The sequence below is a fragment of the Nonomuraea sp. NPDC049141 genome (assembly GCF_040648415.1).
In the GTDB taxonomy this organism is placed as follows: Bacteria; Actinomycetota; Actinomycetes; order Streptosporangiales; family Streptosporangiaceae; genus Nonomuraea.
In genome coordinates this window covers 621,843-672,900 of the sequence record NZ_JBEZDR010000004.1, presented here as the reverse complement: position 1 = coordinate 672,900, position 51,058 = coordinate 621,843, and the positions used below count along the sequence as shown (strand labels likewise).

78 protein-coding genes and 2 pseudogenes (2 of these 80 only partly in view) are annotated in these 51,058 nt (G+C 67.8%); 5 read left to right on the top strand and 75 right to left on the bottom strand.

Annotation, left to right across the window (positions count from 1 at the left end):
• From AB0B91_RS15535 to AB0B91_RS15385, 31 genes are all read right to left on the bottom strand, one after another.
• Positions 1-694 carry the 5' portion of a hypothetical protein gene (locus AB0B91_RS15535; RefSeq protein ID WP_358318937.1) on the bottom strand. 2 nt of this gene lie to the left of the window's left edge, so only the first 694 of its 696 coding nucleotides appear in the window; its start codon is at positions 692-694; the stop codon is cut by the window's left edge — 1 of its three bases falls inside, at position 1.
• Positions 695-772: 78 nt separating this feature from the next.
• Positions 773-1,414, bottom strand: a complete 642-nt coding sequence (locus tag AB0B91_RS15530) for a hypothetical protein (protein WP_358318936.1) — start codon at positions 1,412-1,414, stop codon at positions 773-775.
• Between the two features lie 54 nt (positions 1,415-1,468).
• A complete protein-coding gene (locus AB0B91_RS15525; protein ID WP_358318935.1) occupies positions 1,469-2,212 on the bottom strand; it encodes a hypothetical protein in 744 nt (247 codons plus the stop codon).
• 479 nt (positions 2,213-2,691) lie between these two features.
• Positions 2,692-3,258: a hypothetical protein gene (locus AB0B91_RS15520; RefSeq protein WP_358318934.1), complete on the bottom strand. Its 567-nt coding sequence runs from the start codon at positions 3,256-3,258 to the stop codon at positions 2,692-2,694.
• A gap of 254 nt (positions 3,259-3,512) precedes the next feature.
• A complete protein-coding gene (locus AB0B91_RS15515; protein ID WP_358318933.1) occupies positions 3,513-3,902 on the bottom strand; it encodes a hypothetical protein in 390 nt (129 codons plus the stop codon).
• 90 nt (positions 3,903-3,992) lie between these two features.
• On the bottom strand, positions 3,993-4,487 hold the full coding sequence (locus AB0B91_RS15510) for a hypothetical protein (RefSeq protein ID WP_358318932.1): 495 nt from the start codon (positions 4,485-4,487) through the stop codon (positions 3,993-3,995).
• On the bottom strand, positions 4,480-5,040 hold the full coding sequence (locus tag AB0B91_RS15505; RefSeq protein ID WP_358318931.1) for an SLOG family protein: 561 nt from the start codon (positions 5,038-5,040) through the stop codon (positions 4,480-4,482). Before AB0B91_RS15505 ends, AB0B91_RS15510 begins: the two co-directional genes overlap by 8 nt.
• Positions 5,033-5,422: a hypothetical protein gene (locus AB0B91_RS15500; RefSeq protein WP_358318930.1), complete on the bottom strand. Its 390-nt coding sequence runs from the start codon at positions 5,420-5,422 to the stop codon at positions 5,033-5,035. The genes AB0B91_RS15505 and AB0B91_RS15500 overlap by 8 nt, the downstream gene beginning before the upstream one ends.
• Positions 5,423-5,442: 20 nt before the next feature.
• Positions 5,443-6,186: a hypothetical protein gene (locus AB0B91_RS15495; protein ID WP_358318929.1), complete on the bottom strand. Its 744-nt coding sequence runs from the start codon at positions 6,184-6,186 to the stop codon at positions 5,443-5,445.
• A gap of 164 nt (positions 6,187-6,350) precedes the next feature.
• The gene (locus tag AB0B91_RS15490; protein WP_358318928.1) at positions 6,351-7,145 is read right to left on the bottom strand and encodes a hypothetical protein; all 795 of its coding nucleotides are present in this window, start codon (positions 7,143-7,145) and stop codon (positions 6,351-6,353) included.
• Entirely contained in the window at positions 7,142-7,513 is a 372-nt protein-coding gene (locus tag AB0B91_RS15485; protein WP_358318927.1) for a hypothetical protein, read from the bottom strand. Before AB0B91_RS15485 ends, AB0B91_RS15490 begins: the two co-directional genes overlap by 4 nt.
• The gene (locus AB0B91_RS15480) at positions 7,510-7,962 is read right to left on the bottom strand and encodes a hypothetical protein (RefSeq protein WP_358318926.1); all 453 of its coding nucleotides are present in this window, start codon (positions 7,960-7,962) and stop codon (positions 7,510-7,512) included. The genes AB0B91_RS15485 and AB0B91_RS15480 overlap by 4 nt, the downstream gene beginning before the upstream one ends.
• An 8-nt stretch (positions 7,963-7,970) precedes the next feature.
• On the bottom strand, positions 7,971-8,435 hold the full coding sequence (locus AB0B91_RS15475) for a hypothetical protein (RefSeq protein WP_358318925.1): 465 nt from the start codon (positions 8,433-8,435) through the stop codon (positions 7,971-7,973).
• A complete protein-coding gene (locus AB0B91_RS15470) occupies positions 8,432-9,067 on the bottom strand; it encodes a hypothetical protein (RefSeq protein ID WP_358318924.1) in 636 nt (211 codons plus the stop codon). The genes AB0B91_RS15475 and AB0B91_RS15470 overlap by 4 nt, the downstream gene beginning before the upstream one ends.
• A complete protein-coding gene (locus tag AB0B91_RS15465) occupies positions 9,064-9,315 on the bottom strand; it encodes a hypothetical protein (RefSeq protein WP_358318923.1) in 252 nt (83 codons plus the stop codon). The genes AB0B91_RS15470 and AB0B91_RS15465 overlap by 4 nt, the downstream gene beginning before the upstream one ends.
• On the bottom strand, positions 9,312-9,854 hold the full coding sequence (locus tag AB0B91_RS15460) for a hypothetical protein (protein WP_358318922.1): 543 nt from the start codon (positions 9,852-9,854) through the stop codon (positions 9,312-9,314). The genes AB0B91_RS15465 and AB0B91_RS15460 overlap by 4 nt, the downstream gene beginning before the upstream one ends.
• Positions 9,851-10,135, bottom strand: a complete 285-nt coding sequence (locus AB0B91_RS15455; protein ID WP_358318921.1) for a hypothetical protein — start codon at positions 10,133-10,135, stop codon at positions 9,851-9,853. The genes AB0B91_RS15460 and AB0B91_RS15455 overlap by 4 nt, the downstream gene beginning before the upstream one ends.
• On the bottom strand, positions 10,132-10,491 hold the full coding sequence (locus AB0B91_RS15450; RefSeq protein WP_358318920.1) for a WhiB family transcriptional regulator: 360 nt from the start codon (positions 10,489-10,491) through the stop codon (positions 10,132-10,134). Before AB0B91_RS15450 ends, AB0B91_RS15455 begins: the two co-directional genes overlap by 4 nt.
• Positions 10,488-10,811 carry a hypothetical protein gene (locus AB0B91_RS15445; protein WP_358318919.1) on the bottom strand — a complete coding sequence of 108 codons (324 nt, stop codon included), beginning with the start codon at positions 10,809-10,811 and terminating at the stop codon, positions 10,488-10,490. The genes AB0B91_RS15450 and AB0B91_RS15445 overlap by 4 nt, the downstream gene beginning before the upstream one ends.
• A gap of 3 nt (positions 10,812-10,814) precedes the next feature.
• Complete coding sequence (locus AB0B91_RS15440; RefSeq protein WP_358318918.1) at positions 10,815-10,970, bottom strand: hypothetical protein; 156 nt, start codon at positions 10,968-10,970, stop codon at positions 10,815-10,817.
• Positions 10,971-11,026: 56 nt separating this feature from the next.
• Entirely contained in the window at positions 11,027-11,590 is a 564-nt protein-coding gene (locus tag AB0B91_RS15435; protein ID WP_358318917.1) for a crossover junction endodeoxyribonuclease RuvC, read from the bottom strand.
• Entirely contained in the window at positions 11,587-11,796 is a 210-nt protein-coding gene (locus AB0B91_RS15430; RefSeq protein WP_358318916.1) for a hypothetical protein, read from the bottom strand. The genes AB0B91_RS15435 and AB0B91_RS15430 overlap by 4 nt, the downstream gene beginning before the upstream one ends.
• Positions 11,793-12,158, bottom strand: a complete 366-nt coding sequence (locus tag AB0B91_RS15425) for a hypothetical protein (RefSeq protein WP_358318915.1) — start codon at positions 12,156-12,158, stop codon at positions 11,793-11,795. Before AB0B91_RS15425 ends, AB0B91_RS15430 begins: the two co-directional genes overlap by 4 nt.
• Complete coding sequence (locus tag AB0B91_RS15420) at positions 12,155-12,544, bottom strand: hypothetical protein (protein ID WP_358318914.1); 390 nt, start codon at positions 12,542-12,544, stop codon at positions 12,155-12,157. The genes AB0B91_RS15425 and AB0B91_RS15420 overlap by 4 nt, the downstream gene beginning before the upstream one ends.
• Positions 12,541-12,777, bottom strand: a complete 237-nt coding sequence (locus AB0B91_RS15415) for a hypothetical protein (protein WP_358318913.1) — start codon at positions 12,775-12,777, stop codon at positions 12,541-12,543. The genes AB0B91_RS15420 and AB0B91_RS15415 overlap by 4 nt, the downstream gene beginning before the upstream one ends.
• 8 nt (positions 12,778-12,785) lie before the next feature.
• Entirely contained in the window at positions 12,786-13,199 is a 414-nt protein-coding gene (locus tag AB0B91_RS15410; RefSeq protein WP_358318912.1) for a hypothetical protein, read from the bottom strand.
• An 84-nt stretch (positions 13,200-13,283) separates the two neighbouring features.
• The gene (locus tag AB0B91_RS15405) at positions 13,284-13,673 is read right to left on the bottom strand and encodes a hypothetical protein (RefSeq protein WP_358318911.1); all 390 of its coding nucleotides are present in this window, start codon (positions 13,671-13,673) and stop codon (positions 13,284-13,286) included.
• Positions 13,670-15,328, bottom strand: coding sequence for a hypothetical protein (locus tag AB0B91_RS15400; protein WP_358318910.1), 1,659 nt, complete (start codon positions 15,326-15,328; stop codon positions 13,670-13,672). Before AB0B91_RS15400 ends, AB0B91_RS15405 begins: the two co-directional genes overlap by 4 nt.
• 2 nt (positions 15,329-15,330) lie before the next feature.
• Positions 15,331-17,385 (bottom strand): LAGLIDADG family homing endonuclease, encoded by a 2,055-nt coding sequence (locus AB0B91_RS15395; RefSeq protein ID WP_358318909.1) that lies wholly within the window; start codon positions 17,383-17,385, stop codon positions 15,331-15,333.
• Complete coding sequence (locus AB0B91_RS15390) at positions 17,385-17,834, bottom strand: hypothetical protein (RefSeq protein WP_358318908.1); 450 nt, start codon at positions 17,832-17,834, stop codon at positions 17,385-17,387. The genes AB0B91_RS15395 and AB0B91_RS15390 overlap by 1 nt, the downstream gene beginning before the upstream one ends.
• Positions 17,831-18,025 (bottom strand): hypothetical protein, encoded by a 195-nt coding sequence (locus AB0B91_RS15385; protein WP_358318907.1) that lies wholly within the window; start codon positions 18,023-18,025, stop codon positions 17,831-17,833. Before AB0B91_RS15385 ends, AB0B91_RS15390 begins: the two co-directional genes overlap by 4 nt.
• A gap of 320 nt (positions 18,026-18,345) precedes the next feature.
• Between AB0B91_RS15385 and AB0B91_RS15380 the strand changes: the two genes are divergently transcribed.
• The gene (locus AB0B91_RS15380; RefSeq protein ID WP_358318906.1) at positions 18,346-18,849 is read left to right on the top strand and encodes a hypothetical protein; all 504 of its coding nucleotides are present in this window, start codon (positions 18,346-18,348) and stop codon (positions 18,847-18,849) included.
• 105 nt (positions 18,850-18,954) lie between these two features.
• Here the strand turns inward: AB0B91_RS15380 and AB0B91_RS15375 are convergent, their stop codons facing one another.
• The gene (locus AB0B91_RS15375) at positions 18,955-19,326 is read right to left on the bottom strand and encodes a hypothetical protein (RefSeq protein WP_358318905.1); all 372 of its coding nucleotides are present in this window, start codon (positions 19,324-19,326) and stop codon (positions 18,955-18,957) included.
• Between the two features lie 324 nt (positions 19,327-19,650).
• On the opposite strand from AB0B91_RS15375, the gene AB0B91_RS15370 reads away from it, so the two are divergent.
• Positions 19,651-20,430, top strand: a complete 780-nt coding sequence (locus tag AB0B91_RS15370) for an SAM-dependent methyltransferase (RefSeq protein WP_358318904.1) — start codon at positions 19,651-19,653, stop codon at positions 20,428-20,430.
• A gap of 1 nt (position 20,431) precedes the next feature.
• On the opposite strand, the gene AB0B91_RS15365 is transcribed toward AB0B91_RS15370, so the two are convergent.
• On the bottom strand, positions 20,432-23,218 hold the full coding sequence (locus AB0B91_RS15365; protein ID WP_358318903.1) for a BTAD domain-containing putative transcriptional regulator: 2,787 nt from the start codon (positions 23,216-23,218) through the stop codon (positions 20,432-20,434).
• Positions 23,219-23,527: 309 nt separating this feature from the next.
• Between AB0B91_RS15365 and AB0B91_RS15360 the strand changes: the two genes are divergently transcribed.
• On the top strand, positions 23,528-23,767 hold the full coding sequence (locus tag AB0B91_RS15360) for a hypothetical protein (protein ID WP_358318902.1): 240 nt from the start codon (positions 23,528-23,530) through the stop codon (positions 23,765-23,767).
• On the opposite strand, the gene AB0B91_RS15355 is transcribed toward AB0B91_RS15360, so the two are convergent.
• The 7 genes from AB0B91_RS15355 to AB0B91_RS15325 form a co-directional block, all read right to left on the bottom strand.
• Positions 23,764-24,462 (bottom strand): winged helix-turn-helix domain-containing protein, encoded by a 699-nt coding sequence (locus AB0B91_RS15355; RefSeq protein ID WP_358318901.1) that lies wholly within the window; start codon positions 24,460-24,462, stop codon positions 23,764-23,766. The genes AB0B91_RS15360 and AB0B91_RS15355 overlap by 4 nt on opposite strands.
• A gap of 126 nt (positions 24,463-24,588) precedes the next feature.
• Positions 24,589-24,759, bottom strand: coding sequence for a ClpX C4-type zinc finger protein (locus tag AB0B91_RS15350; RefSeq protein WP_358318900.1), 171 nt, complete (start codon positions 24,757-24,759; stop codon positions 24,589-24,591).
• Positions 24,756-25,169: an ASCH domain-containing protein gene (locus tag AB0B91_RS15345; RefSeq protein ID WP_358318899.1), complete on the bottom strand. Its 414-nt coding sequence runs from the start codon at positions 25,167-25,169 to the stop codon at positions 24,756-24,758. The genes AB0B91_RS15350 and AB0B91_RS15345 overlap by 4 nt, the downstream gene beginning before the upstream one ends.
• Positions 25,157-25,552 carry an HNH endonuclease gene (locus AB0B91_RS15340; protein WP_358318898.1) on the bottom strand — a complete coding sequence of 132 codons (396 nt, stop codon included), beginning with the start codon at positions 25,550-25,552 and terminating at the stop codon, positions 25,157-25,159. The genes AB0B91_RS15345 and AB0B91_RS15340 overlap by 13 nt, the downstream gene beginning before the upstream one ends.
• Complete coding sequence (locus AB0B91_RS15335) at positions 25,549-25,908, bottom strand: hypothetical protein (RefSeq protein WP_358318897.1); 360 nt, start codon at positions 25,906-25,908, stop codon at positions 25,549-25,551. The genes AB0B91_RS15340 and AB0B91_RS15335 overlap by 4 nt, the downstream gene beginning before the upstream one ends.
• On the bottom strand, positions 25,905-26,246 hold the full coding sequence (locus AB0B91_RS15330; protein WP_358318896.1) for a hypothetical protein: 342 nt from the start codon (positions 26,244-26,246) through the stop codon (positions 25,905-25,907). Before AB0B91_RS15330 ends, AB0B91_RS15335 begins: the two co-directional genes overlap by 4 nt.
• On the bottom strand, positions 26,246-26,479 hold the full coding sequence (locus AB0B91_RS15325; RefSeq protein WP_358318895.1) for a hypothetical protein: 234 nt from the start codon (positions 26,477-26,479) through the stop codon (positions 26,246-26,248). The genes AB0B91_RS15330 and AB0B91_RS15325 overlap by 1 nt, the downstream gene beginning before the upstream one ends.
• 257 nt (positions 26,480-26,736) lie before the next feature.
• Here AB0B91_RS15325 and AB0B91_RS15320 point away from each other — a divergent pair, with 257 nt between their 5' ends.
• Positions 26,737-27,231, top strand: a complete 495-nt coding sequence (locus AB0B91_RS15320) for a hypothetical protein (RefSeq protein ID WP_358318894.1) — start codon at positions 26,737-26,739, stop codon at positions 27,229-27,231.
• A gap of 223 nt (positions 27,232-27,454) precedes the next feature.
• Here the strand turns inward: AB0B91_RS15320 and AB0B91_RS15315 are convergent, their stop codons facing one another.
• The 20 genes and pseudogenes from AB0B91_RS15315 to AB0B91_RS15220 form a co-directional block, all read right to left on the bottom strand.
• Positions 27,455-30,847 (bottom strand): NACHT domain-containing protein, encoded by a 3,393-nt coding sequence (locus AB0B91_RS15315; RefSeq protein WP_358318893.1) that lies wholly within the window; start codon positions 30,845-30,847, stop codon positions 27,455-27,457.
• A gap of 142 nt (positions 30,848-30,989) precedes the next feature.
• Positions 30,990-31,367 carry a bifunctional DNA primase/polymerase gene (locus AB0B91_RS15310; RefSeq protein WP_358318892.1) on the bottom strand — a complete coding sequence of 126 codons (378 nt, stop codon included), beginning with the start codon at positions 31,365-31,367 and terminating at the stop codon, positions 30,990-30,992.
• Entirely contained in the window at positions 31,340-31,573 is a 234-nt protein-coding gene (locus tag AB0B91_RS15305) for a bifunctional DNA primase/polymerase (RefSeq protein WP_358318891.1), read from the bottom strand. The genes AB0B91_RS15310 and AB0B91_RS15305 overlap by 28 nt, the downstream gene beginning before the upstream one ends.
• Before the next feature lie 92 nt (positions 31,574-31,665).
• On the bottom strand, positions 31,666-31,917 hold the full coding sequence (locus AB0B91_RS15300; RefSeq protein WP_358318890.1) for a hypothetical protein: 252 nt from the start codon (positions 31,915-31,917) through the stop codon (positions 31,666-31,668).
• A gap of 886 nt (positions 31,918-32,803) precedes the next feature.
• Entirely contained in the window at positions 32,804-33,211 is a 408-nt protein-coding gene (locus tag AB0B91_RS15295) for a helix-turn-helix domain-containing protein (RefSeq protein WP_358318889.1), read from the bottom strand.
• 2 nt (positions 33,212-33,213) lie between these two features.
• Complete coding sequence (locus AB0B91_RS15290; RefSeq protein WP_358318888.1) at positions 33,214-33,591, bottom strand: hypothetical protein; 378 nt, start codon at positions 33,589-33,591, stop codon at positions 33,214-33,216.
• A gap of 36 nt (positions 33,592-33,627) precedes the next feature.
• Positions 33,628-34,266: a hypothetical protein gene (locus AB0B91_RS15285; protein WP_358318887.1), complete on the bottom strand. Its 639-nt coding sequence runs from the start codon at positions 34,264-34,266 to the stop codon at positions 33,628-33,630.
• 3 nt (positions 34,267-34,269) lie between these two features.
• Positions 34,270-34,569 (bottom strand): DUF4326 domain-containing protein, encoded by a 300-nt coding sequence (locus AB0B91_RS15280; RefSeq protein ID WP_358318886.1) that lies wholly within the window; start codon positions 34,567-34,569, stop codon positions 34,270-34,272.
• On the bottom strand, positions 34,562-34,933 hold the full coding sequence (locus tag AB0B91_RS15275; protein WP_358318885.1) for a hypothetical protein: 372 nt from the start codon (positions 34,931-34,933) through the stop codon (positions 34,562-34,564). The genes AB0B91_RS15280 and AB0B91_RS15275 overlap by 8 nt, the downstream gene beginning before the upstream one ends.
• Positions 34,926-35,321: a hypothetical protein gene (locus AB0B91_RS15270; protein WP_358318884.1), complete on the bottom strand. Its 396-nt coding sequence runs from the start codon at positions 35,319-35,321 to the stop codon at positions 34,926-34,928. Before AB0B91_RS15270 ends, AB0B91_RS15275 begins: the two co-directional genes overlap by 8 nt.
• Positions 35,314-35,631, bottom strand: a complete 318-nt coding sequence (locus tag AB0B91_RS15265) for a DUF5131 family protein (RefSeq protein WP_358319218.1) — start codon at positions 35,629-35,631, stop codon at positions 35,314-35,316. The genes AB0B91_RS15270 and AB0B91_RS15265 overlap by 8 nt, the downstream gene beginning before the upstream one ends.
• A complete protein-coding gene (locus AB0B91_RS15260) occupies positions 35,622-35,960 on the bottom strand; it encodes an HNH endonuclease (protein WP_358319216.1) in 339 nt (112 codons plus the stop codon). Before AB0B91_RS15260 ends, AB0B91_RS15265 begins: the two co-directional genes overlap by 10 nt.
• 256 nt (positions 35,961-36,216) lie before the next feature.
• A pseudogene (locus AB0B91_RS15255) lies at positions 36,217-36,876 on the bottom strand (DUF5131 family protein); the annotation flags it as partial.
• Entirely contained in the window at positions 36,869-37,120 is a 252-nt protein-coding gene (locus AB0B91_RS15250; protein WP_358318883.1) for a hypothetical protein, read from the bottom strand. The pseudogene AB0B91_RS15255 and the gene AB0B91_RS15250, both read right to left, overlap by 8 nt.
• Positions 37,120-37,446 (bottom strand): hypothetical protein, encoded by a 327-nt coding sequence (locus tag AB0B91_RS15245; protein ID WP_358318882.1) that lies wholly within the window; start codon positions 37,444-37,446, stop codon positions 37,120-37,122. The genes AB0B91_RS15250 and AB0B91_RS15245 overlap by 1 nt, the downstream gene beginning before the upstream one ends.
• Before the next feature lie 65 nt (positions 37,447-37,511).
• Positions 37,512-37,700 (bottom strand): annotated as a pseudogene (locus tag AB0B91_RS15240) (DNA-directed RNA polymerase subunit alpha C-terminal domain-containing protein); the annotation flags it as partial.
• Positions 37,701-37,837: 137 nt separating this feature from the next.
• The gene (locus AB0B91_RS15235) at positions 37,838-38,491 is read right to left on the bottom strand and encodes a DNA-directed RNA polymerase subunit alpha C-terminal domain-containing protein (RefSeq protein WP_358318881.1); all 654 of its coding nucleotides are present in this window, start codon (positions 38,489-38,491) and stop codon (positions 37,838-37,840) included.
• Positions 38,492-38,540: 49 nt separating this feature from the next.
• Positions 38,541-40,271, bottom strand: coding sequence for a DNA cytosine methyltransferase (locus tag AB0B91_RS15230; RefSeq protein WP_358318880.1), 1,731 nt, complete (start codon positions 40,269-40,271; stop codon positions 38,541-38,543).
• A gap of 14 nt (positions 40,272-40,285) precedes the next feature.
• Positions 40,286-41,467, bottom strand: coding sequence for a hypothetical protein (locus AB0B91_RS15225; RefSeq protein WP_358318879.1), 1,182 nt, complete (start codon positions 41,465-41,467; stop codon positions 40,286-40,288).
• On the bottom strand, positions 41,467-42,087 hold the full coding sequence (locus tag AB0B91_RS15220; RefSeq protein WP_358318878.1) for a hypothetical protein: 621 nt from the start codon (positions 42,085-42,087) through the stop codon (positions 41,467-41,469). Before AB0B91_RS15220 ends, AB0B91_RS15225 begins: the two co-directional genes overlap by 1 nt.
• Before the next feature lie 80 nt (positions 42,088-42,167).
• Here AB0B91_RS15220 and AB0B91_RS15215 point away from each other — a divergent pair, with 80 nt between their 5' ends.
• Entirely contained in the window at positions 42,168-42,428 is a 261-nt protein-coding gene (locus AB0B91_RS15215; RefSeq protein WP_358318877.1) for a hypothetical protein, read from the top strand.
• Here the strand turns inward: AB0B91_RS15215 and AB0B91_RS15210 are convergent.
• The 15 genes from AB0B91_RS15210 to AB0B91_RS15140 all read right to left on the bottom strand — a co-directional run.
• A complete protein-coding gene (locus tag AB0B91_RS15210) occupies positions 42,425-42,886 on the bottom strand; it encodes a hypothetical protein (protein WP_358318876.1) in 462 nt (153 codons plus the stop codon). The two genes, AB0B91_RS15215 and AB0B91_RS15210, sit on opposite strands and share 4 nt — an antisense overlap.
• A gap of 98 nt (positions 42,887-42,984) precedes the next feature.
• Positions 42,985-44,259, bottom strand: a complete 1,275-nt coding sequence (locus tag AB0B91_RS15205; RefSeq protein WP_358318875.1) for a hypothetical protein — start codon at positions 44,257-44,259, stop codon at positions 42,985-42,987.
• 63 nt (positions 44,260-44,322) lie between these two features.
• On the bottom strand, positions 44,323-44,814 hold the full coding sequence (locus AB0B91_RS15200) for a hypothetical protein (protein ID WP_358318874.1): 492 nt from the start codon (positions 44,812-44,814) through the stop codon (positions 44,323-44,325).
• A 24-nt stretch (positions 44,815-44,838) separates the two neighbouring features.
• Positions 44,839-45,090 (bottom strand): hypothetical protein, encoded by a 252-nt coding sequence (locus AB0B91_RS15195; RefSeq protein ID WP_358318873.1) that lies wholly within the window; start codon positions 45,088-45,090, stop codon positions 44,839-44,841.
• Positions 45,087-45,575 (bottom strand): hypothetical protein, encoded by a 489-nt coding sequence (locus tag AB0B91_RS15190; RefSeq protein ID WP_358318872.1) that lies wholly within the window; start codon positions 45,573-45,575, stop codon positions 45,087-45,089. The genes AB0B91_RS15195 and AB0B91_RS15190 overlap by 4 nt, the downstream gene beginning before the upstream one ends.
• The gene (locus AB0B91_RS15185) at positions 45,572-46,018 is read right to left on the bottom strand and encodes a hypothetical protein (RefSeq protein WP_358318871.1); all 447 of its coding nucleotides are present in this window, start codon (positions 46,016-46,018) and stop codon (positions 45,572-45,574) included. The genes AB0B91_RS15190 and AB0B91_RS15185 overlap by 4 nt, the downstream gene beginning before the upstream one ends.
• A 6-nt stretch (positions 46,019-46,024) precedes the next feature.
• Positions 46,025-46,315: a hypothetical protein gene (locus AB0B91_RS15180; protein WP_358318870.1), complete on the bottom strand. Its 291-nt coding sequence runs from the start codon at positions 46,313-46,315 to the stop codon at positions 46,025-46,027.
• Entirely contained in the window at positions 46,312-46,968 is a 657-nt protein-coding gene (locus AB0B91_RS15175; RefSeq protein ID WP_358318869.1) for a hypothetical protein, read from the bottom strand. Before AB0B91_RS15175 ends, AB0B91_RS15180 begins: the two co-directional genes overlap by 4 nt.
• Entirely contained in the window at positions 46,965-47,249 is a 285-nt protein-coding gene (locus tag AB0B91_RS15170) for a hypothetical protein (protein ID WP_358318868.1), read from the bottom strand. The genes AB0B91_RS15175 and AB0B91_RS15170 overlap by 4 nt, the downstream gene beginning before the upstream one ends.
• A 57-nt stretch (positions 47,250-47,306) precedes the next feature.
• On the bottom strand, positions 47,307-47,936 hold the full coding sequence (locus AB0B91_RS15165; RefSeq protein ID WP_358318867.1) for a hypothetical protein: 630 nt from the start codon (positions 47,934-47,936) through the stop codon (positions 47,307-47,309).
• The gene (locus tag AB0B91_RS15160; protein WP_358318866.1) at positions 47,933-48,250 is read right to left on the bottom strand and encodes a hypothetical protein; all 318 of its coding nucleotides are present in this window, start codon (positions 48,248-48,250) and stop codon (positions 47,933-47,935) included. Before AB0B91_RS15160 ends, AB0B91_RS15165 begins: the two co-directional genes overlap by 4 nt.
• Complete coding sequence (locus tag AB0B91_RS15155; RefSeq protein WP_358318865.1) at positions 48,247-49,176, bottom strand: hypothetical protein; 930 nt, start codon at positions 49,174-49,176, stop codon at positions 48,247-48,249. Before AB0B91_RS15155 ends, AB0B91_RS15160 begins: the two co-directional genes overlap by 4 nt.
• Before the next feature lie 495 nt (positions 49,177-49,671).
• Positions 49,672-50,016, bottom strand: coding sequence for a hypothetical protein (locus tag AB0B91_RS15150; RefSeq protein ID WP_358318864.1), 345 nt, complete (start codon positions 50,014-50,016; stop codon positions 49,672-49,674).
• Between the two features lie 82 nt (positions 50,017-50,098).
• Positions 50,099-50,386 (bottom strand): hypothetical protein, encoded by a 288-nt coding sequence (locus AB0B91_RS15145; protein ID WP_358318863.1) that lies wholly within the window; start codon positions 50,384-50,386, stop codon positions 50,099-50,101.
• 110 nt (positions 50,387-50,496) lie between these two features.
• Positions 50,497-51,058, bottom strand: partial view of a hypothetical protein gene (locus tag AB0B91_RS15140; protein ID WP_358318862.1) — the 3' portion only. The gene runs 494 nt beyond the window's last position; only the last 562 of its 1,056 coding nucleotides appear in the window; the start codon falls outside the window, past its right edge; it ends in the stop codon at positions 50,497-50,499.

Here is a 51,058-nt window from a genome sequence, read left to right as displayed (position 1 = left end):
AGCGTCGCTTGCGCGCGCCTCGTGCAGCCTCGCGGAGCTGGGCGAGCGCGCGAGTGACGCGCTTGATGCCTAAGGCGTTGCCGCTGGTCGCGGCTTTGGCCAGCTCGGGCAGGCTGCTCAGCGCGGCCAGCACGTAGGACGCTTCTACGGTCTCGGCTGACTCCGCAACGCTGACCTCGTGGTCCCATGTGGCGCGCGGGTAGGCGACCGTGCATGCGCCTAGGCCGTTGATGTCCACGATCATCGGAAGCGCGACATTGCCCATGGCAAGGATCGCGGCTATCTCGCGTGTGGCTTCCCGTGCGGCGGGCAACGCTTCCCCTGCTCCGGGGTGCAACATGGGCGCGCTATGGACTTGGGACAGCAACACGTGTTTGATCGCCATGCCGCGACCGCGTACGAGACGTAGCGCGGTGTGGTCACAGTCCACGCACGTGTCTTGGACCCACCATTCGCCGTGCATCTTGGGGACTCTCCCGGCGTAGGTGATCACCGACCCTTTTGGGAGATAGGCGAGCAGGTTGGAGCGAGAGCGCTGTACGCGCGCCTGATGATCGGCGTACATGGCCGCTGATCGGGGGCATTCCTGGTCGGGGCGGCACATGGCGCACTCGTCTCGGTGGGCGTGGCGGTCGGCAACGCTGAGTCGGACGGATGCTGCCGTGTTGAGGGCGAGCGTCTGCAAGCTGGTCATGATCTCCCCTTCGTGGTTGTGGCTGGTGGTGGTGGTGGGGTGCGCGCCCCCCTGTGGCGTGGGGGGCGCGCGGTGGTGCTACTTCTTGGCGGCGGGCTTGGCGGGCTCCTCCGGCGGCACCGGAAGTCCGGCGTTCGTGAACGCCTGCGCCAGTTCGGCGCGGTCCGCGCCTTCCTCGATCGCCTGAGCGAACGGCAGAGCGGGGTCACCCTTGAACTTGGCCAGCGCCTGAGCGGCGGCTACGGCCTGCTTGATCCGCTTCTCACGCTCGGCCTTGATCCGCTCCTGCTCACGCTTGGCGGCTTCGGCGTGGATCTCGGCGAGCTTGGCGAGCGGATCGGCGCTGCCGAGCATCGCCTTGACCTCGGCCTGAGACGGGGCCGTGGTGGCGATCACGTGGTCTTCCGGCAGGTCGTACCGGATCAGCGTCGCCGTGACGCGCGCAGACGCGATGGCGCGGTCCGGGATGTGGTACCACGCCGCGCGCTGTTCGTTGCTGACCTTGGTCATTGCCGCGAACTCGGTCCGGGTGGGGCCGTCGTAGAGCCGATTTCCGGTCGCCAACCAGTCCATGACCTCCGCGAGCGGGAGCCGGAACCCCTGGTGACGGTAGGCGTTCTCTACCAGGTTGTTGCCGGTGTGACCGGTGATCGCCCCGTCGATCTCGGCTAGGGCGGCGCGAACGTCGGCGAGCAGTTCGGGAGAGTTCTTGCTGGTCATTGCTGGTCCCTTTCGGGGTTGGTGCCCCCTCCCCTGCTGGGAGGGGGCGGTGGGTTACTCGTTGGCGGAACCGTCAACGAGAGATGAGGGCTCGTCGGTGGCGCGTTCCTTGCGCCACCTGCGGTAAATCCAGATACATCCGGCGGCTACCGCACACAGGACGGCAGCGAGCACAGCCGCCATGGTGAGCCACGTTCCCGACTCTCCGCTGTCGGCGAACGCTCCGGGAACCGCCGTGTAGTCCGGCGTGAGACTCGTGTCCGGCGCCTGGGGTTCCGGGGAAGCGACGGACGGCGTGTCGGTCGCGGACGGCAGCTTGACGCGCGTCGGGATCACGTCGGCGGGGGGTGCGGGCTGAAAGCTCACGACTATCCGCGTGGCCGTGGCGGTGGGGGTGACGGTCCGGGTGGCCGTAGCCGTGGCCGTGCGGGCAGGCTGCGGCACGGTGGCCGTGCGGGTCGTGGTGATGGTGGCCGTCTCCGTGGCCGTCTGGGTGGCCGTGGCGGTCTCCCGGACGGTACGCAGAGTGGTCGCTGTGAGGGTCGGTCCGGGCTCTCCCTGCGGTCCGGGGGAACCGGGAACGCCCTGAGGTCCGGGCTCTCCGGCTGGTCCGGGAGGACCGGACGGGCCGACGATGCACACGACCGGGGGGTCCTGGTCGGGGCACGTCGGCATGATGGTCGGGTCGGCCATGGCCGCGCGGTGCGCGGTCTGGCCTGTGGGGTTGATCAGGGCAGCAATGATCAGGGCGGCGCTGAGTGCCGTCCCTGCTGCCGTGATCGCTCGTGTGATCTGCATGCCGCCGAGCTTGTGATGTATATGACAACACGTCCAGATTTCGGACTGGAATGAGATCAAATCGTTGCTAAGCTGGAGCGCCAGACCGTCAACCAGGGTTGACGCATAGTGACATGACCAGCGAGAACGCCGAAACCCGCCACGCATTCCGGACGCGACAAAACCTCTAGACGTCAACCAAAGCTGACGAAGTCGGTTCGCGCGCCACCGACCGCAACGGCATGCTCAGGGCGCACTGCCCGCACTCCTCTCTTGTGGATCTTGTCTGTGAGCGATTCTCCGCTCTCGTGACCATGACCTGGTCTCTCAGTGCCAGACCTGCCGCGTTCGTCGCTCCAGCTCCACCATGAAGACCATTCTGAGCGTGTCAGGCGCTCACGACGCGCGTCGATCGCGTCGCACTCCTCCTCGCCGCCACGAACACCATCAGCGACGAGGAGAAGCGCGCCCGGCCGAGGTAATCGGCTCGCTGCGGCTGGTCAGCGGCTGGCCTTCTGGTTCAGGTAGGGCTTGTGCTCGCGAAGGAGCCGGTCTTCCAGGCGGTAGGCGGCTTCGCGGTCGGCGCAGGGGTGAGCGATCCAGTGGTTGAACCGCTTGCCCTCGTTGGCGTGGCGCTGTAAGCGGGCGATCAGGCCAGAGGTACTGCCGACGTAGCAGGGGACGTTGCCGCCGTCGAAGAGGACGTAGACGACGGCTTGCCCGCGCGGTGGGTAGGCGTGCCCGTCGAGGGGCCAGGCGCCGGACCAGGTTCCGTCTGAACTGGGGGTGTGGCGAGGGTCGTTGGTGCGGCGAGCGACGATGAGCTCCACCGTGATGGGCATGAGCCTGTTCCAGCGTTTCATCGAGCCGGGGCCGGCGGCGGCGTGGTAGCGGTCGAAGATGTCGTAGAGCTGGGCCTTGTTGATCCGGTTGGCGATGTAGTCGGCGGCGAGTTGCGTGAGCAGGTGCTCCTCGTGCTCGGCCTGCTGCTGCTCGACGTGGGCACGGTCGGCGGCAGCCATCTCGACCCAGCTCAGGTCGCGCTCGTAGTCACCTGGCATGGACATGACACACTCCTTGATCTTTCTGGTTGTCCACAGCTGTGCAAGGTGATCGTTTGGGACTTCCACCTGTAGGTGTGAGGACGGTAACCACCGTCATAGGGATAGATAGGGATGGTTGTTAGGGATGGGGTCGCCCTCCAGGGCGGTCAATTCGATGGATTGGTCGCCTTCTCGGCCGGTAATGGTCGCCTTCTGAGGCGGTCATTTCGACCGTTCAAGATCGCGTGCGGTGTGGTTATCCACAGGAAGATCACGACTTATTGGCCGTACTGGGAGGCGGGCAACTCGACCGACGCGGGCAGGTCCGGCACGTGGTAGTCGGTCGCTCGCCCCCTCACTGCGAAGACCGGCGCGCCGTTCTTCCGCACCCCGCGAGGCACCCGCACCTCCAGGCCCCGGTCGGAGAGGCGCCGCAGGATCTTCGTCAGCCCGTCCGTCGTCACCCCGACGCGCATCGCGATCGTCTCGGTCGGAGTGATCGCCGTCCCGTCGTCACGCACGTCGCCTTTGTGCACCCAGAACCGGCGGGTCTGCTTGTGCGCCCGCTCCGCGATCACCATCAAGACGAGGCGCTCGGCCGCCGTCAGATCGCGGGCGGCCGGTGTCGCGAGCCACGAAGCCACTTCACCGACCAGGCTTTCAGCCACCGGCTTCCTCCCTCGGACACGGCGAGTGGGGGCTCGCCCCATCGAGGGAATGGGTCGAGCCCCCACCGTAAGCGGAACCGCCAACGAACGTCACTCGCGCTGGCCACTCCCGAGGACCGCGATGGCGAGGCGGCGGACCGCGGCTGGGGTGGTGTCGTGCGGGTGGTCCGGCGCGTACACCGTCACGTTCGCCTCGTCGCCGCGCACCCGGCCGGCACCGACGAGGGTTCCGTCCGCGAGGCCGCAGTACAGCAACCGCGCGTCCTTGCCGAAGCTCCGGGTGTCAAGAACCTTCGCCTCGTAGGCGACCGCAACCGCGACGAGCGTCGTCGGCGGGGGGACGAGCGAGCACAGCATGGCCGGGTCGATGCCTTCCAGCGCGTCGGCAGTGAGCTGTCCGGTCCTGATCCACTCGTCGCGGAAGACCGGCACGAGGCCGAGCAGACCCAGGCTGTTCGGATCCTGGCCAGCGGGCGTGCAGATCAGCATGAGCGTGGGCTGTACCCCCCAATCTCCGGCGTTCTCGAAGTCCTGCTCCAGGCCGCGAACGTAGGGTTCGGCCACGTCGGTGGTGAGTTCAGCCATGGTGGTTGCGGTCTTTCTGTGGGTGGTGGTGTGAGGGTAGGGCGGTCAGCCACCCGAACGGGTCGCCGACGTAGTACAGCCACTCGTCAGCTCCCTTTGGGAAGGGGCGGACGGGGATGCCCGCCTCCTCCGCCATGCATGCGGTCGTGGTCGCGCCGTGGGATCCGTGCGGCTCCTTCTTCCGGCAGCGCGGGTCGGCGCACGGGTCGATGAACGCCAGGCACATGTCCGAGCCATCGTTCACCATCTGCGCGTCCCACACGAGGCCCGCGGCCGGGCAGTACGTGGACCCGTCCTCTCGCCGCTTACGGTGCGACGGCGTGCACCTGGGGCTGGCGCACACGTTCCAATCGGCCGGGCGTTGTTCGACGTGCGCGCCGAGTTGGCGGGCGATGCGGTCGGCCAGCATGTCGCCGCCCCTGGCTCGGCCGTGTCGGACGGTGACGTTGTCCGGCTCGCGCTCGGCGATGATCGGGGCGAACGCGTTCCGGATGGCGTCCGCGTCGTCCCAGGTGCGGGAGCTGGTGACGAGCACCACGTACAAGTCAGCCACGACCGTCACCCGCCTCCTGCCCCTGGCCATCGAGAGCGGCCAGGACCTGATCCACGTCTGCGATGGCTCGCCCGTATGCTTCGGCGGCTGCCTCGTCGTGGCTGTAGCCCTTGCGCTGTGCCCTGTCCTGATAGTGCTGGTACTCGGCTTGCCACGCGGCGCGGGCATCCCGCAGACGTTCGAGTGCGGCTTCTACTCCGCTCGGCAGGTGCCGCTGCACTTCCGCGATGACCGCGAGGACGACCGGCGCTACGAGGTCGTCGGCCTCCATGCCGACCCTCCAGTTCGCGGCGGCGAGCCCGCGCCGGCCTGCCTCCAGGAACGGGACGAGTTCCCGGGCCTGCTCGCGGGTGAGTTTCCTGTGCGCATCAGCCCTGCTCACTGAATTTGTCCCGCTGTCCATCATCGGAGTTCCCCTTCCTGTACAAGCGGGTCCGGGAATCGTCGTTCGGGGCGCGGTCGCGGAGCTGCCCCTGGGTGATTGCGTGGGTCGCAACTACGCGGACAGCGATCGATCCAGGAGCGGCCGAAGTAATCGTCCCGTGCGTAGCAGGCGACAAGCACGCTGTGGTCGTGGGTGTCGTGTCCCTGGCAGTCCGGGACCCGCTCGGTGTCACGACCGAGCGGATCTTGGCCCTCCACGCACTCGCTATCGCCATCGGCGTGCACGAGCAGGATGCCACCGCACGATGGCCAGGTCAGCAGCCGCTCGCGACGCGGGTCTACCGCCAGCCACCGTTCCTCGTACCGCTTCGCGACGGGGCGGCATGAGGAACGGATGTGAAAACGAGGCTGCTGGCCGCCGGGCAAGTCGAGGTTGTCGCCGGGGTAGGTGATGGACTTCTGCCGAGTGGTGATTGGTTCTACACAGGCCCAGCACGCTCCCGGCGGGATCGCCTCCATCTTGGAGACCCGATTCAGGCTGGCGGTGATCTGCTGGTCCTCCAACTCGGCCCGGCATGGCATCGGCTCGCCGCAGCAGGAGCATTGCGGCCACCGGTCCCCCTCGTACACGTGCCAGGTCATGTAGGTGTCGGCGGGGACGTCGATCTTGCCGCTGGCCTGAGTGGGAGTGAGCCACTTTGGTTCGGCACCGGCGACCCACTGAGCCTCAACGCGATAGGGGCGCCTCCACCAGGTGGCCATGTCAGGCATCCCTGCGTCCACCCACTTCTCCCGGTCGACGTCACTCAGCGGCAGGTCCAGTACCTTTTCGACTCGCCACACAGCGTGGCGGAAGGCGATGAGCTGGCCGGGTTTTGGGAGTGAGTAGTTGGTGCTGGTGCGAAGTGGATACCACCTCACTGGGGTCACGTACCGTCACCCACCTTCCGCATCTCGGTCATGACCATTTGGGCCGTGTAGGACAGCCTCCCCATCAGTTCCTCGACGAGAGCCCGGAGCTGCTGGAGCCGGATGTGCTCGCCGCAGTCGGCCAGCGCGGTCGCCAGCTCGTGTGGCGACATCCGGTCCAGGCGGGTGCCGTCGCCCCACGCGAACTGGTCGAGTTTGGCGCCGAGTAGCTTCTCCACTTCTTCGAGGAGGGCCACGCGCCGCCGCATGGCCTCGGGCAGGCCCGACCTGGCCGCGTTCTGCCGGGCCTCGGTGAGGCGCTTGCAGAGTTCGTCGCGGTGCTGCTCACGCAGTCGGTCCATCTCGGCCAGGCGCACGTAGTCCGTACGGCGGGCAAGCGCTGACACCAGTTCGAGCGTCAGCTTCGGCTCCTTCACCGCAGCGGGCACGACCACGTTGAACCGGCGCCGGCCCGCGCCGTTCGGCGGGACCATCAGCCCCCAGCCGGACGGCATCTCTTCCGGCTGGATCATCTTGGGTGGGGCGACGATCCAGAAGCGCGTGCAGTATGGCCACCACGCTTCCGCCTTGGCCGGGTTGTTGAGTTCGTTCAGCCAGTCCTGGCGGGACACCTTGAGTTCGTGTACGTCGATCGAGTAACCGCGCGACTGCCACGCGCCGATGCGGATCATGTCGGCGCGTTTGGTTGAGCTGGGCGCCTCTACTTCGGCCAGCAGGATTTCGCCGTCGCTGTCGGTGCCGGGTTTGCGGTAGTGGCGCTCGAGCGCCTCGTACAGGGTGGCGGTGTTCATGCCGGGCACTCTGGTTCGAGGTAGACGATCGGCTTGCCGCGCATGGCGGCGTACTCGATCTCGCTGCGGGTGGAGGCGCCGATGTAACCGCCCACGTTGAGGACCAGCACCTCGTCGGCGAGGTCGATCTTCCGCTTGTGGAGCGTGCCGAGGTCGATCTTGGCCTGTTCCATGCCCTGGATCTGAGCGATGTCATCGTCGGCCTTGGTGTCGCAACCAATGCTGAGAACGATCGCCCCTTGGAGAGTGAGGCGTAGGTTCTCGCGCCGGAAGGTGTCGAAGAAGCGGGTAGAGCCGCACAGAACGACGATGGTTGGCCGGGGTCCGCCGAACACGCGGACGAGGGTGTCATTGGCGTCGCTGATCATGCGGGGCACTCCAGTTCGTGGGCGTCAAAGAGGGGAACCAGCTCGTAGAGGCTGAGATCGACCGGCTCCGTCGCGGTCGGCGGCACGTGCGGGTGGCAGCAGTCGCATCGGCAGATCTCGCGGCACACCCGGTCGGCCAGCCACACGGGGGTCCAGTTCGGGTTGGGCTGCGGTTTGTCTGGGTTCTGCCACCAGTTCTTGATGCGCTTCGGGTGAGCCAGGTTGGTTTCCGGCCGGAGCTCCCAGTCAGCGGGTGGTTCGGTGCAGGTGCGGCACTTGCCGTCCTGGTGGCGGCCGTACTTGCACGTGTAGCACGGGAGTTGGCAGCGGCAGCGCAGGTCCTCGTCGTAGTTGGGGCAGCACCAAGGGCGAGTGTCGTTGCTATCGACCCATCCGAGGATGATGTGCTTGTACACCCATGCGCCTTCGACCGCAACCATCTGGATCACGTGCCGAGTCATGACAGAGCCGCCCGCCTGGTCTGGTCGGCGAGCATGACCTGTGCGGCGACGTGCTCGACCATCTCGGTCAGGTGAGCGAGAACCGGTTCCGGGTCGTCGCCCAGATTCCTGAACAGCGTCTCGAACCTCTCCTGGTCGCGAGCCACGTACGCCTCGATGACGTGGCTCGCCCACACCAGCGTGGGCTCAGCCTCCGATTCGGGGATAGGCTCGCCCGTCTCCGGGTGGACGTACGTCTGGTCGAGCTGCGTACCGGCCGGGAACCCGGTGTGGTGCTGGAAAGTCTCGCAGCAGGTGACGATGGCGTCGCGCACGCCGTGCATGCCGGTGTCGCGCAGGATGGCGGCGATGAGCCGGGCTGCGCTTTCGTCGTCGTCCAGAATGGCGGCGTTGAGGGCGTACTGGGCTGCGGCTACGGCGTGCGGGTTGAACGGCCTGGGGGTGTTTTGCTCGGTCATCACGCCTCGTCCTCAGCGACCAAGCGGAGAGCGGCCACGTGCAGGACGAGCCGCCCGTCGCCGAGGCGGCGAGCGCCGCGGCCGATGACCCGCAGCCGTGCTCCCACCGCGAGCAGGTCGCGGATCTTGGCGTACCCGCTGGGCGTCACCCAGGCGTCGCAGGCCGTGCCCTCGTCTTCGAGGGTGAGGAGCGCGAGCAGCCTGCTGGACTTGTTGGTCTTCTCGACCCAGCCGATGAGAGTGGCGCCGAACGTGAAGTTCGGGCCGCACCGGTATTTGTCGGTGTCCTGGGCGATGGCGGCCAGGGTGGTGACCTCGCCCTCCAGGAGGACGATGAGGCTGCGGGTTTGCCGTGCTCGGACGTGGCGGCGCCCGGCCTCGGTGAGAGTGAGCGTCTTCACGGTGGGTCCGGTCGCTTCGACGGTGATGAGGTCGTTGCTGGCGGCGGTGTCGATGGCGCCGCTGCCGCACGTGTGCTGCCCCGCCTTCCATCGGCCGCGTGAAGTGGACTGGTAGGTGATGCTGCCGTCACGCTGGTAGTCGGCGCTGGCGGCGATGGCGTCGAGGAGCCTCGCGACGGCCTGCCCGAGCTGGGGCAGGCGTACGTCGGCGTTGGTGGTGGGGGTGCTGGTCACTGGTCGTGGTCCCTTCTTGCGTTGTGGTGGTCGTGAAGGAGGTCCCGTCCCGCCTGCTTGACGGTGATGAGTCCGTCGTTGTGGAGCGTCTGGATCGTGTCGGCAGTGACTAAGCAGCCGCTGTCGCTGATCTTCCATAGGTTGGGCGAGATCCAGATGAGGGTGAGGCCCTGGCCTTGGTCGTACTCGGAGAGGAATTCGATCGCGACGATCGCAGGCCCCGGCAGGCCGTGGCGATGGTAGGTCATGGGTTGGCTTCCTCTCTGATGCGGCGGATCAGGTTCTTCAGGCCCGGCGGTAGGTCGTTCTCGCCGTCCTCGCCGAGGGTGGCAAGGATGAACCGGACTGCGTGCTCGCGGTCGATGTAGCGGGCTGCGGCCTCCTCAGCGGGGCTGGCCGGCCGGGGTTCGGGTGTGGGGTCTTCCTGCTCGTGGAAGGACTTGAGAGCGATGCCGTACTGGTCGCGGCGGACGAGCGGCACCCACGTGGCTCCGACGACGAGCCCGTGGTCGATGATCGTGCCCTTGATGGCGCGTGCCAGGTCATCGGGGAACATCGGGAAAGTGGCGGGCCCGTGCGGGTCCTTCCACGTGATCGGCCGGGTGATGCCGCGCAGCCCATGTGTGTCGTGGAGCTGGAGCGGCAGCGTGAGCGGGTCCGGTTCCCGCCAGACGATGCTGGCGGGGTCCTTTCCTGCGGTGCTCGGGAGCAGGTTGCCGTACTCGTCGTATGGCACCGCGCTGGGGATGTGGCCGGGCTGCTCATGCGCGGGACGGGCCGGGCTCATTCCTGCTGTCCTTCCTGGTCGGGATGGAGCTGCGCCCGAGCCGCGAGGTAGGCCGCGTTCGGACCATCGGCAGGAGTTGCGGCGAGCCGCCACGGGTCGATGCGGCCGGCGGGTGTGAGCCTCCAGCCGTGCCCGTTCATGTCGTGCATGAAGCGGCGCGCGAACATCTCCGGGTCTTCGCGCTGGTCGGGCGGCTCGGCGGCCCACTCGCGGAGGCGTTTGGTGAGGACCTGGACGGCGTCGCTTATGGCCCGCCGCTGGTAGTCGGCGCTGGCGCTCACGATGCCTTCCTCCGTTCGGCTGCTGCCTTACGCTGCTCCTTGCGACGGTCGATCGCGCGCTGGTGGTCGTTGCCGCCGTGCCACACGCCGACCTGGATCCCGTTTGAGAAGCTGGTCGCGTACTTCTTGCACTGGGCGAGGACGGGGCAGTCAGCGCACATGGCGCGGGCGCGGTCTTCGCGCGCTTCCTTCTCCCGCGCGGTCTCCTGGTGCTCTTTGTCGTCGGAGGGCGGGCCGAAAAACTTCTCGTGCCCCACACGCAGGCAGGCTGCGTCCTCCATCCACTCGGGCGCCTTCGGCACGTGGATGGCGACCATGAGGGGCAGCTCACGGGAAGGGTGGTAGCCGCGGCTCATTCCGGCGGCTCCCCCGCGTCCGGGTCGAGCAGGCCGAGCTCGGCGGCGGCGGCGAGGTAGCGATCGATCATCCGCTTGCCCCGCCCCATCTTCCCGGCGATCTTGTACCTGTCGTGCAGGCCCGTGTGGTGCCAGTCAGCGGCCTGCTTGACGAGCGAGTACGCCTCTGGCGTGGTCGGCATCCATGCCGGACCGCGGGCGGCGGGCCTGACCTCGAACCCGGCCGTGCTCAGAGCCCGCAGCAGTCGGCGCGGAGTCGGCGTGTGGGGGCGGGCCAGTTCTTCGCTGAGGACGGCCGTCGCCGATGTCGTGGTGGTCATCTCCTACTCCTGGATGGTGCGGTGGTGGTGGACGTTCGGGTGACCGGCCAGCCGCCGGGCGGCTTCGAGGTCGGCGGGGGTGAGGTGGCGGCCCTCGACGACCGCGACCGGCCGGGTCCGATCCGGGTTCCATACGGCGGCGCGCGGCCGATCAGGCATATGCGGTCGTTGGCGGTTCCGCCAACGAAACTCGTCAGTGACGTCCGATGGTGTCTTCACACGGCCTCCTTGCGGTGCAGCTCGATCTTGGCGAGCACCCGCCGATGCTTCGCCGGAACCTTGAATACGGGATGGCCGAGCACGTCGAGGACAAGCCAACGCGCCCAGGCCGCGTCACACTCGTCCTCGCTGGGGAACTTGACGCCCGCGTGCTCGAACGCGGCCACGCCCATCTGGGTCTTGGACGCGCCCGAGTCCCCGGTGGCGTAGATCTTGAGGTGGGTGGTGTTGATGATGGCGATGGCGATCCCGGCCCGCCAGCAGGCGAGCCGCACCGTCCCGCCGATCTCGGCGAGGCGGTGTGTGGCCGACGACTGCTTGGTGTAGGCGTAGTCCTCGATCCCGACCGCCTCCGTCTGGGCTCGGAACAGGGCCTCCGCGATCTGTGCCTCGACGTGGTCCTGTCGCCGCATGTTGTCGGCGAACGTCCGCGTCTTGCCTGCGGCCTTGGGCGCGGCGATGAGGCGGGTGGTGCCGTCCGGCAGAGCCAGTCCGGTCTTCTCGGCGGCCTGGTCGAGCCCGGCCACCTGCGGTGGCCCGGCCGGCGGCTGGGTGGTCACTGTTCCTCCTTCGGGATCTCGATCGTGTGCAGGCCGCGGTGGGCGAAGTCGCGCCACTGCTCGCTGGCGCGCTGGGCGGCGTTGGCCTGGCGTACCGCGCGGCTGTGTGCGAGGAGGACCACCGCTGTGAACGTGATCGACGCGAGCCCGATCACGGCGGCGATGTCCCAGAGCACAGACCACGCGCCCCTCAGCAGGTCGATCACGTCTCGGCCGCCTGCTCAGCTTCGAGGTGGGCGACGCGGGCGCGGAAGCGCTCTACCTCGTCCCCCGCGTCGTTCGCCTTCGTGTTCGCCCGGCGCAACTCGATCAGCAGGCGGGCGTTGGCATGCTGGAGGTCGCTGACTTGCTGGTATGCCTCGCCGTACTGGTGCTGGTAGGTGTCGAGCTCTCGGGCGCGGTCGCGGCGGCGCGTCTCGGCGCCGCCGACGAAGCCCAGGGCTGCGCCGACCGCGACGCCGAGCAGCGTGGCCACGAACGCGAACACGCCAGGAGCGATGAACGACAGGGCGAACAGCGCCAGGTTGGCGCCGCTCACCGCTGCGATCTGCCAGGTGGCCAGCTTCACGCGCGCTCCTGGTCCCCTTCGAGCGCGGCCAGGACCTGCGCCTGGGTGCGGCCCGTGGTGTCGTTCCAGTTCGTCAGCCACCACTTCGGGTTGAGTTCGTCGTCCTCGGGGTTGCGCCCGAGATGGGTGGCGATCTCGTCCATGAGGTTGTGCGCCGCCTCCCACTGGGGCAGGAGGGCGGCGTCAGCGTGGCGGAGCTTCTTGCGGGCCAGCGTGAGCGGCGGCAGGCCCGCGCCGCGTCCGATGGCTTCGACCAGGCAGCATCCGGTCTTGCCGGGCCGGTTGCTGGCGTAGTCGCCCTGAATCCAGCCGTCGCGGTGCAGCACGACGATGGCGCTTGTGCGGATCGTGTCCAGGGGCGGTGTAGCCAGATCAGTCGTGGTCATGTCGGTTCCTTCCGATGGGTGATTCCTGCGTTGGCCAGGTCTTCAGGCGTGCACGGGGCGACGCCGATCTCCTGGCCAGGGTGGTCGCGGTAGGCCCGCTCGAATACCGCCATGACGTACGGGAACGGCAGCGGGCGCTCCGGTTCGAGCGCGACCTTGTCCACGAACACCAGCCAGAACGGGCCGGGCTCGCGGCTGTAGTCGATGTCGAGCGCCAGCAAGACGGCGGTCACCAGGCCCTTCACGCGACCGGACTCTCCCCGCCGGCCACCCGGCCCGGCCCGAACAGGACGCCGAGCGGCGGCATCTGACACGCCTCCAGCGCAGGCAGATGTGTGCCGTTGACCTCGTGGACTGGGCCGTGCACCGGGTCCACGACCGCGATCCGGGCACAGTGACACACCTGCGTCGGCAACGACCGCTCCCCCGGCTCCGGGGACTCGGCCGTGCCGACGAGGGCGAGGAGCTGGTCGCGACTGCGGACCATGTCCTCCAGGTGCTTCTCGGCGGCGGCCTTCTCCTTGTCCAGCTCGGCGAGGTGTCGTTCCGCCGCCCCGACCGCCTCGTCCGCCTGGTGGACGCCGCCGGTCAGGAAGACGCGGACGGCCGGTGTGAGGGTGCTGCCGGTCTGCTCGGGGAGGGAGTCGATCGACATGATGGTCCTTTCTCAGGGGGTGGGGGTGTTGGGTCCGGCCGAGCGCCCCCGCCTAACGTGCGCTTAGGGCGCCCGGCCGGGGGCTTAGGGGGCGTCCCGCGTGCTGGTGCGCGTCGTGATCACGTAGCCGCCGATGTAGAACGGCAGGCGGCGGACGATCTGGCAGCCCGAGCATTTGCATTCGGCCTGCTCGTCGCGTTCGCCCAGGGCGGTGTAGGCGCGGGTGGCGTGACCGGCCAGCTCGTCCCGCAGCGCGCCGAGGAGCAGGTCGCGTTCGCCCCGAGCCTCGTGCAGGTCTTCGGCGTGGACCGCCTCGCGGCAGTCGCACGCGACCCGGTGGTTTGTGCAGGCCGCGACCCTTGGGTCGAGCGTGCTGGTGGGCAGCGGCCGGTCCAGCACTAGGTCGAAGGGCACCTGGTCGGGGTCGTTCCAGAACGTGACGACCGCCCGGACGGCGATCTCCTTGGAGGTCATTGGGCGGCACCTCCCTGCGCGGCGACGGCCTGCCGGTACATCTCCGGCGTGATCTGCCCCTTGTCGGGGTCGGCGGAGAGCGCCTTGAGGAAGGCGTCCAGGTGGACGTTCGACACCTCGGACAGTCGAGTAGGGGGCTGCTTGCTGCGGCGTTTGGTGTTGGCGTTGACCCACATGAACAGAGCGGGCGTCAGCTCGTCGTTCGCACCACCCAGGTCGGTCCACACGGTGACGATCCGCAGCTTGAGGTCGTCGAAGCGGGCCCGTGCTTCGGGTTCGAGCTTGGCGATGGCCTCGTCCGCCTTCGCCGCGGTGAGCTGGGCAGTCGAGGTCACCTGGACCTTGCAGGTGTTGAAAAGCCACAAGAAGCGGGCGTCGCCGCTGATGCCCGCCTCGCCGAACAGCGTGTTCAGCTTGGTGAGCGTCTGCCGGTTGGCCGCGCCGACCGGACGCTTCTGCTCCGGCTCGGCAGCGGACGGGGCCGGCGGAGCGGCGGGCGTCTGCTCGGGCTTGTCCGGCACGATGTCCGCCTCCACCGGCTCCTCCTCCGCCGCGGGCGGGGTCTGCGGCGCTTCAGCAGCAATGGCCGCTTGGAAGGCCTTGAGCTGCTCGGCGGACGCTGCCTGCGGATCGAGACCGTCATTCGCTGCTTGGAACGCCTCCTCCAGTTCGACGAGTGTGCCCTGCCATGCCTCGACGAGGACCTGCCACGCCTGGATGGCCTGATCTATCGTCTGCACCCGAGCTTTCGCCGCAGCCTCGATCTCTTTGCCTGACACGGTCGGCGATGGCGTCTGCTTGGCCCGCTGCCAGATGGCAACGACCTCGTTACGGGTGCGCGCCTGCTCGATCTCGGCCAGGTAGTCCGGGGGCGGGCCGGCCTCGATCGCCTCCTGCCCGCCTGCTCCGAGCATGGCCGCCATCCCGGCCGCTCCGGGTAGGAGCGCGGCCATCGCCTGACCGGCGGTGAGCCCACGCAACTCGATCGCGGGGACCGGGAAGTGCTTGGTCTCTCCGTTGCGGGTGACCCGCCGCTGGGTGAGGAACAACCGGATCGGGATCGGAATCTCCGCGCCGAAGATGCGACGCATCATGGCCACGTGCGCGGGCAACTCCAGGGCCGCGTGGTAGGAGTGCGTCTCGAAAAGCCACACCCCGATGTCAGGTACATCGGGGAGGATCACGTTCAGGCGAGTCGTGACCTTGCATGCCTGGCCGACAGGGGCACGCTCCCACCAGCCTTCCTCGCCGTACTGCTGCTTACACAGGCACGGCTGGCCGGACTTGCGCTCAAACACGCCATTGCAGCGGCGCTGGATACCGCCCTTGGTCCACTTCTCGTACGCCTGACTCAGCGGCGGCTTGGGGCCGGGCGGCAGGATCGCGTCAAGCGCGACCTCATCGGTGACAACTCGCCATTGAGCAGCGCCGTTGCCCTGCGGCTGCCACTCCTCCATGATCCCGCCGTAGGTGTCCTCGGCCGACTGCACGAAGTGCTGGAAGTCGCTCGTGATGATGAACGTCTCCGAGCGCTGCGGGCTGCTCTTTCCCGTGTTCGGGTTCACGCCGAACGTGCCGGACCGGATCTTGCCGAGGGTGCGGTTGCGGTGCTGGAGGTCCAGGATGAGGCCCTCGTCGTCCATGCTCAGCGTCATGGTCAGGCGACCTTTCTCGTGGCTGGGGTGGTGGGTTCCGGGAGGACGAGGGCCTCACCGATGACGTTCTTGGAGTGACGGGTCTCGAACTCGGACATCGCCTGGGCGTTCCGGAAGACGGCGTACATGTCGTCGCCGCACCTGGCCGGGTAGAGGCGCCAACCTTCGGGGCGCAGGTGCATGATGATCCCGATTGGAGCGCGCTCAGGGAGGCGAATCTTCGTGCCGTCGCGCAGCCATCCCCACGGGGCGGCCCGGTAAGCGGCCATCTGCGCGCCCGCCTGCGGGTAGACGCCGTGGCGGTGACCGGAGTACGTGGTCGCGTCCAGCTCACCGCCGGTGTTGTGCGTGGGGATCATAGTCTCGCCGCACAGGAACGTGCGGTTGGACGAGTCCACGGCGATGCACTTCGTTGGCACCGTCAGTGTGGGCTCGACACTCACGATGAGGCGGCGGGAGGCTCGATCGGGGTTCGGCACGTGAGCCAACTCCGCTTTCCGAGTGAGCCGGAACGGGTTGATGCTGCGGGGCGTGAACGTGATGAGGTAGTGCGTTCCCGGCTTGAAGCCGGTGTGGTTCATCTCGAACATCGCCGCACGAAGGCCCAGGGACAGCACCAGCTCACGAACAGAGATCGCGAACTCCTTGGACGAGGTCACGAGCTGGGCGCAGTTTCGGCGGCGGTTCCACGTGCCGTCCGTGTCCATGAGCCCTTGGAGCAGGGCAAGCCGCTGCTCTCGGCTTGCCCGCAGGTACGCGGCCGGGATGTGCTTGTCACCGAGGACCCCAGCTTTGCGCAGGTCACCGACGAGGCCCAAGACGCTCCGTACGGGGCAGCCGCCTTCTCTGGACACCTTCTGTGGCGGACCTACGGCGTAGCCGCAGGCGTGGATGCTGTCGAAAATCTCCTGGTCCTGGCTGGAGACTTCACCGCTGGTGTGCTTCCCGTCGCCGAGCCAGCGACCCAGGACGTAGGGCTCCACCGGCAGCGCTGTCGGAGGCAGCTCAAGAGGGTCCGCGACGCGCACACGATGGTGCCGCTTGCCGTACTTGAGCAGAGTGGCAGCGATCTCCACCGTGGAGTGGACGCCGCTCGTCCTCCACTGGGGGTGACCGCTTTCGGTTAACCACAGGTGTTCGTCATCGCAGATGACTGAACTGCCGTCATCGAAGGTGACCCGGTAACAGTCCCGGTAGTGGACTTCCGAGGTCTCCGTGACCGTGCAGGGACGCCCATCCGATCCGAGTAGCGTGTCGCCGACCTGGACGGCGCCCATTGTGGTCCAGCCGGTCGGGGTTGGCAAAGGTGTGTCGAGAGCCAGGCCCTTGGTGTCGCCGGGAAAGATGGTGTCAGCCGGTAACCCGACCCTGGCGGCGACCAGCGGCGACGTGAACAGATAGTCCAGCGTGCCCCCGAACCCGTGCTCAGGGTGGGCGACCACCATCTCGGAGGCGATGAACCGGAGCTGCCACTTCTCAACGCACTCGGTGAAGTGCGCCAGGTACGAACGGAACTCCGGGTCGGAGGCGAGGCCGGCCGGGGCAGGCTCGCCCAGGATGCGCGCCTCGATGAGCCGGTGCACGGCCCGCCCGATGTCGCCCCGGTCGTCGCGGCGGCGGACGGGCTCCAGCTTGAGCCACTTGATGAACTCCTCCCGCTCCTCGGGGGTGCGGGAGACGCGCAGCATGTCGCCGACGCGGTCCATCGCGGTCTGCGCCACGACCTTGGCCGCCCAGTAAACGAGCCCGCTCTTGGACATGCCCTGGTCGAGAATCGTGGTGACCGAGCGGAGCCTGTCCCCAGTTTCGGGGTCGCGGTAGTAGCCGCGGGACCGTCGCGGGACGCGGGCGTTGCCCACCACGGCGCCGCTCCCGGTGCAGGGGAGCACGTCGGCCTTGTCAGCCTTGTGCTTGCGGATGGTGCCCGACTTCGCGTTGACCTTCCGGTCTATGAGGCATTCGGGGCAAGGTGCCATCTCGGGGAGTCCGGCGGTGGCGGCTTTGGCTGCGGCGGCCCACCCGTCCAGGCCCGTGGGGGTTTCGATGATCGTGGTCATCAGAACGGCGGCTCGTCGGACCACGGGTCTTCGCCCCGTGTCTGGCCTTTGCGGGAGATCAGCTTGAGATCGGGGCAGTGCGTGAGCATGGCTTCCAGCTCGTCATCGTGGTAGCTGACGCCGTCGTACACCTGGTACGGGGCCTGGCTGCCTTCACTGAGGAACCGCACCCCGTCCACATCGCCGTCGTCGTCGAACCGCGCGAGGACGAACCAGCGCCGCCCGCCGCCTTCCCACAGGTCACCTACGCGCGGCTCCCAGTGAGCTGGGGGGATATGTTCTGCGGTCACGTCGCGGGCGTCGAGCGGGATGGGGCCGATGGTCATGCCGGAGGCGAGCGTGGCGTACAGCCACCGGCCGCGGGCGGTCGGTTCGATGCGGGCGCTGACCACTTCGGTAAGCGTCACGCGCAGCCGGGCTTTGGGGTTGATGTCGCCGGTCATTGTCATGCCCCCTGCTCGGCGAGGAGGACGGCGTGGGCTTCGGTGAGGTATCGGGCGGCTTCGACCGGTCCGACGTGGTCGATGAGGAGGTCGAGGGCGACGGTGGGGGCATCGCAGTTGGGCTGGTGGGGCGTGGCGGCGATGAGTGCGAGGTTGGCGATGCGCTGGTTGGCGCGGCTGGTGGTGGGGTGGGTCACTGCGTCTCTCCCTGGTCGCTGGTTGGCGATTCCGCCAACCAGCGGTGCGGATGCGGATGTGGCGTTTCCGCTGGTGGTGGCGTCCGTCGCAAGACTTGTTGATCTTGGTCGTGCATGTCTTGCGACAAGTCCAGCCTACGCCTGAGAGACGCGCATGTCACGCGTCGATCGCGTCTCTCGCGTCGTTGGCAAAGAGGCACGAAAACAAGATCAATAAGCTTCGCCGTTGATCGTTACGGAGAGTAGTCAGACGCGACCGACGCCCACCCAAGTGATACGCTCGCGTCGATCCCGGACCGCCACGAGGGGATACCGCCATCATGCCCGCCACCAGAACCGGTCAGCTCAGCCCCGAAATGGCGCTCATCACCCGCTACCGCAAGCGGGAGGGAACCCCCGAACCGGAAATCGGGGTCCGCACCCTCGCACGCCTGATCAGCGACGCCTCCGGGCACAAATTCAACGAGCAGTTCTGGCGACGCCGCGAAGCTGGCCTCGTCACCGACATCTCGGACAAGGACCTCGCCTGGTGGGCATGGGGTGTCCACGTCCCACCCGACGAGCTGGCCGCCACCGGCCGCACCGCCGCCGCCGACATCCTCCGCCAGATCATCGCCGACCAGGAAGCGAAATCCGCCGCAGCCGAGCGGGCCGCCACCCGTGCCGCGACAGCTATCGAGGGTTTCCTCCAGGAGGCATACGCGGAGATCGACGCGCTGGATGCCAAGCCGGAAGAGAAGGCGCGGATGAAGCGGCACCTGCTGGATCGTGCCCAGCAGGTCGTCGATCGGGAGCAGGCCACCACGGGCATCGAACGACGCTGACTCTGCGCGGGCGCAGGCGTACAGCGTTGGACGCCGAACATCTCGGGCCCCAGGCTGTCCAGGCCGGGCCGCGCAAGCGTTGAGGGGGTCACCGATTCCCGCTCTCTACCTCGCTCTGTGGTGGGTGCCGCCTTGTGTGACGCCTGTGAGGCTGGGCGGGTTGGCACGTTCTGCAACTTTTTTGTTGCGCTGGAGACGCCAGAGGCGGCGGGCGTGCCGGGCCCCCGCCCGGGAGGCGGACCAGCAGGCCAGCGCGTGACGTACGTCCGCGAGCACACGCCTCCCGGCGTGCAGCGGCACGAAACTCCACACGGCGAGCAGCAGCAGCATGCTCGGCGTCACCGTCCGGGTGACGGCCATCAGAGTGGCGGGCGCGGCCACGCCCGCCGCCATCGACGCCACGTCAGCCAGCCAGCGACGGCGGTGACGTAGCAGGGGCTCTGTCTGCTGGGATTGTCCTCCAGCCGAGGTATTCACGATGGGACTCCCAAACGGGTAGCGGAAAGGGCGTTCGCTTGAGAGGCAACGGCCAACGCTAACGCGATTCTCATTGCCGATGAGCGACAGTACGTAGAATCGGCCTGATGTGGGGTTAGTAGATGGTTAGGATCGGGTTCGCATTCTGCGATTCTGACAGCGTTCTTCCAGGCGAACGGGCTTCGCCCTCCCCGGCGGCAGAGATCGTCTCCACCAGCGGCCTAGATCATGCGCCCCGAAGTGCTTACGATTGCGGCGTCGCTGGTTGTTCGCTGCTGTGACGCGCGGAAATAAGATCCAACGGCCCTATCTCTAAGGTGGAATATGGCATCGACAATCGACAGAACGAAGCCCTCACCCGCGCGCATGTATGACTACATGCTCGACGGCAAGGAGAACTTTGAGGTAGATCGGAAACAAGCCCACATCGTGCTTGAGGCCGCGCCGGAGGCCAAGCAAGCAGCAGTGGTCAACCGCAGATTCCTTGTGGCAGCGACCCAGTACGCCGCGAGCCTCGGCGTCAAGCAGTTCCTGGACTTAGGCTCCGGTCTGCCGACCCAGGACAACGTTCACCAGGTCGCGCAGAGGGTGGTGCCCGATGCGAGCGTGGTGTACGTCGATAACGATCCCAGCGTGCGCCTCCACGCCCAGAGTCTTCTCAACGACCCCAGAACCGGTTACATCGAGGGGGACGTGATGACCCCAGCAGAGATCATCGCCAACCCCGTGACCCAGAGTCTGATCGACTTCTCCAAGCCGGTCGCGGTGTTCCTGGTAGCTGTCCTGCACTTCGTGCCTGACGGGAATGACCCGTATGGCATCGTCCACGACCTGGTGGAGCAGGTGGCACCCGGGTCGCTGCTCGCGATCTCGCACGTGACGACCGACGAGATCAGCCCCGTGGTGTCGGAGCGGATCGCCCGGCAGCAGTTGGCCGTCCCGCTGAACCTCCGATCCGGGGAGCAGATTCGGCGATTCTTCGACGGCCTCGACCTCGTAGACCCTCCCGGCTTCGTCTTCACCGAACAGTGGGCACCCGACCAGAAGCTCCCGGCTGACGACTCCCCGCTGAAGCTCCGCTGCGGCGTCGCCCTCAAACCGTGACTCACTTCGCCGCGGCGAGCTTGCGCTTGCACCGTTCAGCGTGATGCCCAGTGCCCTCCCCCTCGTACTGGGCAGCCGCCGCGGCGTACCGCTCGGCCGCCTCCCTTCGGCGGCCGAGCCCCATCAAGGCGTCACCTTCCATCTCCAGGTACGTGGCATCGCCGGCCTCGTGTCCGAGCGGGCTCACCAGATCGACGCGACGGCGGCACAGGTCAAGGACCACGTCATAGTGCCCCGCCGCCAGCTCGACTCGTCCCAGCATCCACAGCGTGTACGCCACGTAGGCTTGCTGTCCGGTGCCGGTCGGCATCGCCTCGGCCAGCCTCACCGCTTCCCGGGACCGCGTGATCGCCTCGTCGTACAGACCGCGCTGGGCGAGCACGAACGCCAGGACGCGCAGGCAAGCCACCTCCGTATGAACATCTCGGGCCGTCTGGGCGATGCGCAAACCCTCGACTGCGTCGGCGGTTGCCTGCTGGAGACCCTCTTGACGTCGTTTCCCGTGCAGTTGCTCGCCCGCCGCCGCCCGAGCAGCCAGCGTCCGCGCGAGGGCCCGACGATCGACGACAGATCGGAACGCCTCGGCGCTCGCATCGAGCATCGGTATCGCCCGCTCGGCGCCTCCAGGTGAGCGGGAAACGAGGATTGCCAGCCGTAGCCGGGCTTCCGCTGCCAACCGTGCATCCCGGCCGGCGATGGCGGTATGCATGATGAGCCGCCACATGTCCTGGGCGTTCCGGCTCCGGCGCGCCCAGAACAAGTACGAATGGACGCGCAGGGCGATGCCTGTGGCGCTTTGAACGCGCAGCTCACGGCAGGCGAACCGGACCGCCTCCAGGAGATTGCCGATCTCGGAGGCAAACCACGTCTGCGCGTCGGCCTGGACGAGACGCCGCGCCAGCGGCGGCGCGTACAGGGACTGGCCCAGCCTGGCCGGAGGAGGGGAATGCGGCTCATGCGGGATGAGAGAATCGGCAAGGTCGGCGAGTTCGAGCCAGCCCAAGAGGAGCCGGTCCACGACGCCATCGCTCTCGGCGACACGCTCGGCCAGCCGATCGGCAGCGAAAGCCCGCAGCAACCCGTGTTGGCGGTAGCGCGGACGGCCGAGCGCGTCGGTGCCGGCGGGCGCGACAAGGCTGTGCGCGGTCAAGGTTTCCAGCGACTTTTCGGCGTCGCCCCCCAGCAGCATCGTGGCGACCCAGCCGGGGTAATCGCCCGGCCCGGCCATCGCCAGGCCGCGAAACGCGCGGCGAGCGTCCTCGGCGAGGGCGTCATAGCTGTCGGCGGCAATACTCGCGGCCACTCCCATCTCGTCGGAATCGAGATCGGCGAGCCGATCGGCGAAGTACCGCAGAGTCCAATGAGGTTGCGCTGTCAACCGCGCCCCTGCCACCCGGATCGCCAGGGGAAAACCGTCGCATGCCTCCACGAGAGCGCGGGCTGCGGCTGCGTCCGAGACGACCCTGTCATGGCCGATGATCTCACCGAGGAGGTGAAGGGACTCGTCGCGGCGCAGCGGATAGAGCCGCAGGCGCAGCATGGCGCCCTCGGCCAGGTGTCTGCGGCTCGTGATGATGACGCCGCATCCGGCCGTACCCGGAAGCAACGGGTTGATCTGGTGGATTCCCAGAACGTCGTCCAGCACGAGCAGCATGCGCCGGTTGGCGAGCAGGGACCGCAGCAGCGCCGTGCGCTCAGCAGGCGTACGAGGGAGATCCTGGGCATGGACTCCGAGAGACCCGAGGAGTTCCGCGAGGACCTGGCCGACGCTACGCGGCCGATCCGACAGCGCCTCCAGACGAACGTACAACTGCCCATCCGGGTAGGCGTGCCGGACCAGATGCGCGACGTGCACCGCAAGCGCGCTCTTGCCCACACCGCCCGGACCAGTGATCGAGGCGATACGCACGCCCGTGCTCGTCGCGGCCGAATCGAAGTAGCCGACCAGCGTGGCCACCTCGTCCTTCCGCCCGGTGTAGTCGATGACATCGGGTGGAAGCTGCGCAGGAGGCCGCGAGGGCTCCGGCGCAACCCGTGGGCGCTGGCCGGGCGGCGGCGCGCGGTGCTCCTCCTCGGCGATCTCCTCGCGAAGCTGCCGAAGGACAGCACCCGGGCCGCTGCCGGTTTCCCCGGTCAGCAGGACGCTGACGGTCTCGTAGTGCTGAAGGGCACGAATGCGATCACCGCTACGGTACAGCGCGGTCATCAGCAGACCGTGGAGCCGCTCCGACAGCGGGTCATTGACCAGCTCACGGCGTACCTCGGTCAAGATCTCTCGATACTGCCCGAGGTGAAGCCGCGCCTGAAGCAACGCCATCACGGTGTCTCTACGGTCGATCAGCAGATCGTCACGCACCAACACCAGTTTGCCGCCGCCGTCCGGTACATCCACTAATGGCGGGTCACCCCACAGGGCCAGCGCCCGAGCGAGTGCCTTCACTGCCCTGTCGTAGTCGCCGCGATCGGTGAACGCCCGGCCGTCACTGCACAATGCCCGAAAGTCGGCTAGGTCGAAGCAGTCACCGGACTGCAGACCAAGGCGGTAGCCGGCCGGGCCGCCCACAGGGATGCGATCCGGCAGGAGAAGACGCAGCTCCGACACCTGAGTTTTCAGGCCCCCCTCGCGACCCCAGTCGTCGCCCCACAGAGCCTTCATCAGGTCTTCGGCCAGGATGCCAGTCGGGCCGGCCAGCAGCAGCGCCGCGACCAGACGGCGTTTGAGAGGAGACAGGGGAACCTGCTGGCCATCGGCGTACACGGCTAGACGCCCCAGAACTTCAAATCGCATGTGGTGTCCCCCTCTCTCCGGAACGAGCGGGCGATGATGGGACGAGCAGCAATTCACCTGGAAGAAAAAGCGCTAGTGATCGTTCCGTGGCCATCGTGCCGCACGCTTCGTCCAAGAGCAACGACGACGAGGATGAGGGTCCCCCGCCGGAAATGTCCGGCGTATGAGTCGCGGCGCCTTCCCCCGAGCTCCGCTCTAAAGATCTCGTATCACGTCACACGGGCCCGTAACACCACCGCCATCATGCAGAGATATACCGTGATCACGCCCAAAAGGGGACATCGAACCAGCGCAACCACTGGGGGTTCCATGCATCGGCCAGCCCAGATCCTCACCACCGCCATCGCCACCTTGGCCTTCGTCGTCCTCCTGGTCAGCCACGCCGGCCAGCTCGCTCCGGTCGTGCTCGCCGCAGCGGCCGGGCTCATGCTCCTCGCCGCTGTGGCCACCGTCCACGCCATCCTCCGGCCTGTCGAGCGGCGCCCGATCGACGAGGCGTACGTGCGCGCCTACGATCGCGTCACCGACCGCCGGACCCGGTCCCGCTAGTCCGTTCGGCGGGCCGAACTCGGGCCGGCGAACCGGCCGCGTCCGGGGATGTGGTGGATGAGCCCTTCCTGGCGAAGTGTGCGGAGAGCGATGGTGATGGTGATGGCGGCCAGCCCGTACGTGTCCATCAGCTCTTGCTCGGACGGGAGCGGGTCTCCCGGCTTCAACCGGCCGGAGGTGATCGCCTCACGCAGATCCTCAACCAAGCGCCGGGACGGCGGCACCGGCGCGCTCGCCTTGCCGCCGGTCACGTACGTGCCCTTGGCGTGCACGGTCTCGACGCGGCCCTGCTCACGCAGCAGTTCGATGGCGGCCCGTACCGTCTGACGGCTCACCCCGTGGTGGGCGCCGAGCTCCAGTTCGGACGGCAGCAGTTCCCCCGGCTTGAGCTTGCCCTTGTCGATGTTGGCCGCGATTCTTGCCGCGAGCTTCGCGTACGCGGCATCACGCCGCACGGACGACTTGGGCGGTGCACCGGCCACGAAAGTGCCGCTCCCATGACGGACTTCGACGCGGCCTTGGTCTCGCAGGTCAGCGATGGCCATCCGCACGGTGGATCGGGCCACGTTGTAGGTGGCGCTGAGGTCTCTCTCGGACGGGAGCTTGTCACCGGGCTTGAGCTTCCCCGTGTCGATATCAGTCGTGATCCTGGCCGCGACCTCGGCGTGTTTGGTGATGGCGGGGCGCTGGATCATGGCCCTACCGTACCTCAGAGCGCACCTGTGTATACCTGCGCGAAAGGCCCCGGCAAGGGATAGATCCCTGCCGGGGCCTTCGCGGTGCGCGGGATTATGCAGATCACACGCACGTGTACGGGCACTCTACATGCGCCCTGCCTCCTTCTTCGCCTCCTCGATGATGACGACCACGAGTTCCACGCAGTCGTCGCAGATCGCCATGCCCGCCCCTTGGACGACGATCCGGTGCGGCTCCGGCTGACCTCCGCACCAGTCGCAGGAGACGGGAGTCGCCGCGAGCGGCGGCCTGGTCATGCCGTCAACCCGAGCTGGGCGCGCACCAGGGCCTCCACGTCGGCAGGCACCTGCCACACGTTCTGCCAGCCCCGGCACGGCACCGGCTCGGCCAGCGGGCGGACATTGGCCAGCAGCCAGTGGACCTGTCCCGGCTCCGCCCACGGCGACGAGGCTTCCCGTGTCACATCCACCAGGTCGGCGACAGCCACGATCGCGCCGAACACGAACCGCTCGTCGGGCTCCAGCGGCTCCTCCGACTTGGCGGCTTCCATGATGCGCCAGTCCCGCGCCCCGGCTTCGTCCCAGCATTGTCCGGCGTGGATGGCGATCTCGCCTCGGTGGCGGGTGGCCCACGAGCGATTCTCGATGGGCTTGAGATCTGCGGCTATGGCCCAGGCCCAGGGCTGGCGAACGGTCAGACCGCGCATGCTCGCTCCTTTGCTCTCTCGACGATCTGCCGATGAGTGAGGCCGAGCGTCTTTCGTGCGCTCCAGTAGCCATCGAGGTGGGCGATCGATCGGTACGTTGTTGGCTCTCCCGCTGCGATGCGCGCGGCCACCGCATCGAGAAGGTGAGGAAGCCTCTCTTGGACGGCACGCTGATGTTTCGTTGCAGCGCCACTGGCTTGCGAGAGGCCGGGCGACTCTGCGATGCCCCGGGCTCGCCCCTTCTGCACCATGTCGGCGGTGTTGTCCGCGTAGGACCCCAGGAACAGGTGTCCGGGGTTACAGCACGGAGGATTGTCGCAATGGTGGCAGACGACGACCTCTGACGTGAGTTCCACGTCCGGAAATGCGAACTTGTAGGTCATAGCCCGAACACCGCCGTGAGCAGGGTGACGATCTCCTGGGCGGCGCGGCGGTCAGCGTCCGGGTCGTCCTCCTCGATGAGCTTGTCGGGGTGCTCATACAGCTCGGGGTACACCTCAGGGTCGAGTTCACCCGCGAGTAAGGCAATTTGGTGGGCGGCGCGGTGAACGCACACCGGATCCTCGACAACACCGCCCACGGTGGTCGAGCCGATCTGTACCTCACCGAAGATCGAGCCGTCGCTGCCCCGGGGACGGAGGAGCTTCTTGACGAGGTTGACGATGTCGTCGCGGGTGGCGTACGCCGTGACGTCGGTGCCGCTGCTACTGGCGCTCTCGTTGGTGTACGTGGTGGTCATCGGGTTCCTTCCGAGTGGTCGTGCGGGGTGGTGTCGTGTCCGCCGCGAGGGAGGAGCCCGGCGACGGCGAGGGATGCATGGATCCGGCCCGGCAGGTCCACGCCGGCGGCCCGCATGACGGTGGCGGCCTGGACGGTGATGCGGGCGATGAAGTCGCCGAGCTGGTTTGTGTCGTCGGCGATTACGGCGATTTCGGTGTCGCCATCGGTGATGGAGCACACCCACTTCTCGGCGGGCGGGTCTTCTCCGTCGAAGATGTCGGAGACGTCGGGATTCGTGGCGGGGAGAACGAAGACGTGCGCGAACTCGACGTTGAGGGTGTCCGTGTGCAGGGGCATTAGGCACGCTCCTCGGGCGGCCAGGCGGCGATGTAGGCGGCCTTCTCCTCGTCGGTGAGCTTTTCGACCTCGTCTGGGTGGATCTGGTCGTTGGGCATGTGTCCGTGCCAGATGACGGACAAGTCGCCGGTGTCGAAGATGCTGACGACGGTGCCGACGAATTCCGGGGTCCAGGTGCGGTGGCGGACGTAGTTGCCGGGCTGGATGGCGTCGTCGGTGGTGGGGGTGATCATGGCTCTTCTTAGTTCCCTTCTCGTTGGCGGTTCCGTCAACAGGACGACGGAGACGCGTCTCCGCGTGGCCGTGCTGGCGGGAGAAGCTTGATCGGATCTCTCTTCGAGCCTACCTCTTAGCGCACCTTTACATAGGTTCAGGTGCGTTCTCAGCGCCTCGCAGGGACAGACACAACGGACACACTTTGTCGCGAGACACGCACAGGACTACGGTAGAGATCACGCCCAGCACCACCGCCCGACCACAGGAGCGCCACGTGGCCCGCCGACGAACCACCGACCCCCGCCAGGTCACCTTCCAACCCCCCGGCGGCACACCCGGCTCGTTGGCGCAACCGCGAACACGCCGCCCTGCTCCCGCCCGCACCAAAGCCGTCCGCTGGACCGACCTCATCAACACCGGCACCCGCCTCGACGAGGACACCATCGAACGCATGAACGATGCCGTCGAAGACACTGGCCTGGGCCTCCAAGGCGTCTGGGAAGAAGCGATCAACTACTACTGCGATCGCCTGGACCCGGCCATCCCGGCGGAGCTGCCGCCGGGTACCGAGAAAGACCCCGTGCCCCGGCCCAGCGAGCCTGCGGCCGACCCGGACTCGCTCACGCTGATCACCGCGCGGCTCACGCCGAACACCCGCCGCCGTCTTCTCAGCGGCTGCCACCAGGAAAAGCTGGGCGGGCAGGAATTCATCCCGGCCGCGCTCAACGCGTGGTTCGACCACCTTAACGAATCGGACGCGACCTCCTGACGTGCCCCGGCGGCGGCTGACGATCCGGTGATCATCAGAAGTCGACCTGAACGCTTGTCTTCGTATGTCCTGTTCGCCTGCGTCACCTAAAGAGGTACAGGACTGATCTGACGGGCCGCTCGGTGTCGGGTCCTAGGCGGTGATCACGCCCGAACAAGGATGACGCCCGGGGGTGGAGGTTCTGCGCCTGGATTGTGCCGATCTTCATGAGGCATGAGGGCGATCAGTGAGGCGAGGACTCCCCCGAGCGCATGGGCCAAGCGCGAGTCCGCAGTGTCCTGGTGGAGCCGCTTGATCGCGGCCAGAACACAAACCGTCGCGTCGCAAAGATCGCGTCCAAGGGTGTCCGGCCGGTACCGAGCATGGCTGACCAGACGGGCGGCCGCTGTGATCTGTAGGACGACGATGGATCCGTCGGGGGATCCGTTGGACAGCCACTTGGGAAGCATGCGGATGGTCTCGGCCAGTACCGCTGTTGGATCGTCGGCGGGGTGATCGATACCGGCCAGGTTCTGTATTTCTTCGCGGAGAACCGTGAGAAGCCCGCGGCAGAGTGCTGTGCTTTCGGGGACGAGGTGGCATGACTGACGACGTAATGGCGCAGGAGGTCACGGCATGCAATCCCAAGACCCAGCCTGGTCGGGAGGTCCAGGTCTTCCCAACCACGCTGGGCCAGCACCATGTCCAGAGTCTTTCTAGAGGCGATGTCGCGGCGTAGTGGGCCGACGGTGAAATTCACAGCATGGGCGAGGTCGCGGACAAGGCCGAGGGGGTGTTCGAGGTCGAAGGCGTGGTCAAGGGCGCGAACGAGATCGCGGACGAGATCGCGGTCGAGGGCGTGGTCGAGGGCGCGAGCGAAGTCGCGGGCGTTGTCGCGGTCGCGGCCGAGGTCGCGGACAGGGCCGAGGTCGCGGACAGGGCCGAGGTCGAAGGCGTGGTCGAGAGCGCGGGCGAGGTCGAGGGCGAAGTCGTGATCGAGGGCGTGGTCGAGGGCGCGAGCGAAGTCGCGGGCGTTGTCGCGGTCGCGGTCGCGGCCGAGGTTGCGGACGAGATCGCGGACGAGATCGCGGACGCGTTCAAGGTCGCGGTCGAGCTCGTGGACGCGGTCGCGGGCGCGGACGAGGGCGAGGTCGAAGGCGCGGACGACATCGCGGGCGTGGACGAGGGCGAGGTCGAGGGCGAGGTCGAGGGCGCGGACGAGATCGCGCTCGTGGTCGAGAGAGCGGACGCGTTCGAGGTCGAGGTCGAGGACGAGGACGAGGTCGAGGTCGAGGACGAGGTCGAGGGCGAAGTCGAGGTCGAGGGCGAAGTCGTGATCGCGGGCGAGGGTGTGGGCGAGGTTGAGGAGCAGAACAAGGTCGAGGGTTTTGAGAAAGAAGCGTTCGATGGGGGCGCGGCTGTCGTGTTGTGGTTGGCCGAAGAGCTTGCGGAGGATGGCCACACTCGGGAGGGAGCTGAGGAAAAGCAGGAGGCCGATGTGCTCAGTGATGTGGTGCGGGCGGCTGGCGATCTGTTGGGCGGTGAGGAGGAACGGGTGGAAGTGGCCTGGCCGCAGGGTGAGGGCGGGCCGCTCGCCGGCGCCTCCGGCTGTCCAGAGGGCTGGGTATCGGGCATGGAAGGTGGCCAGGGCCTGGCGGGCCTCATCGGGGGTGGGGAGGCGGTAAGGGGTATCAGGGAGGATCTCGCTGAGCCAGGTGAGAAAGCCGGTGATGTCATCTGTCCAGGGACCGAGGTTGCGGATGTCGGGGGCGATGCCGCGGTCGGTGGTGTAGCGATTCCAAAGGTCCGCGGAAATGGAGTGGGCGCAGATGCGGGTGCCGGTGGTGAGGGGGAGGGTGTCGTGGAGGACCTGGGCGGCGGAGACGCCGTCTAGAAGGCGGGATTCCTCGGGGTCGGTAGGGACGATGGTCAGGAGTTGGTTGAGGCGTGCGCGGAGGTCGGGATCGAGGGTGCTGGGGGGCTCGGCGCAGGCGAAGGCGAGGCTGAGAGCGTGAACGGTGCGGGCGTCCAGACAGGCTTGCACGACCTCGGTGGCATCGGCGCCGACGGTCCACAGCAGGATGGTCTCGCGCCACCAGAGGGCGCTGACACTGTGGCGGAGGTGCTGGCGGCGGTCGTCGTTGCGAGCCGAGGCTGCGGCGAGGTATTCCTGCAAGGTGAGGTGGACGAATCCGTAGTGGTCATGACGATGTTCGATGAGGAGTCCGCTGTGCCGCACGTGCTCAAGAAACGTCTTGGGGGCCAGATCGGGAGCGGCGCGTTGTAACGTCTCGCGGATCACGTCGCAGGCCTCGCTGCTGGAGATGTCCCGCACGTGGCGACACATCATGTGCCAGGCGAGTTCCTGGATGATGTGTTCTTTCTGACTTCCGCTCAGAACAGTGTCGATCGGGTGGGTGACGCCTTTGTCCTCTTGGCGGCGGTGCAGGAGAACCTGACACATCTCGGCGTAGAGGGCGGCGCGGCCAGCAGGCAACTGGCCACGGTAGCGGTGCACGGTGGCGGTCATGGTCAGCAGCAGCGGGTTGGCTGCCAGGTCGTAGAGGGCGGGCTGGGCACTGATCCGGGCGAAGAGCGTGTCGGCGGCCTCGGCGGCGATCCGGTCGATCTCGGCCCGGTCGCCCTGTCGAGCGCGTCGTTCGATCGCCTGGTACCAGGCGTGCAGGAACTGCTTGATCTGATCGGTGGTGAACTGCTGGACCTGGAGGACCTCGGCGCTGGACAGCCGGTTGTCCTGGTAGCCGCGGGGGCGTGAGGTGATGACGAACGCGTTGTCGGGGTAGCGGGCGATCTGCTCCTCGATCCAGCGCACGACACGCTTGCGCTCGTGCTGGTCGGCGACCTCATCTAGCCCGTCCAGCAGCACCACGCACCGGCCTTTGTCCAGCTGCCGACCCACCCACGCGGCGGTGACCACACCGCGCAGGAACCGTGCCGTGACCGCTGCGTGCGCCAGCCCGGACGGCTCGCCTTCCTGGCCGGGGCCGAGGATCATCTCGGCGTGGTCGCGCAGATACAGCAGAACCGGCAACGGCCGTCGCCGCCAGAACCGGCGCTGCCACGGCCGCCACTCCCGCTCAGCCAGCTCCAGCGCGGTGTAGCGGGCCAACGTGGTCTTGCCCGACCCCGCGGCGCCCAGCACCGCGAGCACACGGCGCTTGGCCAGCAGCGGCCCCAACTGCGTCCGTTGCCCCACCGCCCGCTCCTCGCTGGCAGAAGACCCCCCGGTCGGCGTGGCTACCGCCTCGTTCGGGACGGCTTCGATCCGGTCGCCGCCGACGCCGCTGTCTACAGTGGTTTCCACGACAGGCCTCGGCTGCAAGACCACATCCACGTAGACCTGACGGGTGCGCAGCACGTATTCGGCCTGAGTGACCAGCCCGAGTGTCTCCATCTGCTCCGCCGAGGCCCGTACTCGCCGCCGGTACCGACGACGCGACATCCTCCCGATCACAGCAGACCTGTCTCCGGCAGGCTGGTCCCCGGCCGACCGGGTCTGCTCCCAAGCCACGGTCAGCAACAGCCCGAACAGGGTGAGACCGAACGCCCACGCCGCCCAGCCCAGCACCCACTTGTCGTCGTTGAGGATCTGGTTGGACGCCACTGCGCCGGCCATAAGCACCGACGCGACCACTACCGCCGCGCAAATGTACCTGACGATCCTCAACACCCGTCGCACACCGGCCTCCCTGCCGTGGTGAGCCCCTCCGGTAAACGCCACCCAACACCGGTCTCCCCCAGTCATCAGGTAAAGCTGCTCAATTGATACCGAGGCCGTGTGGAGCCCTACCGAGTGGCTTCGTGCGCCACTCAGTGAGCCGCTCAGCGATCCAGTTGGGCAGTTCGGCGATCGACCCGTCCCGCTCGATCATGTACTGCTTGCCGCCCACGACCGAGCCGGGGCCGATCACGTAGCCGCCCCAGCCGCCGCGACCCGGGCCGCGGGTGTCGATCCCGGTCCCGAGCGCGGTCCGACCACCGGAGACGCTGCCGATGGTGCAGCCTGCGGGAGCACGAAAGTACAGGTGCAGGCCCCCGTTGGTCGGCGTCCGCACGGTGAACGTGTCCGGCCACTCGATGCCAAGCACCTGACACCAGTTGCCCAGCATCACCCGGCCGTCCCCGCCGTCGTCCACATCGGGTCGAGCACGACGAGCTGGTTGGCCCAGCAGCCGATGCCGATGTTGTCGCCTGGCCGCCACTGCTTGCGCACGTCCTCTGTCGTGCGCAAGCAGTCGGCCTGCCAGCCCGGCCCGGCGGGGAGTCGGCCGCCACGCGGCAGCGAAAACACCGCGAGACCGCGCTCGATCAGCGGGAGCGGGTCGGGAGTCAGCAGATGCATCCAGCCTCATAGCCGACGAGCCCGGTGTCGCCACCGCACTCTTCGCAGACACCATCCTCGTCGTCCTCGTTGTCGCTCCACTCGCCGTGGCGCTAGCCCGAGCAACGCGTCTCGCAGCCGCATCCCTTCGTGCACTCGGGGCAAATCATGCCCATCGTCCAACCGCAGTCCTCGCAGAGGATCTGGTTGGCAGGGTCCGTCATGATGGCGACGGCTTCGAGCGGGGTTTCCTCACGCCCGTCGAGCCAGTCCACCAGCTCGTCCCGAACCTGCATGTAGGTCTTGCCGGGCCGGTGATCCTGCAACACGCGGGTGGCGTTCTTGAGGTCACGGTCGTAGGGCATGTCTCGCCTCATCCGGCAGGGCCGCCCACGCTCGACCCCGCCTGTCGAGACGCCTGCGCGGGCCACCGCGCGTAACGATCAGGGGAGGTCGCCTGCGGCAATCGCCGCTTTCCTCGCCCTCGGACGCCGTGATCCCCGCGTGGGCTGGGATTCCCGGCTCGGGTGGGTGGTTGGAGCGTCAGCCGCACTGGAATTTACACCAGCATCCCGACAAAAGCAGCGGCCCCGCAGGTTTCTGCGGGACCGCTCTGCTGACACGGAGGTCAGTGTTGTTCGATCGCCGCGATGACCGGGTCCACGATCCGGTTGAGCTCCTCGACCAGCACCGCCACGGCGTCGCGCGCCAGTGCGGGGGGCGTCATCGTAAGGGCCCGCGGGCGGACTCGGCAGGCGATCCATGGGCACCGGGAACAGCATGCGCGACGTGCACAGCAGGAACGGAGCCTTGGTCAGCTGCTCCCCGTACGGGCCCACGTACCGGCCATGATCCTGCTGCCAATCCCGCCAGTACATGCCGCCGACCCGCCACGAGTGTTCGTTCCGCAGCGCGGCCGGCCACCCCGTGGCCAGCTCGACGTTCGCGGTAAGGGAGCCGTCCCAGTCGTTGCGTTCCACCTGGGCGCTGATGACGCGGCGAAGGTAGCGGACGTAGCCCGGCGCCATGACCGGGCCGGTGCCGATCCGCCAGGCGAATGCCGCGAACTCTGCGCGCAGGTCCTCGCCCCACATCTCAGCGACGTGGCTGGCCCGGTCGCGGACGTAGGCGCCATAGCGGGAGACCCCGTCGCTGGCGCTCGTGCGGTCGTCTTCGTGAGCGATCCAGAAGGCGTGATCGGTCATGACTCTCCTTCGTGGCATCGTTGGCGAAACCGCCAACATAAATTGTTCATCTGCTCAGCTCCCCGCGCTCGGCCAGCCGCCACCGGGTGACCGGTCTCGGCACGCAGAACTCTCGGTCATCCCGGAAGCCCGGCAGCGACTCGACCAGGCCCTCCCTTTCCATCCGTGCCAGGGTGTGCCTCAGCCTTGTTGTCGTCGGCAGACCCAGCACGCGGCTCAGCTCGCCCTGCGTGAACAGCTTGTCCGGGTAGGTCTCCAGGTGAGCGAGCACGCGCGGCATCCTCTCCTCGTACGCACACAGCGACCGTGAGCGGCCTTCTATCGCGGCGAGGTGCCGGTAGACGCTGCGCTCGTCCACGCCGAGCCGGGCCGCAATGGTGGGGACGCCATGTTGAGAGGACAGGAGTTCGGCGATGCGCTCCCGGCGTTCCTTGGTTCGCTCCCACGTGGGCATGGCTATCTCGCCTCCTCCCCCTGCTCGCCGATCAGTGCGGCGGCCTTGGCCTCCTCCAGCGTGAGCCCGCCCACGTGCATCAGCTTGCTGATCAGGTCGTCGCGCTGCCCCTGCTCGATGATGAGAGCGTTGGCGCGGGCCTGAGCCTTCTCGACGGTCAGGCCCTCGGCCTGCATGAGCGCGCCGATCAGCCCGTTCATACCGTGGGCTGCGACCTCGGCTGCCGCCTCGACTGTCCACGGCATGCCGTCTGAAGTGGCGAAGGTGAGCACACGCATGTCGCGGGCGACGCTACGCGCGAGGTACTGGAGGATGTCGGCGGGCTCGACCGGCGGCACATCGACCTCGGCCGCCGCGGTGGTGTCGTTGAGCTGGGTCATCGGGGTTCTCCGTTTCTGAATTGCCGGGGGGTGTGGTCATGCGGAACGCTCTTTTGCGGGCTTACGGAAGGCGCCGCGGTTGCGGACGCGGGCGCAGACTCCGCCGTGGGGCCGGCCGCTCAGATCGGCGGGACGGACGTCTTTGCCCCACTGACGGGACGGCTCCTCGTCTTCGTGCCACAGCTCCAGGAAGTGTCGGCGAGCACGGGACAGCCGCGACCGATACGTGGCGAGCGAGATGCCCAGCGCCGCAGCGGTTTTTCCGTGGTCCTCGTAGACAGCGAGCGCGTGAAGAACCTCCCGCTGCCGGTCGGTCAGGGCGGCCAAGATCTGGTGCAGCGCCGCCCGTTCCACGATCCGGTCCTCATGCGTGTCGTGGGGGCCGCAGGTGACCCACCAGTACACGACGTAAGCCCGGATGTTGGCGCGGTGGCCGTGGTGCCGCATGTCCGCTTCGGTGTAGCGGCTCAGTGCCGCCGTGCCCTTCTGTACCAGGTCGCGCCAGGATGGCGGCTCATCATTGGCGGCGAGGTGCTCAGCGATGGCGGTCCATGCGATGTTGTAGCGTTCCTCGACGTCGGATGCCTTCCAGCGCATGCCGCCGTAGTCAAGCCGGACAGCCCCTCGGGCCATGCGGTCGATGTCGGCGATGGTGTAGCCGTGGAGGGTGTCCATCGCTCACCACCTGCCAGCCATCGCGGCGAGCAGCGTGTCCCCGTGACACCAGTCGCTCTCCTTGCACCAGCAGGCCACGTCCTGGTCGCCGATCTCCGCGAGCGCCCGATCGATCAGGTCAGGGTTGTCGCGGAGATGCTGCCGATACAGGACCTCGGAGTTCTTACGCCCATACACCTTGACGGGGAATGGGTTCGCGAACGGCGACTGCCGCAGGCCGGGGGCGCCGCGGCCGATGTAGACGGCTCCCTCGGGGACCTGGCCGTGGAACAGGTCCCCGGTGACCTTGACCCGCCTACCCACGGCCGACCGCCTTGTCCCGGATGTGCTGCGCCAGTTCCAGCATGGGGACGAAGCACTCGCAGTCCTCGCCCGCGACGCCATCGCACGCCTCGTGGTACTGGCCGTCCACCTGGATCCGGACTTGCTCCTTCCATGTCTGGGCGGAGCCCTTGAGCACGGCGGCGATCAACGGCCCTATCTCCGGGTCCGTGAGCGCCATCCAGATGGCGTCCACGCCTCCCAGGTAGGCGATGGCCACGCAGCCGTTCCGGCTGTGCACGTAGTTCCCTTGGCGGTTCCACGGGGTGTCGCTGGTGGCTGCTGCGGTCGCAAGCACGATCTCGGCTGCCGTCTCCATTTCCTCAGCGGGGGTTGGGTCAGGCATGGGAGTCCTCCAGCCATGCGTTGTCCCACGGAAGGCCCAGGTCATCAGCCGCGGTCAGCCCAGCGAACTCCGGGTCTTCGGCTCGCACCTGGTCGAAGTCGTAGCCGTGCTCCTTGTAGTAGGCCCTCACCCTCTCGACCACCTCTGCCGGAGTGACAGGCACGAGCAGGGTCGCATCGTCGGCCAGCCAGCGCGGGCCGTACTCGTCGAGCGGCCCGGACGCGTAGAAGACGCCGGACACGAACTCTCCTTGCCAGGTCGCGCGGCCAAGCAGCGGTCGGGGGGCGTTGACGACGGTCCAGCCGTGCTCGGTGATGGCGTCGGCATGCCCGGCGGGCCACCGCCCGGCGAGCACGAACCGGGTCTGCCGCAGAGTGATCTCAGGCATCGGGGTACTCCGTCCACGTCCGACCGTCCAGCTCGGCACCGGCATTGTGCTTGCCGACCCGCTCCATCACCTCGGCGTCGGGCTGGTCGATGTGCCAGCCCGGCCAGGGCGTGCCACGGTCACGGCCATCGAGCATGACGACGTGATGGCGGTCGTCAGTGGCGTAGGACGGCTGGGGCCGCCACTCACCCCATTGCTTCATGAAGTAGGGCACGCCCGCCGAAACGCACTGGTCGCGCAGGGACCGCACCCACGCCGGGTGCATCGGCCGCGCGCCGGGGCCAGACTCACCGCCGGCGACTACCCACAAGAGCGTCTCTCGCCCCGGACTATCCGCGAGATCGTCTGTTCCCGAACTCCGAACTCCGCAGCGAGGACACGCAGAAGCTCGCCGTCCGCCCGACGCGAGCAGATTTTCTGCACCTGCTCCGTCGTCAGCTTTGTGTTCGAGTTCAGCGGACCGAACTGGTCGAGCTTCCCCCGCCGGAGGATCGTGCGGGCGTGTTCTGCCTGCTCCACTGGCGTCGCTAACTCCAGGTTGGACGGGCGGTTGTCTGTCTTGATCCCGTTCATGTGGTTCACGGTGAGCCCGGCTGGAATCGGGCCGTTCAGATGAAGCCACACCAGCCGGTGCGCCATCGCGTGTATCCGCTTGCCCTCGAACATCACCCGCACTTGCAGGTATGTCCGCGTGTCGTGCTCCGCTCTGCGAGGAGTGCACGGGACCAGATGACTGCCCCCCGTCCATCGATTGCCGCGCCTGGCTGCCACTCGCCAGATCCGGCCCTGCGAGTCGATGGTCAGTTCCCCTGACTCCACGGCTCGATATACCTCGTGCTCCCTGTACATCGGCGCACCCACAGGTCTCCTCCTTCGGTAGCCATTGGGACAGGTCGATTGGGCCGAGGAGCGGTTCCGCCGAGACCCAGCGGACGGCGATATACGGGGTGGCCAGCAGCGTCGGGATGCGTAGATCGGCGGTGGCTTGATCCTCCACGGACACGCCGATCTGCACGTTCCGGAGGGGTCGGACCGGCATCCACTGCCCGTCCGCGCTGCTGCCCTCGGTCAGGTGCATCGGTGACGCCGACCGGTACTTGCCCTGGGCGCGGGCTGCGGTGATCTCCTTGCCCGCCTCGCCCACAGCCAGCCAGAAGTCGTCCGAGCTGAGCATCGCCCGCATGGGTCCAGGCCGCTTGGTCGGGATCATGTACGTGTGCTGGGGCGTCATCGCCATCACCGCGAATCCCTTCGCGACCAGTTCCATGGGCACGTCCTTGTGCCACAGGTCGGACAGGCTGTTCGCGAAGATGCGGATCGAGTCGCGCTTCTTCAGCGGCATGTCGAGCCGTTCCGGGTGCAGCACCACGCCGGTGGTGGCGCCGGGCTCGCTGCCGTTGAAGCGGCGGCCCGCGACGCGGAACGGCATCGTGCGCGGGAGGTAGCAGTTCCGGCAGCCCTCCGAGACGCGAGTGCAGCCGGTGACGAAGTTCCAGGTCGCGCCTTTGCGGCCGTCAGGGCCGAGTAGCCATTCGATGTCGCTTTTGTCACCCATGGTTGGGGGTCTCCTCGGTGGTGTGGTGGCGAACTTCGGTGTGAGGTCCTTCGGTGCCGGGGCCGTGCTCGGTTTCGTAGGCGTCGGCTGCGTCTTCGAGGCGTTTGGCCAGGTTGCGCAGGCTCGTGGGCACGTCGATGGGCTCGCTGTAATTGATGAGCCGGTCGGCGATGTACTGGACGGTGGTGTGGATGCGGATGCGGTCGAGCCGTCGCTCGGTCTCCGGTGTGATGTTGCTGGTCATCACGCACCTGCCTGCGGGCCGGTCTGAGCGTGCTCGCGCGCCCACTCCAACTGCGTGATGGTGGCGGAGTCAGGGGTGGATGAGCTCCACGGGTTTTCCCTCGCCGCGCCCAGGCATTCGCCGGGGTCGCTCACGATGTCGCCGACCTGTGCCCACCGCCAGCCCTGCCGGTGGCCGCGCGGCACGCGGGTGTAGCCGCAGTACCCGACGTCATCCGGGTTCGTGTCGCAGGTGGCGGACAGCACGACGACCAACGGGTCGGGGCCTTCCACGTGGTGGACGCGGACGGTGTAGGTGCGGCCGTCGTAGGGGACGCTGCGTTCCATTGGTTTCTCCTTGGTGGTGGGGTGGCCCCCGCCAGCCCGGTGGCCGGCGGGGGCTCGGGACGTGTTCAGTCGGCGGTGGTATTGGTCTGCTCGGCGAGCTGGGAGAGGACCGTACGGACGTTGCCCAGGCAGCCGACTCCGAAGTTTCGGATGTCCAACAGGTCCTCGTCGCTCCTCGCGGCAAGGGCACCGAGCGTACGGATGCCCTCGCGCATCAGGCCGTTGAAGGCGAGGGTTGTCAGGCCACGCAAGTCGTAGAGGCTGGTCTCGTCTGGCAGGCCGGTGGCCTTGACGAGTTCGTTGATGGTGCGGGTATCGGTGATCGACATAGTGTTCTCCCATAGCTTGGTGGAGTGGCGCCCGCGCGCCTTGGTGGTCAGCGGGTCCGGATTCAGCAGTCGTTGCGGGCGAAGTTGTGGAGGTCGTCGTCCACGGGTAGGTCGTCCAGGCCGAACTCGGCGCGCGTGCCCTTCCACGTGGCCGGATCTCCGGGGCTGGTCGGTATGCCGGGGGTGAGGGGGTTCTGGGACAGCCACATCCACAGGTCAGCGGAGACATCGCACAGGCCGCCCTCGACGTCTGCGTCGAGGTAGATCCGCGAGTCGCCGCAGTACACTGACGCGTCGCGCAGTTCCCACACGCACAGCAGGTAGCCGGGGGCAGTGTCGGTTAGTTCCCCGAGGACTCGGTTGATGAGGTCCTGGTCGTAGCCGTTGCTGAGGACTCCCGCCAGGTGGACGATCTCCTGGTGCCAGGGCGGCGCGGCTTTCAGGATGAGCGCGTATCGGCTGGCCTGCCTGGACAGTACGGTGCGGACGTTGTCGAGGCAGACGGCCCCGAAGTTCCGAATGTCGGTCAGGGTCAGGTTGTCGTGCTCGGCGAGCTGGTCGAGGGTGTGGATGTCGTCGCGCTTCATGCAGTTGTGGGCGCGGACGGTCAGGCCCTCGGGCAGGAGGAGGCTGATGTCGGTGTTGCCGGGCAGGCCGGTGGCTTTGACCAGGTCGTTGATGGTGCGGGTGTCGGCGGTGGTGTCGGTGATCGACATGGATTCTCCTTCGGGGTTGCTATTCGTTGGCGGAACCGCCAACGAGAGATCACGCGGCCAGATGGCGCGGTAGTTCCTCGCCGGTCAGCCACTCACGCAGCGCCGAGACCAGCAGTTCGGCCATGGGTGGCGTGACCGCGTTGCCGTACTGCCGCACCTTCTGCCGCTTGTTGCCGAGCACGATGTAGCCCCGCTTGAACGCCATGCCGCGGGCGACCTCGCCGGGGTCGAGGATGCGGAATCCGACCTCGTTGACGTCGATCTTGTCGGGGAGCGGCATCGTGGGGGTGGCGACGCCGTACCGGTCGATCGTGGTCAGCGTGCCAACGGGCTCGCTCGCGGGCCTGGCCACGCCGTTGTTGTAGTACGGCACGAGCAGAGCCTCCGGAGCGGTCGCCAGGAGGTTGTGGTTGCCTCCCGCCGAGAACGTACCGAGCGGCGCGTCGATCGAACGGGCGGTGTCCTTGCAACCGCCACCCCGCATCGGGACGATGAACGACGGCGGCACCGCCAGAGCGTGCGAGGCGCCCTCCGTCACGAGCGTAGCCAGCGGATCCCGGCGAGGGTCGATGTTCCGCACCCGGCCGGACCTCAGCAGCGTCAGGAACGGCTCCGGCGGGAACGCCACCCCCGTCTCTCGGCGACCGGTTGTCGTCCGTAGTGGTTCCGTCGCGGGAGCGGCCTTCTTCCCCTCGCGGCCCTCGGCTGGGACGACCAGCGGCGGCGGCACCGCCAACCCGTCATTCTCCCTGGTGGTCCGAGTCGGCATCGGCTCCGTCACCGGGGTCGCGTCCGTTCTCCAGGTACCGCCGGTCGGCACCAGCAACGGCGTCCAGAACGTATCGATGCCCACCTGGACACGGGCCACGGTCGCCGACGCGTAGGGTCGGAACTTCTTACCCGGCTTCCCCTCACCGATCTTGCGTGTGGGGAGGGAGAAGTCGATCGCTTCCCATGCGGGCAGAGCTGGCGGTTCGATGACCACGTTTCTGCATCGGCTGTTCGGGCATCGCCAGTTCCACTGGCTGCGGTAGGCCCCGGCCTCACGCTTCGGGTTCTTGAAGACCTGCATCGCGTAAACGACTTTGTCGCAGGTGGGGCAGTACGCCTGCGGCCTGAGCCACTTGTCGAAGTCGGGGTCGCGGCCCACGCTCGTGTGCCAGTACACGAAATACAGCCGGTCCCGTGACTGAGGCGCGGCGAGGGTCCGCACCGGCTGCGCATGCATCGAGTTGAGCCCGAAGGCGCGCGTCTTGTAGCCCATCCGGTGGAACCGCTCCCGGAAAGCGCGAAAGCCGTCCCAGTCGTACTCGGGGAGGACGTTCTCCATGACTCCGAACAGCACGATGTCGTGCGGGGACCGGCGCCGGGCGTAGCGACCCTCGACGTAGTCGGCAACCTGTTTGGTCAGGGCGCGGCTCTCCTCCTCCGCGAGTTCCTCCTCCATCTCCTCCTCGGTCTTCGGCAGATCGAACAGTTCGCCCTGCTGAGAGTGGAGGAATTTCTGCTTCTTGCCACGGGCGACGGACCACTTGGTGCATTCCGTCGAAGCCCAGTGGCCAACCGTCGTGGGCCAGTCGAACACTGGGGACTCGCGGATGTCGCCGTCCTCGTGGCGGGTGTTCGGGAAATTAGCACGGTGGCTGTCGAGGGCCAGTTTCCAGTGGTTCGCGGCCAGAGTGACCTCCACATCCGGGACCTCGTCGGCTCCCTGGGATGACCCGCCTGCACCGCAGAACCAATCGGTGAGGGTGACCACGTTGCTGTCGTGGATGTACATGTGGCGTCCTCCGGTCAGATGGCGAGTTCGAGCTGACGGGGGGCCATCAGGCCGTCCTGCCACAGCTTCGGGAACGAGGGGTTGGTCTTGTGGTGCGCCAGCGCGGGCGCGGCGGTCAGCAGGTGCTCGACGGTCGGGAAGTAGATGCCGCGCCGCCGCCACCACACCCGGTAGTGGCGGCCGTCCGTCTCCAGCCGCCGCCCTAGCAAGCCGGCCGCGCGCTCCAGCCGGGCGAGCATGTCGGCGCGGCTGCCGGTGACGAGCGGGCGCATGGACCGGGCCGGGCGCCCGCGCTTCATCGCGTCCCCCGGCTTGCTGCCGAACCCGCGGCGCACGTCGTACACCGCCCATTCGACGTCGTCGAGGTGGCGGTGGAACAGCTCCAGCAGGATGGGGCCGCCGGGCCAGGCTGCGATCAGGTCGTAGAGCTGCTTGCCCGCGATCAGTCCTTGCTTGGGGTTGCAGGCGACGGCCAGGTACTCCATCGTCAGCGCGTCCATGGCCTGGTGGGGGTGGGCGAGCAGGCGCGAGATGGTGCGCTCCCGGCCGCCCTTGGTGACGGAGAAAGCAAAAGGACACTCAACGCAGTGGCTGCGTTTCCACCGCACGCCCAGCCGGGCGTAGATGTATCGCTCGCAGGCGTCCCAGTCCCAGCCCCAGGCCACGAGCGGATAGAACGGGATCTTGTTGGGGAGGCCGAGCGCCAGATCCCCGGCCACGCGCTCGGGTTCGCTGGCGTCGTACCCCATGACGTGCACGTACGACTCGCCGCCGGTGAGAGCCGCGATGAACTGGTCGATGACCCAGGCTTTGAACTTCTGGCTGTGCTTACGCACCCCGCCGGACTGCGGCACGGTCGCAGTCGTCACCATCTCCTCCGACAGCGCGTACGCGCCGTTAGTAAGGCACAGGATCGGCTCGCGGGTGTCGTCCAGGACGACGATGCCGTCACGTTCGTAGTGGCCCGCGCGGGCGACCTGTACGGTGCGGACCCGGTGCTCGGCGAGCAGCGGGTAGACGTGCTGCTCGACCATGACGGCGGTGTCCAGAAACTCGTCACCCGTCTGCGCGGTGATCACGATGAGGTTGGACAGGTCAGTGGCCAACTCGGGCGGCCGGGTGCCGAGTTCCAGCAGTAAGCGGAGGAGAGCCGCTGTGCCGTTGGCGCCCATGCCGTAGGAGAAGACGACGTTCATCAGCCGTCAGTCCCGGCGTCGGGCAGCGGCAGGCCGAACACGATGACGCGCCCCAGGTCGGCCTGGTCGGGGCCGCCCCACGACACGAGCCGGATCTTCGGGTTGGTGAGGGCGAGGGAGATGCCGCGTGGTCCCTTCCGCGCTGACGTCTTCAGCTCGTACTCAGCCATCGGGAAGCGAACCGAGTACCACGGCGTCGCGGCCCGGCCGGACCGGATGATGGCGTCCGCGCTGGGCTCGGTCGGTTGCCCGCACCAGCAGGCGGCCGGACGGCTGCACTGGCGGCGCTGGGGTCGGGTCCGGTCGCGGTGGCGGGGTAGCCGGCCGGACAGCATGGGGCAGGCCCGGATGGCGTAGGCGGCGCACTGCGGGTGCTGGGCGGGTTCGGGGCCGTAACCAGCGCCGAAGTCCTGCGGCCGGGCCATCAAAACCGCAGTGTCGGTGAGCCGCTGGGCGCATAGCTGGCAGCGTTTTTCGAGGAGGCATTCGGCCACCCGGTCGTGGTCGATCTGCCCGAACTCGGGAGTGCCGTCCGCGTGCCGGAGGGCGATGTACGGGATGACCATCCCGTTGTGAGTGGGGGCGTAGGCGAACTGGATGGGGATCGCAGCGTTGGCCACTGCCGTTCCTCCCTGACTGGTGGTGGTTTAGGAGTGATGGCCCCGCCCGCGCTGGCGAGCGTGGCCGTACGATCGGATGCGTGGATGAGCAGGTATGGACGGTCGCCTGGTGGGGCGACGGATGGGGTGTGTGGCCTGGCAACGAGCCAAATCGCGCCGCCCCACCCGCCTACGCCACCGGCAACATCACCCACGCCGCAGCTGAAGCGGCATCGCACTGGGCAGTCGGCGTCGTGCCGCCGCATCCTCGGCTGCGGGTGCGCTGCCCGTACGCCGGCGACCCGGACGGCGAGGCCGTTTTCCGCGCCCGCGCCGCTCGTCGCCGCTGGTGGCGCCGCTAGTAGGAGGCGATGTTGCGCGGATTTTCACAGTTGATCCGCGCGGACTCCTCGACCGATGCCCGGTACTCCTTGCCGGTGTCGAACGTGCCCGCCACGCCGACCTTGGCGCGATAACGGCCCGACAGGCACGGGTGGTGAGTCAGCACGTACCGGTGATCCGGGGCCACGTTGGGGAATCTCTCGCTGTTGATAGCCAGCCAGGGAGCCCCGAGCGTCTCCCGGTACTCCAGGTCGATGGACAGCAGTTGGGTGGCGACGCCGGACGGGGTGCTGCATTCTTCGTTGACCAGGACGCGGACGCGCGGCTCGGCCGATCCGATCCGGACGGCCTCGACGTGGACGTACCGGTTACAACCCAGCGCTCCGGGCTTGTAGGGGTCGGTGGTGGTGCCCTTGGCGCCGCATCCTGTGGGCTGGGTGGCGATGAGTGCCGCCACGGCGAGTGCTGCGAGTCTCACGGTGATTGCTCCCTTGTGGGTGAATGTCCCCGCCCGCGTCGGCGGGCGGGGCCGTACGATCGGTGGTGGCGCGAGCCCGGTAGGAACGGGCTCGCGCTCTACAGTTCGGTCGGGTTGGCGGCCTGGTGGCGGTGCCCAGCCGCCCGCAGCTGGGCCTGCTCTCGCCGTGCGGCCAGATCGCGCTCCTGCTCGGCGAGCCGTTCGGCCTCGTGCTCCGCCTCACGGGCACGCCGCGCCTCGCGCTTGCGGAACGCGGCCTCCTCGATGGCGTCCACCTCGACCAGCCCGCGGTAGTGGTCGAGAAGCTGGCGGACGATCTGAGCCATGTACTCGGCGCTTGCCTCAGGCACTCGCTCGCGGCCCTCACGCCAGGCGTGCAGGCGAGCCCGCTCGTCGTGCGGGTAAACGATCGAGAAGCCCGCGAACTTGATGGTGTTGTGCAGGACCGGTGCGTGCGGGCCGGCCGCGGTGTAGCCGCTGTCCCAGCTCGCTCGCCTGCCCTGCTCCGAGTCGGGGGGCACGTCGTCGCCGTACTGCACGTGGACTGGAGCTTCGCCGCCGGTGTCGGGGCGGTGCTCGTAAGGGCTGACCCAGATGACGCCGAGTCCGGCGATGGCGTAGCGGACGCCTGGCCGGTCCAGGTCGATGGTGTGTATGAACCGGTAACGGCGTGTTTTCGCCTTGCGCCCCTTTGCTGCGCGCTTGATGGTGGCGATGGTCTCCCAGCGGACGCCGGGAGTCTCGTAGGGGTCTCCGTAGCGGTCTTGCATCGGGTCCGTCCCCAGCACGGTCAGCTGGGAGGAGTCGAACCCGCCGACCTGCTTGAGCGCCGCGTTGAGCGCTTCCGCCACCTCCTCCCGCGTCGGTGGCGCCCCGGCCTGCGGCTGCATCACCGCGCACCAGTCCGGGCAGCGTTCGCCCTCTGGGCCGTTGCAGAAGGTGCATGGCCCGTTCTTCGGCACCGTGGCCTGCGCCGGGAACACGTCGTCGACAGGCCAGATCTTGTAGGCGTCCTCCACCTCCTCGACCTGGCCCGTCTGCTTGTTCTCGACCTCCTTGGTGAACGTCCGCTCGACCTTCGGCGCGATGATCCACACAGCAGCGTCGGGATCGACGGCGCGGCCGTAGCCGCCCCAGAAGAACCGGGGCTGCACATGCGCCGCCTCCGGGTTCTGCCCGTAGAGGCGCATGCAGTTGCGGATGGAGTACGGGTTCATGCGGGCGCAGAAGGCGCGGAATCCGTCGATCGCCTCTGGGTTGTCCCGGAGCAGCATCGCGATCCGCATCTCGGCTTCGTACGCGCGGGCGCGGCCAGCGTCCTTCTTGGCCTTCCATGCGGCAAGTTCTTCGTCGGTCATGTCGGTTCTCGACACGGGTCTTCCTCTCTGGGTGGTGGTGGGGTGGCTGGCCCGCGCCGTGCGGGCCAGCCGGAGGGATTAGATGGCGGTTCCGCCAACAGAAGGCAGGCGCGGGCCAAAGCGGCGGTTGATGAGCTCCTCCAGGAAGGGCCTCGTGTTCAAGCCCGCGAACAGCTCGTGGGTGACATCGAGCAGACCAAGCAGACGTTCCGCCCGGTAGCCCACGTGGATCACCCGCTTGCCGAACGCCTCCTCGATGGCCGACTCCGGGTCGTCGTCCTCGGCGACCAGGTACTCCCACACGCTGTAGTCCGTGTCCTCGTCCGCGTTGGGGTCGATGGGCTTGCCGTCGATGAACATGCCTTCGGGGCGGATGGTCACCAGCCACGTGCCGTCGTTGTCGAGGGCGAGGTGGCCCGCGTAGCAGCAGCCGGTCCCGCACTCGGTGCGGAATGCGGCCTGGTCCCAGCCGAGCGCCGGGTCGGGGGCTTCGTCGGCGGCGGTGATGCGGTCGAAGGCCCGCCAGGCGCGCTCGCGGTAGAGGTCCGGCGGTGTGGTGGACGTGGTCATGTGCTTCCTTCCGATCAGAGGGGTCTATGGGTGGCGGACTGCATGGTGGCGTACGTGGATCGCCGCGATGCCGCGCACGCGCTCCACCAGCTCTGGCGGGTCGTTCTCGTTGGCGAGCAGGTAGTCCAGTACCTGGCCCTCCAGCGCCTCAACGTCGGCGGCGGTGACCGGGGTCCCGGCGATCAGCAGCAGGTCGGAGTCGGTGATTTCCACCAGCCACTCCCGGCCCGCTGCGACGGCCAGGCGCCGCCGCTCGGTGAGATCTTCCGTGGTCATGACGGGTGCGTCTGGCCGGCGGGGCGGGGGCCGATCTGCTTCGTGATGAGCCACTTCAGGTCGTCGAGGGTGTTCTGGGGGGCGAACAGGCCGCCGTCGTCGGCATGGAACCCGTAGGGGTCCAGCCCGATCAGCATGGCGGCGACGTATTTGACGTGGATTACCTGCTTGCCGTGCTGCTCCGTGATGGCGTGCTCCGGGTCGCCGGGGGCCGCCACCAGGTACTCGTCGTACACGTGGTCGTCGGAAACTGGGGTTCCGTCGATGATCGGCAGTCCGGCGTCGTTGTAGTCCAGCAGCCACGGTCGGTCGTTGGACATGACGAGCAGCCCGGCGTAGCAGCAAGCGGTCCCGCACCGGTGACGGTAGTACGCCTGGTCCCACTCAGGGCCGTCGCGCTCCTCGTCGGCGGCCAGGTCGTAGGCACGCCAGGCGCGCTGCCGGTATAGGTCGCTCTGTTCGGGGGTGACGGAGGGTGTGGTCATGATCTCCTCTTTCTGTTGGCGGTTCCGCCAACTTGATACGGTGCGGGCCGCCACGCTGCGGCGGCTTCCTCAATGAGGGCGTACAGTTCATCGTCCGCCGACTCGGGGAACGAGTCCGCCCATTCGGCGACACGCATGTACGCCAGGCGCCGATCGTCGCGCCCGGCCTTGATCTCGGGCTTGGACCGGGGCAGCCGGTGGTAGGTCACGAGCCATTCGATGGCCTCGCGGACGAGCGGGTCGCGGCCGATCGGCACTCCGGCTATGAACACGTCCCCGCCGATCACGCCAATCGCGGCGACGGGGCAGTAGCCGTGGCCGGTGGTCAGGCGGCCGATGAGGAAGTCGCCGCGCACCCGCCATGTCCGGCGCATGAGTTCGACGGCGTCGCGGATCAGGTCAGCCGGGGTCGGCTGGACCGCGAGGGTAAGCAGGTCCGTCATCCTCGCTCAGCGCTCCCAGCGTGAAGAGGACTTCGCCTGCTCGGCGTGCTCACGGTAGTAGAACCAACCGCAGTCGTCGTGGTAGAAGCCGACCTCCAGCATCGAGTACCTGGTGATCGGGTAGCCGGGGTCCGCCGGGTGGTGGATGGCCGGGGACAGGTCACCGTTGCCTCGGTCGCGGATCTCGACAGTGAGCCGGTAACCGGCGAACCCTTCGGTGAGGCCCGCTTCGGTGCCCTTGCCGCGCACGATGACGGTGTCGCCCCCGTGCACGTACACCTTGGTCAGGTCGGTCATGCGTTCCTCCGCTCGTTGTCGGCCGCCATCGCGGCGGCCGGGGTGGGGATCTCGTGCAGGACCCGGACGACGGTCAGCCGCCGGTCTCCGTGCTCCGCGTGGTAGCCGCACAGCACCGTCCGCTCCGTGGGCGCGCTGTCGTCCTTGGTGTAGGTGCGGGTGAGGCACATCAGGGCGCCGTGGTCTTCGCACTGCCACCCCTTGCACGACGGCGACTCGCTGGCGGTCCCCGGCAGGGACCGGAAGGGGATGGCGCTGGCCGGGAACGGGTCGCCGTCCACACCGTCGTCGTACACGACCTGGAGCCGGAACTTCCACGGGCCGGCGGCGGGGTGCCGCTCCTCCAGCTTGAACCCGACGACGGTCCCGACCCGGCCGCCCACGGTGACGCGGTCACCGACCGCGTGCAGGGCCATCAGGTCTTGGCTGCACTTCATCCACTGATCGACCGCTGGCACGGGGATGGTGTCGTACTCGGCGCGGCCGGGAGACAGCAGCCCGGCGCTGATCGGGGTGTCGCCGCTGTAGAGGACGAGGATCGACCACCGTTCGCGCGTGAGCGTGACGGCAGGCTGGGCGCGATCGCCGCCGCAGGTGAGGTTCCACCCGGCCAGGAGTGCTTTCGTGGTCAGTAAGTCCTGGTGGCGGCTCATGCGGACCTCCGATCCGGCGAGGGGCGGACAGTCACCTTGAAGCCGCCGATGCCGGTGACGAGCCGCTCTGCCTGCTCGGGCATCGTCTGCGGCCGGGTGGGGTCGCTGCTGGAGTAGAACGGCACGGCCACCTGGCCGGGCTTGAAAGTGATCGGCTCGACGGCGGCGCTGATCGTCCAGGTGAACCGCATGTCGGCGTTGAACTCGTTGACGAGGTCGATACAGTCTCCGGGGACGAGATCGGCCCAGGTGGGTTCGACTGGTAACGGCGGGTAGGTCATCGTTCCTCTTCCTCGGTGGTGGTGGCGTGTGCTGACGGTGGCGCGTCACTGCCAGAGTCAGATGTCGCGCGGATAGTCGCCTTCGCCGTGACCGTCCGCCCGGTAGTGGTCGTAGAAGTTGCGGTCGTGGTAGTCGGTGAGCAGGTCGGATCCGTCGTAGTTGTACGCCCAGGTGATCTCCTTGAGGGCGTCCCGCAGCGCCGTGAGCTGCGGGCCCGGCGCCCGCCACTTCATGGACGGGTCATACGGGTCTGGCCGGTCGGTCCACCAGTCAGCGGGGACGCCTTTGATGGTGATGTCGATCGACCGGGTGAAGCTGCTGTCTTCCTTCCGGACGAAGAACTTGATGGACGCGGGCGCGGCGCCGATCGGGTCCGGAATTTCCACGTCGCCCGGCCTGGCCGGCTGCCGCCCTAGTTTGCGCAGCAGGGCAATGTCGGCGCGGATCAGCTTCGTCAGCTCGGCGGACGGGATATAGCGGCCCGTGTACTTGGAGCCGTAAGCGCGCCTGTCGAGCCGGTAGTACGGCTGCCACTCGGGGGCGTTCTCGCTGGTGTTCAGCCCGTCTTTCGCTGCGCGGCGCTTGAGTCGTTCGAGGAGGCGGCGGGCGGCGTCGCGCTCCCCTTCCGGGGTGGTGTCGCGTGCGGCGAGTTCAGCGTAGGCGGCGATCCGCTCAGCGAGGTTCACTCGCTCCGCCCCTCGTCGTCACTCCTATCGACGACGTCCCATCCCCACGAGCGCGCCAGATCGGCGAACGCGTGGAGCCTGGCGGCGTGCCGGGGGTCGGCCTTTTCGCTGTCCGGCCAGGTGATGTGGAGCCGCATCCCCGCCCCGGCAGGACCGTCCGGGTCGGCAGGCACGTCCAGCGTGCCTTTCCACGAACTGCGCCCGCAGAGGGTTAACCGCCACACACCGTCCAGTGGCTCATCTGGGATGACGACGCTGACTCCGGCCTCGGCGATCCGGGCGGCGATGGCTTCGGCGTTTGCGCGGCCGTTCATGCGTCGCTGCCGTTCGGGATCAGGTCCACGACCGCGATCGTGGTGTTGTCCTGGCGGCCACGACCCTGCGCGGCGATCTCCATCAGCCGGGCCAGCACGTGCTCGCCGTCCAGGCGGGGCTCGGCCACCTGGGCGAGCGTCGGCAGCATCGCCGCCACGTGGTCGCCGACCCGCTCCCACAGCGGCAGGTGCGCGGTGACGCCGTCGCTGGCGACGATGACCCGCGTGAACGAGTCGAAGTCGGCGGCCCGGATGTGCGGCCATGGCCCGTTGTGAGCTTCCCTGTGCGGCTCGGCCACGTTGCACGGCGTCTGGCACGGGTGACACGACGGCACGGTCAGGCCGACCACCTCCCCAGCGGCGGTGACGCCCCACCCCGGCGAGTCCCCGACCCACACGAGCCGCAGCCCAGTGGTGGCGATGGTGAGGATGGTCGCCGTCGTGATTCCCTCCTGAAGCTCGGGCGCGTAGTGGTTGCGGTCGCCCACGTACGTGTCTGCCGATCCCAGCCCCATGGTGGGGTCGCCGGTCGATGCGGCGACCGCTGCGCCGACCTGGGCGGCGATCTGCGCGCACTCAGCGGCGTCGCTGTCGTCGCCCGCGCCGTCTGCGACGGCGACCGCCAGAGCGCGGGCGCCGTCGCAGACGCTGATGTGGTCGGCTTGGGTGTATCGGCCGCCGATGACGCTGGCGTGGTGGATGCGGGCCAGGTTGGTCAGAGTGTGGGTGATCATTTCGGGAATCTCCTCGTGATCGGGTTCAGGCGAGGTCCACAGGGTTTGGCAGTCGGGCTGATGCAGCCCACCCGCCGGTGCCCCGCACTCCGGAGCGGGGCAGTCGGTGGCGGCACGCAGCGGGTCCACTGCGGCGGCATCCTCCGCCAGGGCGGCGTGGTCTTCGAGGTCGTACGGCAGGTCACGGTCCATGTCCGCTCCTCCGTCAGAACGTGATCAGGTTGTTCGCGCCATGGTTGTCGCCCTTTTGGTGAGGGCAGCGTCCGTAGTGGCCGAGAGCCTGGTTGCAGTTGTGGCAGAGCACTCGATAGCCGGGAGGCAATCCCTGCTTGACCAGCCACTGATAGAACGAGGTTCCATTGCCTGCGTGACCGAGCGACCGTCGATGCTTGCCCCCGCCACCATGAATGTGATCGATGGCGAGAAAGGGGGTCCGGTCTTCGCCACAGCACGCATGACCCGCCGTAATGATCGAGGACCTTTCTCCGAAGCCGAGCACGGCTACGCGCTGCGCTGGCCTGCTTTGCCCCGGGGTTCTTCTCGACCCAGCGCTGAAAGTTCTCCCTCCGGCACTGCTTGCAGTAGGGGTCGGGGCGCTGATCCTTCTTGCTACGGCGATGGAACTCAGTGAGCGGCTTTTCCACCCTGCAACGGCGGCATCGCCGTAGGCTCGGAGGCTCATCGCCCTCACCCGAACTGGATGACGTTGTTAACGCCATGGTTTTCTCCTAGACAGGGGCAGTCGCAGGCCGGGCCGGTCGCTCCCATGCACCGGCCGTCGCACACCTTCGCCGGGTTGACCCGGGGCGTGTTGAGCTGTCGCCACCTCAGCAGGCAGTCGTGAGCGGGGCAGCGCGGCCGGGTGTCGGGCAGGTCGGCGGACCACAGCTTCCCGTCGTCGTACAGGTAGTCCAGGACGGTCCACCACTGGTACCAGCCGCCATCGCCGACGCCTTCACGCCGGAAGACGGGCGACAGTCTGACCCCGCCCACCACGTGCCGGTCGTGGTGCTCGAACGCTGGCGCGTTCACGACGGTGCGGTGATTGCACTGCTTGACGGGGCAGTAACCGAACATGCGCGTCGGCGGTCGGCGGTCGTCGTGTAGTCGGCGGTCACAGCGCGTCCTGCGCGGCGTACCACTCCTTGTCGGAGTTGACGACGAGGGTGCAGCCGCCGGTGCCTTCGGTGCAGCGGGACTGGCCCGGCTTGAGGCCGACCTGCTCGGGGTAGACGGGCGGGTCGCGGTACTCCACACCCGAACTGTGCGTGCAGATCCCCCGCTGGCGGAGGGCGTGCAGGTAGTTGCCGCGCCGCTCCATCTCGGCCATCTCCAGGTCGGCGTCCATCCGCTGAGTCTCGATGGCCTCGTAGTCGGTGCCGGGGTCGTCGTCGTAGTACATGGCTGGTCTCCCGTCGCGTCGTGCGGTGATCGGATTGGGGGTTGCGGTTGGGCCCGCGCGGTGCGTTATCGTGGGAGACATGCGACGATCTCCCTCTTGGTGGTGGGGGTTCAAAAGCTGGTAGGTGAGCCGGATCCCTTGTGGCGAGGGGTCCGGCTCAACACGTTTCCGGAGAGGCTTCGTTGGCGGTATCGCCAACGAGCTACCCCGCGTACACGTCGTACTGGCGGGCCAAGCTCGCGATGTGGTCGAGCATCGCGTGGACGTTGTCCTCGCCCAGCACCCCGACGTAGTCGAACCCCTCCCCCCGACTTGATGCCGACCGTCTCGGCGACCCAGCCATCCGCCGACGTGCGCACATCGGCGGCGACCTTGGGCAGTAACTCGTGGAAGTCGATCCCCGCCACCGGCGCCATCACGGAGGCGATGCCGACCGCGACCGCGTCCAGGACATGCTCGGGGCGGGCGCCGGCGGCCCGCGCGTCGGCGAGGATCTGCGAGGGGCAGATGAAGCCGATCTGCTCGGCGGGGATGGCGGTGAAGTGCTGGAGCAGCGCTTTGGCCGTGTCCCCTGGCAGTTCGTCGAGCATCTGCCCGACACGCAATGCCTCGGCCGTCTCGGCGGGCAGCTCGTCGGACACCTGCTCGACGGCCCGGCTGAGGCTGGTGTTG

Coding starts and splice junctions, on each gene's coding strand:
- AB0B91_RS15530 (WP_358318936.1), bottom strand. CDS start 1,414: ATGACCAGCAAGAACTCTCCCGAACTGCTCGCCGACGTTCGCGCCGCC.
- AB0B91_RS15525 (WP_358318935.1), bottom strand. CDS start 2,212: ATGCAGATCACACGAGCGATCACGGCAGCAGGGACGGCACTCAGCGCC.
- AB0B91_RS15520 (WP_358318934.1), bottom strand. CDS start 3,258: ATGTCCATGCCAGGTGACTACGAGCGCGACCTGAGCTGGGTCGAGATG.
- AB0B91_RS15510 (WP_358318932.1), bottom strand. CDS start 4,487: ATGGCTGAACTCACCACCGACGTGGCCGAACCCTACGTTCGCGGCCTG.
- AB0B91_RS15495 (WP_358318929.1), bottom strand. CDS start 6,186: ATGGCCACCTGGTGGAGGCGCCCCTATCGCGTTGAGGCTCAGTGGGTC.
- AB0B91_RS15490 (WP_358318928.1), bottom strand. CDS start 7,145: ATGAACACCGCCACCCTGTACGAGGCGCTCGAGCGCCACTACCGCAAA.
- AB0B91_RS15485 (WP_358318927.1), bottom strand. CDS start 7,513: ATGATCAGCGACGCCAATGACACCCTCGTCCGCGTGTTCGGCGGACCC.
- AB0B91_RS15465 (WP_358318923.1), bottom strand. CDS start 9,315: ATGACCTACCATCGCCACGGCCTGCCGGGGCCTGCGATCGTCGCGATC.
- AB0B91_RS15460 (WP_358318922.1), bottom strand. CDS start 9,854: ATGAGCCCGGCCCGTCCCGCGCATGAGCAGCCCGGCCACATCCCCAGC.
- AB0B91_RS15450 (WP_358318920.1), bottom strand. CDS start 10,491: ATGAGCCGCGGCTACCACCCTTCCCGTGAGCTGCCCCTCATGGTCGCC.
- AB0B91_RS15445 (WP_358318919.1), bottom strand. CDS start 10,811: ATGACCACCACGACATCGGCGACGGCCGTCCTCAGCGAAGAACTGGCC.
- AB0B91_RS15440 (WP_358318918.1), bottom strand. CDS start 10,970: ATGCCTGATCGGCCGCGCGCCGCCGTATGGAACCCGGATCGGACCCGG.
- AB0B91_RS15420 (WP_358318914.1), bottom strand. CDS start 12,544: ATGACCACGACTGATCTGGCTACACCGCCCCTGGACACGATCCGCACA.
- AB0B91_RS15410 (WP_358318912.1), bottom strand. CDS start 13,199: ATGTCGATCGACTCCCTCCCCGAGCAGACCGGCAGCACCCTCACACCG.
- AB0B91_RS15405 (WP_358318911.1), bottom strand. CDS start 13,673: ATGACCTCCAAGGAGATCGCCGTCCGGGCGGTCGTCACGTTCTGGAAC.
- AB0B91_RS15400 (WP_358318910.1), bottom strand. CDS start 15,328: ATGACGCTGAGCATGGACGACGAGGGCCTCATCCTGGACCTCCAGCAC.
- AB0B91_RS15395 (WP_358318909.1), bottom strand. CDS start 17,385: ATGACCACGATCATCGAAACCCCCACGGGCCTGGACGGGTGGGCCGCC.
- AB0B91_RS15390 (WP_358318908.1), bottom strand. CDS start 17,834: ATGACAATGACCGGCGACATCAACCCCAAAGCCCGGCTGCGCGTGACG.
- AB0B91_RS15380 (WP_358318906.1), top strand. CDS start 18,346: ATGCCCGCCACCAGAACCGGTCAGCTCAGCCCCGAAATGGCGCTCATC.
- AB0B91_RS15370 (WP_358318904.1), top strand. CDS start 19,651: ATGGCATCGACAATCGACAGAACGAAGCCCTCACCCGCGCGCATGTAT.
- AB0B91_RS15365 (WP_358318903.1), bottom strand. CDS start 23,218: ATGCGATTTGAAGTTCTGGGGCGTCTAGCCGTGTACGCCGATGGCCAG.
- AB0B91_RS15360 (WP_358318902.1), top strand. CDS start 23,528: ATGCATCGGCCAGCCCAGATCCTCACCACCGCCATCGCCACCTTGGCC.
- AB0B91_RS15355 (WP_358318901.1), bottom strand. CDS start 24,462: ATGATCCAGCGCCCCGCCATCACCAAACACGCCGAGGTCGCGGCCAGG.
- AB0B91_RS15350 (WP_358318900.1), bottom strand. CDS start 24,759: ATGACCAGGCCGCCGCTCGCGGCGACTCCCGTCTCCTGCGACTGGTGC.
- AB0B91_RS15345 (WP_358318899.1), bottom strand. CDS start 25,169: ATGCGCGGTCTGACCGTTCGCCAGCCCTGGGCCTGGGCCATAGCCGCA.
- AB0B91_RS15340 (WP_358318898.1), bottom strand. CDS start 25,552: ATGACCTACAAGTTCGCATTTCCGGACGTGGAACTCACGTCAGAGGTC.
- AB0B91_RS15335 (WP_358318897.1), bottom strand. CDS start 25,908: ATGACCACCACGTACACCAACGAGAGCGCCAGTAGCAGCGGCACCGAC.
- AB0B91_RS15330 (WP_358318896.1), bottom strand. CDS start 26,246: ATGCCCCTGCACACGGACACCCTCAACGTCGAGTTCGCGCACGTCTTC.
- AB0B91_RS15325 (WP_358318895.1), bottom strand. CDS start 26,479: ATGATCACCCCCACCACCGACGACGCCATCCAGCCCGGCAACTACGTC.
- AB0B91_RS15315 (WP_358318893.1), bottom strand. CDS start 30,847: ATGGCCGGCGCAGTGGCGTCCAACCAGATCCTCAACGACGACAAGTGG.
- AB0B91_RS15305 (WP_358318891.1), bottom strand. CDS start 31,573: ATGCATCTGCTGACTCCCGACCCGCTCCCGCTGATCGAGCGCGGTCTC.
- AB0B91_RS15300 (WP_358318890.1), bottom strand. CDS start 31,917: ATGCCCTACGACCGTGACCTCAAGAACGCCACCCGCGTGTTGCAGGAT.
- AB0B91_RS15295 (WP_358318889.1), bottom strand. CDS start 33,211: ATGCCCACGTGGGAGCGAACCAAGGAACGCCGGGAGCGCATCGCCGAA.
- AB0B91_RS15290 (WP_358318888.1), bottom strand. CDS start 33,591: ATGACCCAGCTCAACGACACCACCGCGGCGGCCGAGGTCGATGTGCCG.
- AB0B91_RS15285 (WP_358318887.1), bottom strand. CDS start 34,266: ATGGACACCCTCCACGGCTACACCATCGCCGACATCGACCGCATGGCC.
- AB0B91_RS15275 (WP_358318885.1), bottom strand. CDS start 34,933: ATGCCTGACCCAACCCCCGCTGAGGAAATGGAGACGGCAGCCGAGATC.
- AB0B91_RS15270 (WP_358318884.1), bottom strand. CDS start 35,321: ATGCCTGAGATCACTCTGCGGCAGACCCGGTTCGTGCTCGCCGGGCGG.
- AB0B91_RS15260 (WP_358319216.1), bottom strand. CDS start 35,960: ATGGCGCACCGGCTGGTGTGGCTTCATCTGAACGGCCCGATTCCAGCC.
- AB0B91_RS15250 (WP_358318883.1), bottom strand. CDS start 37,120: ATGACCAGCAACATCACACCGGAGACCGAGCGACGGCTCGACCGCATC.
- AB0B91_RS15245 (WP_358318882.1), bottom strand. CDS start 37,446: ATGGAACGCAGCGTCCCCTACGACGGCCGCACCTACACCGTCCGCGTC.
- AB0B91_RS15235 (WP_358318881.1), bottom strand. CDS start 38,491: ATGTCGATCACCGACACCACCGCCGACACCCGCACCATCAACGACCTG.
- AB0B91_RS15230 (WP_358318880.1), bottom strand. CDS start 40,271: ATGTACATCCACGACAGCAACGTGGTCACCCTCACCGATTGGTTCTGC.
- AB0B91_RS15225 (WP_358318879.1), bottom strand. CDS start 41,467: ATGAACGTCGTCTTCTCCTACGGCATGGGCGCCAACGGCACAGCGGCT.
- AB0B91_RS15200 (WP_358318874.1), bottom strand. CDS start 44,814: ATGACCACGTCCACCACACCGCCGGACCTCTACCGCGAGCGCGCCTGG.
- AB0B91_RS15195 (WP_358318873.1), bottom strand. CDS start 45,090: ATGACCACGGAAGATCTCACCGAGCGGCGGCGCCTGGCCGTCGCAGCG.
- AB0B91_RS15190 (WP_358318872.1), bottom strand. CDS start 45,575: ATGACCACACCCTCCGTCACCCCCGAACAGAGCGACCTATACCGGCAG.
- AB0B91_RS15185 (WP_358318871.1), bottom strand. CDS start 46,018: ATGACGGACCTGCTTACCCTCGCGGTCCAGCCGACCCCGGCTGACCTG.
- AB0B91_RS15180 (WP_358318870.1), bottom strand. CDS start 46,315: ATGACCGACCTGACCAAGGTGTACGTGCACGGGGGCGACACCGTCATC.
- AB0B91_RS15175 (WP_358318869.1), bottom strand. CDS start 46,968: ATGAGCCGCCACCAGGACTTACTGACCACGAAAGCACTCCTGGCCGGG.
- AB0B91_RS15170 (WP_358318868.1), bottom strand. CDS start 47,249: ATGACCTACCCGCCGTTACCAGTCGAACCCACCTGGGCCGATCTCGTC.
- AB0B91_RS15160 (WP_358318866.1), bottom strand. CDS start 48,250: ATGAACGGCCGCGCAAACGCCGAAGCCATCGCCGCCCGGATCGCCGAG.
- AB0B91_RS15155 (WP_358318865.1), bottom strand. CDS start 49,176: ATGGACCGTGACCTGCCGTACGACCTCGAAGACCACGCCGCCCTGGCG.
- AB0B91_RS15145 (WP_358318863.1), bottom strand. CDS start 50,386: ATGTACTACGACGACGACCCCGGCACCGACTACGAGGCCATCGAGACT.